The organism is Amycolatopsis sp. NPDC004079, assembly GCF_040610415.1.
In the GTDB taxonomy this organism is placed as follows: domain Bacteria; phylum Actinomycetota; class Actinomycetes; order Mycobacteriales; family Pseudonocardiaceae; genus Amycolatopsis; species Amycolatopsis halotolerans.
On record NZ_JBEXMH010000037.1, the window covers coordinates 1 to 57,038 of the forward strand.

General features: G+C 69.6%; 53 protein-coding genes (1 of these 53 running past the window's edge). 17 read left to right on the forward strand and 36 right to left on the reverse strand.

What is annotated here, in order from left to right; genetic code table 11:
- Window positions 1-313: 313 nt before the first annotated feature.
- Together ABZX37_RS30800 and ABZX37_RS30805 are read right to left on the reverse strand one after the other, a co-directional pair.
- Window positions 314-802 carry a polyadenylate-specific 3'-exoribonuclease AS gene (locus ABZX37_RS30800; protein WP_067595152.1) on the reverse strand — a complete coding sequence of 163 codons (489 nt, stop codon included), beginning with the start codon at window positions 800-802 and terminating at the stop codon, window positions 314-316.
- Window positions 803-822: 20 nt separating this feature from the next.
- On the reverse strand, window positions 823-1,584 hold the full coding sequence (locus ABZX37_RS30805) for a lysophospholipid acyltransferase family protein (protein ID WP_354745442.1): 762 nt from the start codon (window positions 1,582-1,584) through the stop codon (window positions 823-825).
- A gap of 217 nt (window positions 1,585-1,801) precedes the next feature.
- Here ABZX37_RS30805 and ABZX37_RS30810 point away from each other — a divergent pair, with 217 nt between their 5' ends.
- From ABZX37_RS30810 to ABZX37_RS30825, 4 genes are read left to right on the forward strand one after another with little or no spacing between them, the layout of a single operon-like run.
- Window positions 1,802-2,569, forward strand: a complete 768-nt coding sequence (locus ABZX37_RS30810) for an alpha/beta fold hydrolase (RefSeq protein WP_354745444.1) — start codon at window positions 1,802-1,804, stop codon at window positions 2,567-2,569.
- Complete coding sequence (locus ABZX37_RS30815) at window positions 2,566-3,114, forward strand: hypothetical protein (protein ID WP_354745446.1); 549 nt, start codon at window positions 2,566-2,568, stop codon at window positions 3,112-3,114. Before ABZX37_RS30810 ends, ABZX37_RS30815 begins: the two co-directional genes overlap by 4 nt.
- A 10-nt stretch (window positions 3,115-3,124) precedes the next feature.
- Entirely contained in the window at window positions 3,125-4,264 is a 1,140-nt protein-coding gene (locus ABZX37_RS30820) for a glutamate--cysteine ligase (protein WP_354745448.1), read from the forward strand.
- 24 nt (window positions 4,265-4,288) lie between these two features.
- Window positions 4,289-4,744 (forward strand): YdeI/OmpD-associated family protein, encoded by a 456-nt coding sequence (locus tag ABZX37_RS30825; RefSeq protein ID WP_354745450.1) that lies wholly within the window; start codon window positions 4,289-4,291, stop codon window positions 4,742-4,744.
- 6 nt (window positions 4,745-4,750) lie between these two features.
- On the opposite strand, the gene ABZX37_RS30830 is transcribed toward ABZX37_RS30825, so the two are convergent.
- Entirely contained in the window at window positions 4,751-5,317 is a 567-nt protein-coding gene (locus ABZX37_RS30830; RefSeq protein WP_354745452.1) for a helix-turn-helix domain-containing protein, read from the reverse strand.
- 107 nt (window positions 5,318-5,424) lie between these two features.
- On the opposite strand from ABZX37_RS30830, the gene ABZX37_RS30835 reads away from it, so the two are divergent.
- On the forward strand, window positions 5,425-6,213 hold the full coding sequence (locus ABZX37_RS30835) for an SDR family NAD(P)-dependent oxidoreductase (RefSeq protein ID WP_354745454.1): 789 nt from the start codon (window positions 5,425-5,427) through the stop codon (window positions 6,211-6,213).
- 552 nt (window positions 6,214-6,765) lie between these two features.
- Here ABZX37_RS30835 and ABZX37_RS30840 read toward each other — a convergent pair.
- The 7 genes from ABZX37_RS30840 to ABZX37_RS30870 form a co-directional block, all read right to left on the reverse strand.
- Window positions 6,766-7,635 carry an NUDIX domain-containing protein gene (locus tag ABZX37_RS30840; RefSeq protein ID WP_354745456.1) on the reverse strand — a complete coding sequence of 290 codons (870 nt, stop codon included), beginning with the start codon at window positions 7,633-7,635 and terminating at the stop codon, window positions 6,766-6,768.
- Window positions 7,636-7,963: 328 nt separating this feature from the next.
- Entirely contained in the window at window positions 7,964-8,890 is a 927-nt protein-coding gene (locus ABZX37_RS30845; protein WP_354745587.1) for an ROK family protein, read from the reverse strand.
- 15 nt (window positions 8,891-8,905) lie between these two features.
- Window positions 8,906-9,370, reverse strand: a complete 465-nt coding sequence (locus tag ABZX37_RS30850) for a hypothetical protein (RefSeq protein ID WP_354745458.1) — start codon at window positions 9,368-9,370, stop codon at window positions 8,906-8,908.
- A complete protein-coding gene (locus tag ABZX37_RS30855) occupies window positions 9,367-10,524 on the reverse strand; it encodes an ArsA family ATPase (protein ID WP_354745460.1) in 1,158 nt (385 codons plus the stop codon). The genes ABZX37_RS30850 and ABZX37_RS30855 overlap by 4 nt, the downstream gene beginning before the upstream one ends.
- Entirely contained in the window at window positions 10,525-10,962 is a 438-nt protein-coding gene (locus tag ABZX37_RS30860; protein WP_037809841.1) for an SRPBCC family protein, read from the reverse strand.
- 27 nt (window positions 10,963-10,989) lie between these two features.
- Complete coding sequence (locus tag ABZX37_RS30865; RefSeq protein ID WP_354745462.1) at window positions 10,990-11,784, reverse strand: metallophosphoesterase; 795 nt, start codon at window positions 11,782-11,784, stop codon at window positions 10,990-10,992.
- Between the two features lie 9 nt (window positions 11,785-11,793).
- Window positions 11,794-12,204, reverse strand: coding sequence for a polyketide cyclase / dehydrase and lipid transport (locus ABZX37_RS30870; RefSeq protein WP_354745464.1), 411 nt, complete (start codon window positions 12,202-12,204; stop codon window positions 11,794-11,796).
- 112 nt (window positions 12,205-12,316) lie between these two features.
- Here ABZX37_RS30870 and ABZX37_RS30875 point away from each other — a divergent pair, with 112 nt between their 5' ends.
- The gene (locus ABZX37_RS30875) at window positions 12,317-14,113 is read left to right on the forward strand and encodes a long-chain fatty acid--CoA ligase (protein ID WP_354745466.1); all 1,797 of its coding nucleotides are present in this window, start codon (window positions 12,317-12,319) and stop codon (window positions 14,111-14,113) included.
- A gap of 58 nt (window positions 14,114-14,171) precedes the next feature.
- Here the strand turns inward: ABZX37_RS30875 and ABZX37_RS30880 are convergent, their stop codons facing one another.
- The 4 genes from ABZX37_RS30880 to ABZX37_RS30895 form a co-directional block, all read right to left on the reverse strand.
- Window positions 14,172-19,484, reverse strand: coding sequence for an RHS repeat-associated core domain-containing protein (locus ABZX37_RS30880; RefSeq protein WP_354745467.1), 5,313 nt, complete (start codon window positions 19,482-19,484; stop codon window positions 14,172-14,174).
- Window positions 19,485-19,588: 104 nt separating this feature from the next.
- The gene (locus ABZX37_RS30885; protein WP_354745469.1) at window positions 19,589-20,053 is read right to left on the reverse strand and encodes a YbjQ family protein; all 465 of its coding nucleotides are present in this window, start codon (window positions 20,051-20,053) and stop codon (window positions 19,589-19,591) included.
- Window positions 20,054-20,080: 27 nt separating this feature from the next.
- Entirely contained in the window at window positions 20,081-21,175 is a 1,095-nt protein-coding gene (locus ABZX37_RS30890) for an FAD-dependent monooxygenase (RefSeq protein ID WP_354745471.1), read from the reverse strand.
- A gap of 66 nt (window positions 21,176-21,241) precedes the next feature.
- Window positions 21,242-22,480 carry an aminotransferase class I/II-fold pyridoxal phosphate-dependent enzyme gene (locus ABZX37_RS30895; protein ID WP_354745473.1) on the reverse strand — a complete coding sequence of 413 codons (1,239 nt, stop codon included), beginning with the start codon at window positions 22,478-22,480 and terminating at the stop codon, window positions 21,242-21,244.
- 71 nt (window positions 22,481-22,551) lie between these two features.
- On the opposite strand from ABZX37_RS30895, the gene ABZX37_RS30900 reads away from it, so the two are divergent.
- Together ABZX37_RS30900 and ABZX37_RS30905 are read left to right on the forward strand one after the other, a co-directional pair.
- A complete protein-coding gene (locus ABZX37_RS30900) occupies window positions 22,552-23,034 on the forward strand; it encodes a hypothetical protein (RefSeq protein WP_354745474.1) in 483 nt (160 codons plus the stop codon).
- 44 nt (window positions 23,035-23,078) lie between these two features.
- Entirely contained in the window at window positions 23,079-24,224 is a 1,146-nt protein-coding gene (locus ABZX37_RS30905; RefSeq protein ID WP_354745476.1) for a GDSL-type esterase/lipase family protein, read from the forward strand.
- 208 nt (window positions 24,225-24,432) lie between these two features.
- Here ABZX37_RS30905 and ABZX37_RS30910 read toward each other — a convergent pair whose 3' ends face one another.
- Both ABZX37_RS30910 and ABZX37_RS30915 read right to left on the reverse strand, forming a co-directional pair.
- Window positions 24,433-24,849, reverse strand: a complete 417-nt coding sequence (locus ABZX37_RS30910; RefSeq protein ID WP_354745478.1) for a hypothetical protein — start codon at window positions 24,847-24,849, stop codon at window positions 24,433-24,435.
- Entirely contained in the window at window positions 24,846-25,154 is a 309-nt protein-coding gene (locus ABZX37_RS30915) for a hypothetical protein (protein ID WP_354745480.1), read from the reverse strand. Before ABZX37_RS30915 ends, ABZX37_RS30910 begins: the two co-directional genes overlap by 4 nt.
- Window positions 25,155-25,269: 115 nt before the next feature.
- Here ABZX37_RS30915 and ABZX37_RS30920 point away from each other — a divergent pair, with 115 nt between their 5' ends.
- On the forward strand, window positions 25,270-26,211 hold the full coding sequence (locus ABZX37_RS30920; protein ID WP_354745482.1) for a 5,10-methylenetetrahydrofolate reductase: 942 nt from the start codon (window positions 25,270-25,272) through the stop codon (window positions 26,209-26,211).
- Here ABZX37_RS30920 and ABZX37_RS30925 read toward each other — a convergent pair.
- The 13 genes from ABZX37_RS30925 to ABZX37_RS30985 form a co-directional block, all read right to left on the reverse strand.
- Window positions 26,189-26,677 (reverse strand): hypothetical protein, encoded by a 489-nt coding sequence (locus ABZX37_RS30925; RefSeq protein WP_354745483.1) that lies wholly within the window; start codon window positions 26,675-26,677, stop codon window positions 26,189-26,191. The two genes, ABZX37_RS30920 and ABZX37_RS30925, sit on opposite strands and share 23 nt — an antisense overlap.
- Window positions 26,674-27,162, reverse strand: a complete 489-nt coding sequence (locus ABZX37_RS30930) for a hypothetical protein (RefSeq protein WP_354745589.1) — start codon at window positions 27,160-27,162, stop codon at window positions 26,674-26,676. The genes ABZX37_RS30925 and ABZX37_RS30930 overlap by 4 nt, the downstream gene beginning before the upstream one ends.
- Window positions 27,163-27,224: 62 nt before the next feature.
- Window positions 27,225-28,466: an MlaD family protein gene (locus tag ABZX37_RS30935; RefSeq protein ID WP_354745485.1), complete on the reverse strand. Its 1,242-nt coding sequence runs from the start codon at window positions 28,464-28,466 to the stop codon at window positions 27,225-27,227.
- Entirely contained in the window at window positions 28,466-29,656 is a 1,191-nt protein-coding gene (locus tag ABZX37_RS30940; RefSeq protein WP_354745486.1) for an MCE family protein, read from the reverse strand. The genes ABZX37_RS30935 and ABZX37_RS30940 overlap by 1 nt, the downstream gene beginning before the upstream one ends.
- Window positions 29,653-30,849 carry an MCE family protein gene (locus ABZX37_RS30945; RefSeq protein ID WP_354745488.1) on the reverse strand — a complete coding sequence of 399 codons (1,197 nt, stop codon included), beginning with the start codon at window positions 30,847-30,849 and terminating at the stop codon, window positions 29,653-29,655. The genes ABZX37_RS30940 and ABZX37_RS30945 overlap by 4 nt, the downstream gene beginning before the upstream one ends.
- The gene (locus ABZX37_RS30950; RefSeq protein ID WP_354745490.1) at window positions 30,846-31,877 is read right to left on the reverse strand and encodes an MCE family protein; all 1,032 of its coding nucleotides are present in this window, start codon (window positions 31,875-31,877) and stop codon (window positions 30,846-30,848) included. Before ABZX37_RS30950 ends, ABZX37_RS30945 begins: the two co-directional genes overlap by 4 nt.
- On the reverse strand, window positions 31,874-32,911 hold the full coding sequence (locus ABZX37_RS30955; RefSeq protein WP_354745492.1) for an MCE family protein: 1,038 nt from the start codon (window positions 32,909-32,911) through the stop codon (window positions 31,874-31,876). The genes ABZX37_RS30950 and ABZX37_RS30955 overlap by 4 nt, the downstream gene beginning before the upstream one ends.
- Entirely contained in the window at window positions 32,908-34,263 is a 1,356-nt protein-coding gene (locus ABZX37_RS30960) for an MCE family protein (RefSeq protein ID WP_354745494.1), read from the reverse strand. Before ABZX37_RS30960 ends, ABZX37_RS30955 begins: the two co-directional genes overlap by 4 nt.
- On the reverse strand, window positions 34,260-35,120 hold the full coding sequence (locus tag ABZX37_RS30965; RefSeq protein WP_354745496.1) for an ABC transporter permease: 861 nt from the start codon (window positions 35,118-35,120) through the stop codon (window positions 34,260-34,262). The genes ABZX37_RS30960 and ABZX37_RS30965 overlap by 4 nt, the downstream gene beginning before the upstream one ends.
- A gap of 1 nt (window position 35,121) precedes the next feature.
- Window positions 35,122-35,913, reverse strand: coding sequence for an ABC transporter permease (locus tag ABZX37_RS30970; RefSeq protein ID WP_344267887.1), 792 nt, complete (start codon window positions 35,911-35,913; stop codon window positions 35,122-35,124).
- Between the two features lie 117 nt (window positions 35,914-36,030).
- Window positions 36,031-36,795, reverse strand: coding sequence for a glucose 1-dehydrogenase (locus ABZX37_RS30975; protein ID WP_354745498.1), 765 nt, complete (start codon window positions 36,793-36,795; stop codon window positions 36,031-36,033).
- A 13-nt stretch (window positions 36,796-36,808) separates the two neighbouring features.
- Window positions 36,809-37,690 carry a 3-oxoacyl-ACP reductase gene (locus tag ABZX37_RS30980; protein ID WP_354745500.1) on the reverse strand — a complete coding sequence of 294 codons (882 nt, stop codon included), beginning with the start codon at window positions 37,688-37,690 and terminating at the stop codon, window positions 36,809-36,811.
- 124 nt (window positions 37,691-37,814) lie between these two features.
- Window positions 37,815-38,000: a ferredoxin gene (locus ABZX37_RS30985; protein WP_116202111.1), complete on the reverse strand. Its 186-nt coding sequence runs from the start codon at window positions 37,998-38,000 to the stop codon at window positions 37,815-37,817.
- A 103-nt stretch (window positions 38,001-38,103) separates the two neighbouring features.
- Between ABZX37_RS30985 and ABZX37_RS30990 the strand changes: the two genes are divergently transcribed.
- Complete coding sequence (locus ABZX37_RS30990) at window positions 38,104-39,267, forward strand: acyl-CoA dehydrogenase family protein (protein WP_354745502.1); 1,164 nt, start codon at window positions 38,104-38,106, stop codon at window positions 39,265-39,267.
- Window positions 39,268-39,278: 11 nt separating this feature from the next.
- Entirely contained in the window at window positions 39,279-40,307 is a 1,029-nt protein-coding gene (locus ABZX37_RS30995; RefSeq protein ID WP_354745504.1) for an acyl-CoA dehydrogenase family protein, read from the forward strand.
- Here ABZX37_RS30995 and ABZX37_RS31000 read toward each other — a convergent pair.
- The 4 genes from ABZX37_RS31000 to ABZX37_RS31015 all read right to left on the reverse strand — a co-directional run bounded on the left by ABZX37_RS31000 (window position 40,291) and on the right by ABZX37_RS31015 (window position 46,210).
- Complete coding sequence (locus ABZX37_RS31000; RefSeq protein ID WP_354745505.1) at window positions 40,291-43,200, reverse strand: GNAT family N-acetyltransferase; 2,910 nt, start codon at window positions 43,198-43,200, stop codon at window positions 40,291-40,293. The two genes, ABZX37_RS30995 and ABZX37_RS31000, sit on opposite strands and share 17 nt — an antisense overlap.
- Before the next feature lie 2 nt (window positions 43,201-43,202).
- Window positions 43,203-44,375, reverse strand: coding sequence for an acetoin utilization protein AcuC (locus tag ABZX37_RS31005; RefSeq protein ID WP_354745506.1), 1,173 nt, complete (start codon window positions 44,373-44,375; stop codon window positions 43,203-43,205).
- Between the two features lie 116 nt (window positions 44,376-44,491).
- A complete protein-coding gene (locus ABZX37_RS31010) occupies window positions 44,492-45,298 on the reverse strand; it encodes a DJ-1/PfpI family protein (RefSeq protein ID WP_354745507.1) in 807 nt (268 codons plus the stop codon).
- Between the two features lie 72 nt (window positions 45,299-45,370).
- Window positions 45,371-46,210 carry a sulfurtransferase gene (locus tag ABZX37_RS31015; protein WP_354745509.1) on the reverse strand — a complete coding sequence of 280 codons (840 nt, stop codon included), beginning with the start codon at window positions 46,208-46,210 and terminating at the stop codon, window positions 45,371-45,373.
- A 109-nt stretch (window positions 46,211-46,319) separates the two neighbouring features.
- Here ABZX37_RS31015 and ABZX37_RS31020 point away from each other — a divergent pair, with 109 nt between their 5' ends.
- From ABZX37_RS31020 to galE, 3 genes are all read left to right on the forward strand, one after another.
- Window positions 46,320-47,042, forward strand: coding sequence for a metal-dependent transcriptional regulator (locus tag ABZX37_RS31020; protein WP_354745511.1), 723 nt, complete (start codon window positions 46,320-46,322; stop codon window positions 47,040-47,042).
- Window positions 47,039-48,223: a galactokinase gene (galK, locus tag ABZX37_RS31025; RefSeq protein WP_354745513.1), complete on the forward strand. Its 1,185-nt coding sequence runs from the start codon at window positions 47,039-47,041 to the stop codon at window positions 48,221-48,223. Before ABZX37_RS31020 ends, galK begins: the two co-directional genes overlap by 4 nt.
- A 90-nt stretch (window positions 48,224-48,313) precedes the next feature.
- A complete protein-coding gene (gene galE, locus ABZX37_RS31030; RefSeq protein ID WP_354745515.1) occupies window positions 48,314-49,294 on the forward strand; it encodes a UDP-glucose 4-epimerase GalE in 981 nt (326 codons plus the stop codon).
- Window positions 49,295-49,802: 508 nt separating this feature from the next.
- On the opposite strand, the gene ABZX37_RS31035 is transcribed toward galE, so the two are convergent.
- Both ABZX37_RS31035 and ABZX37_RS31040 read right to left on the reverse strand, forming a co-directional pair.
- The gene (locus tag ABZX37_RS31035) at window positions 49,803-50,897 is read right to left on the reverse strand and encodes a DUF4192 domain-containing protein (RefSeq protein ID WP_354745517.1); all 1,095 of its coding nucleotides are present in this window, start codon (window positions 50,895-50,897) and stop codon (window positions 49,803-49,805) included.
- A 203-nt stretch (window positions 50,898-51,100) separates the two neighbouring features.
- On the reverse strand, window positions 51,101-51,952 hold the full coding sequence (locus tag ABZX37_RS31040; RefSeq protein WP_354745519.1) for a M23 family metallopeptidase: 852 nt from the start codon (window positions 51,950-51,952) through the stop codon (window positions 51,101-51,103).
- Between the two features lie 90 nt (window positions 51,953-52,042).
- Here ABZX37_RS31040 and ABZX37_RS31045 point away from each other — a divergent pair, with 90 nt between their 5' ends.
- A complete protein-coding gene (locus ABZX37_RS31045; protein WP_354745521.1) occupies window positions 52,043-53,179 on the forward strand; it encodes a histidine kinase in 1,137 nt (378 codons plus the stop codon).
- Window positions 53,176-53,817: a response regulator transcription factor gene (locus ABZX37_RS31050; RefSeq protein ID WP_354745523.1), complete on the forward strand. Its 642-nt coding sequence runs from the start codon at window positions 53,176-53,178 to the stop codon at window positions 53,815-53,817. Before ABZX37_RS31045 ends, ABZX37_RS31050 begins: the two co-directional genes overlap by 4 nt.
- Here the strand turns inward: ABZX37_RS31050 and ABZX37_RS31055 are convergent.
- Window positions 53,793-55,523, reverse strand: coding sequence for a Xaa-Pro dipeptidyl-peptidase (locus tag ABZX37_RS31055; protein WP_354745525.1), 1,731 nt, complete (start codon window positions 55,521-55,523; stop codon window positions 53,793-53,795). The genes ABZX37_RS31050 and ABZX37_RS31055 overlap by 25 nt on opposite strands.
- A 124-nt stretch (window positions 55,524-55,647) precedes the next feature.
- On the opposite strand from ABZX37_RS31055, the gene ABZX37_RS31060 reads away from it, so the two are divergent.
- Window positions 55,648-57,038 carry the 5' portion of a DUF4139 domain-containing protein gene (locus ABZX37_RS31060; protein WP_354745527.1) on the forward strand. Its footprint extends 133 nt past the window's final position, so the window shows 1,391 of its 1,524 coding nt (coding positions 1-1,391); it begins with the start codon at window positions 55,648-55,650; the stop codon falls past the right edge of the window.

Genomic DNA, 57,038 nt, shown 5'->3' on the forward strand with positions numbered 1-57,038 from the left:
GCCCGTCCGCAGCGCCCCAATGTGGCATTGGGTGCATCTGACGCACCGAACGCCACATTGGGTGCATCCCACGCACCCAATGCCACATTGGGGCGCTAGCCCCAACCCGAAACCGCAGCCGCTGCACCCAACGATCGAGGCACCCAGCCCCTCCCCCGCACCCCGATACGAAGCCTTCCCTGCGGTCTGGGGGTGCTTGTCAAGGCATCTTTCCCGCCTTGACAAGCAACCCCAGACCGTCAGCACAATCAACCTTCGGGGTGCCCCACGCAACCAACGCAGCAATGTCGCCGCCAGGCGACGAGCCGAAGACTCACCGCCGACGAAACGCCTCCTCGATAACCCCCCACCGCTGCAAGTTATGCCGAGCGTCAGCCAACGCGTCATGCTGATCCCCAGGCGCAGCAGGCAACTTAGGCTTCCCCGCGTCCTCCCACCGCTGCCGCAGATCCCGGGTGAACCGAGGCAACTGCCGGGGCAACGCGGGCATCGGCCCCCACAACTGCGCCAACGCCACATGGTCGTACGCGGCGAACCAGGCCCAGAGCTCGATCCCCCCAGGCGGCTTCCCGAAGAACTCCAGCAGATCCGCCCGAATCCGCTCCCGGCTCCGCCAGGCCGGGTCCGCGGGCGAAGGCAGCTTGGGCAGCACGTTCTCCCGCACCCAAGCCCCGGCCCGCCCGGGGTCGAAATCAGTGGACACGGCATAGAACTCGCGTCCGCGCTCGTCAACGACACCGATCGACACCAGGTCAATCGTCACGCCGTCCTCAATAAATTCGGTGTCGTAGAAAAAACGCACCGGGGAACTCTAGTGGGGCCCTACCCGGCCTTCGTCTCCGGCACCCGATCGGCGTCAAGACCACTCGGCTGGGGCGGCACCGCGGGCTTGACACCAGCGGCCTCGGCCGCCAGCAGCTCCTTGGCCTTCGCCGCGTAAATGTCCACGTACTCCTGGCCGGACAGCTCCATCAGCGCGTACATGATCTCGTCGGTGATCGACCGTTCGATGAACCGGTCGCCGGAGAGGCCCTCGTAGCGGGAGAAGTCGAGCGGCTTGCCGAAGCGGATCTCGAGCCGCCGCGGCCACCACATCTTGGAGCCGATCGGGTTGACCTTGTCCGTGCCGACCATCGCGACCGGGACCACCACGCCGCGCGATTCGAGCGCGATCCGGGCGACGCCGGTCTTGCCCTTGTACAGCCGGCCGTCCGGGGAGCGGGTGCCCTCGGGGTAGATGCCGAGCAGGTGCCCGTCCTTGACCAGCCGGATCGCGGTGTCGAGCGCGGCCTGCGCGGCGTTGCCGCCGGAGCGGTCGATGGGGAACTGGCCGACGCCGGTGAAGAACCACTTCTTGAGCAGGCCCTTGAACCCGGGCTCGGTGAAGTACTCCGACTTCGCCGGGAAGGTGACCTTGCGCTTGACCCGCAGCGGCATGAAGAACGAATCCGCGACCGCGAGGTGGTTCCCGGCGAGGATGGCGCCACCCGTCTCGGGGATGTTTTCGGCGCCGACGACCTTGGTGGGCCACAGCGTCTTCAGCAGCGGCCCGATGAAAACCCACTTCATCAGCAAGTACAGCACCGGGTTCCAGTCCTTTCCTGCCCGCGCGGGCCCCGGCAGGCCAGGGTACGGAACAAGCACCGGCCCGCACAACGCGACAGCGGGCGGTCACCCGGGGGCAGCGACCGATCTCACAGCGGGACCGGAAGGATCCCCGCTTGCGGAGTGGGGCCCACAACCCGGCTTCGGCGTGAGAGCATGGGAGGACTCACCGCTTCGATTCGGAAGGGCGTTCGTGATGGGCGTGCTCGCCGGCGCGGAACCGTTCTCCCACCCGGGTTCCTCCGGGGCCGGCTTCCTGCTCTGCCACGGATTCACCGCGACGCCCGACGGCATGCGCGCCTGGGGCGAGCACCTGGCCGGAGAGGGCTTCGCGGTGCGCTGCCCGCTGCTGCCCGGCCACGGCACGCACTGGCGCGACCTCAATCGGACGACCTGGCAGGACTGGTACGCCGCGGTCCGCGAGGCGCTGCTGGCGCTGCGCGCGGAGTGCGACCAGGTGTTCGTCGGCGGGATGTCGATGGGCGGGACGCTCACCCTTCGCCTCGCCGAGGAATTCGGCCCGGACATCTCCGGCATCGTGCTGGTCAACCCGTCGGTCACGCGGCTGAGCCTGGACGCCAAGGTGCTGCCGCTGCTGTCGCGGGTGGTCCCGTCGATCCGCGCGATCGGCAACGACATCGCGAAACCCGGCGAGGTCGAGCTGGCCTACCCGCGCACGCCGGTGCGGGCCGCGGCGAGCCTCTCCCGGCTGTGGAAGATCGTGCGCGCCGACCTGGCGAAGGTGACGCAGCCGGTGCTGCTGCTGCACTCGCGGGTCGACCACGTCGTGGAGCCCGAGAACTCGCAGATCGTTCTGGACGGCATCTCGAGCACGGACGTGACCGAGGTGGTGCTGGAGAACAGCTTCCACGTCGCGACGCAGGACCACGACGCGGAACTGATCTTCAGCCGCAGTGTCGACTTCGCCCGGCAGCCGCGGGCGGGACAGGTGGGTGCCGGATGAACCGGGGGAAAGGCGCGGACGGACCCGAGGACGTCGACGCCACGTTCGCCGAGATCGTGGCCGACCTGCGGGCCGAGGGCGTGGGCGTGTTCCTGGACGAGGACCCGTTCTCCAGCGCCGGCCCCGCGTCCGCCGAGCCCGAGGCGTCCGCCGGAGCCGAACCCGAAGCGGGCAAGGCCAAGCCGAAGCCTACTGCGGACCCGCCCGCACCGCCCGCGCCTCCGTCGTCGTCGGACGGCTGGCGCACCGGCGGCAGCGACTGGGACACCACCATGTTCTCCGGCGACCCGGCCGAGGACGACGAGCACTACGTGCCGCCGGAGCCGCCGCCGCTGCCGCGCTGGCGCAAGGGTGCCTTCATCGTGCTGCTGTTCTTCGTCGTCGGGCTCCTGCTGCTGATCGTGCCGAACCTGATCGGGGTCGGGCCCGCGCTCGCCACGCCGCTCGGCATCCTTTCGCTCGCCACCGGCATCGCGCTGCTCCTGCTGCGCGTGCGCCAGGGCCCGCCGCCCGGCGCGGACCCCAGCAACGGCGCCCAGGTCTGACCGGGCGGGCATGCGGATCGACTTCCAGGCGTCCCGGCGTTCCACGGTCGGCGCGGAATGGGAACTCGCGCTGGTGGACCGGCGCAGCGGCGAATTGCGGTCGGTCGCGGAGGAGTTGCTCGCCGCGGTCTGCCCGGAGGGGAAGGCCGAGCACCCCCGGATCAAACAGGAGCTGCTGCTCAACACGATCGAGGTGGTCAGCGGCGTCTGCCGCACGGTCGGCGAGGTGAAACACGACCTCGACGAGGCCTTGGATGAGGTGCACCGGGTCGCCGACCCGCTGGGCGTCGAGCTGTTCTCCGCCGGATCGCACCCGTTTTCCTCGTGGTACCGGCAGAAGGTGACCGACAAGGAGCGCTACGCCAAGCTCATCGACCGCACCCAGTGGTGGGGCAGGCAGATGCTGATCTACGGCGTGCACGTCCACGTCGGGCTCGACCACCGGGACAAGGTGCTGCCGGTCCTCGACGGGCTGCTGCGCTACGCGCCGCACCTGCAGGCGCTGTCCGCGTCGTCGCCGTACTGGTCCGGCGAGGACACCGGGTACGCCTCGAACCGGGCGCTGATGTTCCAGCAGCTGCCGACCGCCGGGCTGCCGTTCCAGTTCCGCGAATGGGCGGAGCTGGAGGGCTACGTCGAGGACATGTTCACCACCGGCGTGATCGACCACTTTTCCGAGATCCGCTGGGACATCCGCCCGGCCCCGCATTTCGGCACCGTCGAAATGCGCGTGTGCGACGGGCTGCCGACGCTGCAGGAGGTCGGCGCGATTTCGGCGCTCACGCAGTGTCTGGTGGACGATTTCAGCGCTCGCCTCGACAAGGGCGAAACGCTGCCGGTGCTGCCGCCGTGGCACGTGCAGGAGAACAAGTGGCGCGCCGCGCGCTACGGCCTCGACGCGATCGTCATCCTCGACGCCGCCGGTCGCGAACGCCTCGTCACCGAAGATCTCGCCGAGTTGCTGGACCGGCTGGAACCGGTCGCGCGACGGCTGGACTGCGTCCGCGAGCTGCGCGACGTCGAGAACATTCTCCGGGTCGGCGCGAGCTATCAGCGGCAGCGGGCGGTGGCGAAGCAGTACAACGGATCTTTGAAGGCCGTGGTCGCCGCGCTGGTCACCGAGATGCGCGACGGCGTCCCGCACGCTTAGCTGCGGTTGGTTTAGGAGGCAACGATGTCGCATACGTTCAGCACGACCGTCGAGCTCAACGGCAAGACCGCCACCGGCTTCCGGGTCCCGGCCGAGGTCGTCGAGGCGCTCGGCCAGGGACGGCGGCCGAAGGTCCGGGTGACCGTCGGCCCGCACACCTACCGCAGCACGGTCGCGGTCTACTCCGGCGAGTTCATGCTGCCGCTCAGCGCGGCGAACCGGGAGGCGGCGGGGGTCGCGGCCGGGGAGACGGTCGAGGTCACGATCGAAGCCGACCTCGCCGAGCGGACGGTCGAGATGCCGGACGATCTGGCTGCCGCACTGGCTGACCGGAAGGGCGCGCGGGCCGCGTTCGACAAGCTTTCCTTTACCGCACAACGGGAACGCACCGAAGCCGTTACCTCCGCCAAGCGCGCGGAGACCCGGGAGCGGCGGATCGCGAAGATCGTCGCGGAGCTCGCCGGGGACGGGCTCGCCTAACCGCCCCTAGCCGACTGCCAGACCGGGTTTGCCGAAGCCGCCGAGCACGGTGTCGACGACGCGGGTCGCCAGCGTGTCCGGGTCGGCGGATTCCTGGTCCTGCGCTGCTTCGTGGATGAGCGCGCAGTACACGCGGCGCGCCCAGACCAGGTCGACGCCGGGCCGCAGCGTGCCGGTTTCCTCCAGGCGCTGGAAGAAGACGTCGCATTGGGCCACGACGTCCGGGGTCAGGACGCCTTCTTCCTGCGGGTGCGCGTTCATCGCGAACCCCCACCGGAGCTTGACGCTCAGCACCTTCGCGGTCACCTGGTAAAGCGCGACCAGCGGCGGCGTGACGTCAGGGCGGACGCTGGCGAGCGCGTCGTGGAACTGCTGCGTTGCCCAGAGGGTCATCGCGTCCACCAGCGCGTCGCGGCTGGCGAACCGGCGGTGCACGGTCGTCCGCGAGACGCCCGCGGCCTCCGCGATCTGCTCCATCGTCGCCGCCGGGTTGTCGCTGAGCACCCGTTCGGCGGCCTCGAGGATCGCCTGAGCCGTCCGTTCCGAGTCCGCGCGCAGGGCCCGTTTCTCCATGCTGCCCAGTTTACGCCATGGTTGCCACTCTAATCATAGTTGCGACACTGGTGTTGCAACTTCTAGCTTAGATGCATCGGACCTGACACGCCTTTGGGGGCTTTCGCATGGACATGCAGTTGACCGGCAAGACCGCGGTGGTCACCGGAGCGAGCCGGGGAATCGGCCTGGCCACGGTTTCCGCGCTGATCGGCGAAGGGATGCGAGTGGTGGCCGCGGCCCGGACGATCACGCCGGAACTGACGGAAACCGGCGCGGTGCCGATGTCGGTGGACCTGTCCACTCCAGACGGCCCTGGACGGTTGATCGAACAGGCCGTCGCCGAACTGGGCGGCTTGGACGTCCTGGTGAACAACGTCGGCGGCGGCGACAGCAGCGAGGGTCAGGCCGGCGGATTCTTGGCGATCACTGATCAACAGTGGACGGACATGGTGGAGCTGAATTTCCTTGCCGCGGTACGGGCTTCTCGCGCCGCCCTGCCGCACCTGATCGAACGGCGGGGTGCGATCGTCACGGTCTCCTCGAACGGCGCGCGGATCCCGCACTCGGGCCCGATCGCTTACACCGCCGCGAAAGCCGCGCTGACCGCGTTCGGGAAGGCACTGTCGGAGGAGTTCGGGCCACAGGGCGTGCGAGTCAACACGGTCTCGCCCGGGCCGGTTCGTACCGCGCTGTGGGAAGGCCCGGACAGCTACGGGGCCGAACTGGCTTCGTCGATGGGGATGTCGCATAGGGATTTGCTGGCCGCGGTTCCAGCGGGTGCCGGGATGCTGACGGGCCGATTTGTCGAACCGGCGGAGGTGGCCACGTTGATCACGTATCTCGCGTCGCCGCTGGCCGCGAGCATCGCTGGGACGGACCATCTTGTCGATGCGGGGGCGGTGAAGACCGTGTGACGGCTGGTCTTCGGCCGCGACCCGTTGGCGCTCGGGAGACGGCGGAACGGCAAGACTGCGGGCCTGCGTGGTTGCTCGGTTCCCGCCGATCTTCTCGGAGGGAGATTTCCGCCGCCTGTACAGCAGCGGAGCCGCAAGATCGCGGGTCTGCAGGGTTGCTCAGTTCCCGCCGAGGTTCTCGGGAGGAGATTGCCGCTCCGCCTGCGCAACGGCGGAGCGGCAAGACCGCGGAAGTCCGCTTGGTTGGCCGGGCCCGCAGCAAGGTTTTCGGACTGAACTCCTGGGCTGAGGTCGCGATCCGACCGCGCAGCTCGCAGTCAGCCGCGCCACGCGGCGACGGAGCGCCGAGGCGATGAGGGCTTTCTAGCCACCCGGCTCCCGTTGCAAGGCCCCGGCCTGAGCATCCGTGAGCTGAGGGCTGCCGGGCCGACCGCGCGACTCACCCACGATCGCAAAACACTCGCCAGCAGCAAAACTCCGACTGCCCAACCCCAGCAAGGAGATTCCCAGCCACCTACAGCAGCAGCGGAGTGCGAAGACGCTGACGAGCGCCTAGCCGCCCAGTTCCCGCAACAGGGTTCCCGGCCCGAGCACCCGTGCGCCGAGATCGCCGACCCGGCCGCGCAGTTCGCGGTCGGCCGTCACGACCACGACGTGATCGTCCAGGCGTTGCCGGGCGGCGGCGGTCACCTCGACGATTTTCGAATCGCCGTCGGTGTCCGCCGAGATGACCTCGACGCCCGGGATCGGTTCCACTCCCCTGGCCTTGCCCTCGACCACCAGCACCACCCGAGGCCACCAGGACCACGTCGGGCCCGCGCCGATGCCGACCACGTCGTCGCGCAGGCCGCGTTCGGCCGGGCCGGTCAACTGGTCGCGGAGCCGTTCCGCGGCGCCGCGGCGGTCACGCCACCAGCCGTCCGGACGGGAGCCCATCACGTTCGCCGCGTCGACCACCAGGACCAGTTCCCGGCCCAGTTGCTCGCGCAGCACCGGCCAGGCGGCGGCGAAATCGCGGTGAAGGTCGAGCGCGGCCACCTCGTCCGGCGGGACCCAGCGCATCTCGGCGCTTTCCTCGTTCGCGACCTGGGCTTGCAACGCACTGTCGGCCAGCCCGAGCACGGTCGTGTACTGCCATTCTCCGTGGTCCAGCACCGACGCCGACATGGCGCGAAACCCCGATGCCGGGATGGCGGCTTCTTCCCAAGCCTCCCTGGCAGCGGCCTCGTGCACGGTCTCGCCGACTTCGAGCGCGCCACCGGGCAAAGCCCACGTTCCGCCGTTGTGCACCCACCACGCACGGCGCTGCAACAGCACGCCCCGGCGGGGATCGCACAACAACAACCCGGCCGCACCGAACGCGCCCCAGTGCTGCCTGCCGCAAGAACACCGCACAAAGCGGTTGGCGGTCATCGGCGTCACCCGGCCCAGCCTTCCACAGAACCGCGCGAGTGCCTATGCCGGTCAAAACCCGAAGATCGCTCCGGCGACAGCGGCGGGCTACGAACATCGGACGTGGCGAATCCGGGGAGGACCGGAATCAACAGCCACCCCCGCGGCCACCGCTAACCCGGCCCACAACCGCCCGACGGGATCACGCACCTCATGCGCAACGCTCCCAGGCGACGGGAACCAGCACCAGCAAGCCCGGCAGCGCAGCAATCACCGCCGCCCAACCTGCCACTGCCCCGGCGAGAAACACCAAGCCGCCAACCGGCCTCGCCAGAACCGGAATCAGGCCCCGCAAGCTCTACAACGTGTCCATCGCCAACGCAGCCGCGCCGACGATCGCCGTGTCGTCGCCTAGGTGCGCAGTCCGGATCCGCGCCAGCGGACGGTGCCGCGCACCAGTGATCGCCCCGGAGTAATGCTCGCGGGCCTCGTCCAGGAACAACGGCGCCGACTCCGAAACTCCCCCGCCGATCACGATGATCTCCGGGTCGAAGACGTCCGCCACCAAAGCGAGTCCCTCGCCCAGCCACTTAGCCAGCTCCGCCATGGCGCGCAAGGCGATCGGGTCGCCGTCGCGGGCCGCGCGGGCTACTCGGCGGCCGGTGACCGACCCGGGGTCGCCGGCGATTTCCCGGGACAGCACGGTGGAACGGCCGGGGTACCGGGCGAGCAGCTCGACGGCGGTCGCGGCGAGCGCGGTGCCGCTGCAGTAGCGCTCCCAGCAGCCGTACTTTCCGCACGGGCAAGCGCGGCCGTCGCGCACGACCGTCAGGTGGCCGAGTTCCGGGGCCACTCCGTGTGCGCCGCGGTAGATCTCGCCGTCCAGCAGCAAACCCGCGCCGATTCCGGTGCCCAATGCGACCAAGGCCGCTACCCCGGCCCCGCGTGCGGCGCCGAAGCGGTGTTCGGCGACTACCGCGGAGTTGACGTCGTGCTCCAGGGTCACCGACAGGCCGACGCGCTTCGCGATCCGGTCCGCCACCGGGGCGTTGCGCCAGGCCAGGTGCGGCGCGAACATCACCGAACGGCGGTCGCGGGTCACGAAACCGGCCACCGCAAGGCCGACCGCGGCGACGTCGTGGCGGTTGCGCAGGCTTTCGACGACCCCGGCGATGGCGTCTTCGAGCGCGTTCTCCTCGCTCGGCGTCCCGACGCGCGCCGTGTCGAGAAGCGAGCCGCGCTCGTCCACGACGCCGGCCCGCACGCTGGTGCCGCCGACGTCCACCCCTACGGTCAGCAATCAGTTCTCCCGCTCCGGCTGCCAGTCCGCGCGCTTGCGGACGACGATGTGCTGGACCCGCGACGACGACTCCGAAGACGACGCCGCCGCGGTCGCGGGCGGACGCGCGGCGGGCCGGAACCCGGGCATGTGCACGCCCTCGTCCGGCTCCCAGCGGTCCGCGAGCACCGCCCGCAGCAGCGCGACGAGCTGAGCAGCCTGTTCGAGGACCCTGGCCACGAACTCCGGCCGCTCGCCGCGCACGACGGCGACGATCGCACACAGCGGGCACCATCCGCATCCCGAAGTGCTGTCCTCCACACCGGACGCACCTTCGGCGCCGGGTTCTTCCGGGGCGCCGTGCCCGGCGGCCATCACGCCTTCCAGCCACGGCGCGGCGCGTTCGATCACCATCTCGACCAGCAGCCGGATCTCCTCGGCCAGCTTCAGGCCGTCCGCGTAAGACCCCTCGTTTTCTTCGCTCACCCGGATCCCCGGTTCCCGGCCAGGCTGACCACCAGGCCGTCGGCGTCGGATTCCGCGCCGGTGATCCGGCACGGGCGCAGCGTTTCGGGCAGTGCGACCAGCCGGCGGAACCCGTCCACGGTGATCGCCAGGTCGTCGTCCACGCGGGCGAGGTCGACCGCCGAATCCTGGTCCAGCGGGAGCGCGACCCGCAGCCGGAAGCCCTCTCCGTCGGCCGCGACCGACAACAGCGGCGTGACCGGTTTTCCGTTGCCGGACAAGGGATCCCGGCTGCCGTACAGCTCGCGAGCGAGCTCGGCGAGCGCCTCCGCGCCCACCGGTTCGCTCGCCCGGTGTTCGACGCGGGCCAGTTCGTCGGGGCCGAAACCGGCCTCCGCCAATTCCGCCAAAACCGCGTCCTGCTGATCCCGCCGGGTGCGCAGCCACTTCGCCGCCGACCCGCGCCAGAAACCGGGCGCGGGCATCAGCCGGTTGGCGATCAGGCCGTCGACCGCGATGCCGCGCAACGCCAGCGACGTGAGCGTGCGCCGCGCCTCGGCGACCACCACTCGCTCCGGCGTGAGCACCAGCCGCACGGTCGTCACGCGCGGGTCAGTGAGCAGTTCGCGGAGCGCGTCGAGGTGTGCGCCGAGCTGCCGGACCGACGCCGCGACGCGCCGGTTGCCGAACACCCGGCCCAGGTAGCCGGACACGGCCTCCGGAAGCGAAAGCAAGCGCAGCGTTTCAGCGGTCGGACCGCAGTCGACCACGACGGTGTCCCACGGACCGTGCGAAGCCAGCCGCCGCACCTCGCTCAGCGCGAGCAACTCGTCGACGCCGGGCAGCACGGTCAGCTCTTCCGCGTCCAGGACGTCCAGACCGGCTCCGGCCAGCACCTTCCGCAGCTCTCCGCGCAGCTCGTGCCAGGTCCGGTCGGCCAACGCCCGCGAGTCCACCTGCGCCGCCCACAGACCGGCCGGCGTGCCGTCGCGGCGGAGGTCCACTTCGGAGGGTTCGGCGGCCAGCGGCGTGCCGAACGCGTCGCCGAGCGAATGCGCCGGGTCGGTGGACACGACGAGCGTCTTCCTGCCGCGGCCGGCGAGCGCGGCAGCGGTAGCCGCGGCGAGCGTCGTTTTCCCGACACCCCCCTTGCCGGTGAACAGCAGGATGCGCATCTAGCCCTCGGCCCTGCGCTTGAGCTCCTTGAGCGCGGTGTCCATGACCATCTTCTCCGCCTTGCGCCGCAGCAGCCCGATCATCGGCAGCGCCAGCTCGACCGACAGCGTGTAGGTGACGCGGGTGCGCCCGCCGCCGAGCGGTTCGAGCGCGTACCGGCCGTTCTGCGCCTTCTGCATCTGGCCCTTGACCAGATGCCAGCTGACGCCGAGACCGGAATCGTCCCAGTCGTACTCGAGCGTGTACACGTCCTTGATCGGCCCGGCGTCGAGGGTGAGCTTCACCTGCTTCGCCCGGCCCGCGTCGTCGGTCGCGAGCACCTCGGTCTCGCGGACCGCCTTGGCCCACTCCGGGTACGCGGGGAAATCGGAGATCACCGACATCACCCGCGCGGGCTCGGCGTCGACCTCGATGGACTGCGTGGACTGCTCGGCCATGGGACGAAGCGTAGCCGGACAGCACAGTCACCAGCGCAGCACGTACGGCTGCCCGGTCTCCTTGAAGTGACCTACGTTACGGCATTCGGTGTGCCCGACCCGGCGCCGCACGGCCAGCGGCTGGTGCACGTGCCCGAATACCGACCAGCGCGGACGCTGCCGCCGGATCAGGTCCAGCAGCGCCTTCGAACCGAGTTCGGCGCGTCGCGCGACCACGTCGTAGGTCAATTCGGGCACCGCGGGCGGGATGTGCGTGCACAGGACGTCGACCTGGTCCAGCAGCGAGACCGCCGCGTCGAACTCCTCGCGCGCCCGCAGGTACGGCCGCCACGCCGCGCCCTTGCGCGGACGCGGGAGCACGCCGTCCGGCAGCACCGCGCCGCCCGCGAAGCCGAACCGCAGGCCGCCGATGGTGACGACCTCGCCGTCGACCAGGTGCACGCCCTCGCCGGCGAACTCCGGCCATGCCGACGGCGCGTCGACGTTGCCGGGGATCGCGTACGTCGGCGCGGTCATCGAGGCGAACATCGTGGAGTACTGCTCCCGGACCGCTTCGTCGACCGCGGCGGCCGGGTCGTCCAGGGTGGCCCACAGCGTGCGCGAGTAGGCGACCGTCTCGTCCCTGGTGCCTTCGCGGCGCAGGCGGGCGAACTCGCCGACTTTCTCCGCGCCGAACAGCACGCCCATGATGCCTTTGTCGTGGTCGTGGTAGTCGACGAAGTCGAGCAGGTCGCCGAGCACGACCAGCGCGTCCGCCCCGTCCCCCGCCCGCTTCAGCGCGTCGGCGTTGCCGTGCACGTCCGAAACGACGTGAACCCGCACAAGAGCCTCCTACTCGACGGTCCGGGGCGGAACCCCCGGCTCGCGCCCGTCCTCGAGGATCTCCTTCAGCTCCAGCGCCACTTCCTTCGCCGCGCGCGCCCGCCGGTCGAACTCGCGGCGCAGTTCGCGCGGGCTCAGCTCGCGCGGGACGCCGCCGGGACCGGCCGGCGTGGCCCGGAGGAAGTAGTGCAGCACGGTGCCGTCGAGAACAGGTTCCAGCCAGACCTCCATGGTACCGATCAAGGCGCCCGTGACGGTCCAGCGCAGGCCCTTGTCCCCCCGGTCGGTGTAGACCCGCAACTCCAGGTCGGGCCAGTACCGCCGCCACGAACCCGGGTCGGCGAAGGCCGCCGCGACCGTCGATGGGGGCACCACGAGGAAGGTCTCGTCGACAAGATCGAGAGCTGGCGGTTCGTGCACCCGGACACGATGTCACGACCTCGCCGCGCGCCCCGTGCCAGCATGGTCTTAAGGTCTACGGCACGCTAAGTTGACTGGCGGGTAACCGCACGCGTCGAACACGGAGGTCCGAGTGCGCGAATACAGCGCCCCCGCCGGGAAGCCGGTGACCGACGACGAGAATCTGGCCGATGTCGTCTGGGCGAACGCGGAGCGGTTCTCCGACGTGGTCAGCTTCCGGCGGCAGGTCGAAGGCACCTGGCTGGACGTCACCGCGAAGGACTTCGCGGACCAGGTCGCGGCCGTGGCCAAGGGCCTGATCGCGGCGGGAGTCGGGCACGGCGACCGCGTCGCGCTGATGTCGAAGACCCGCTACGAGTGGACGCTGGTCGACTTCGCGATCTGGGCCGCGGGCGCGGTCACGGTCCCGATCTACGAGACCTCGTCGCCCGAACAGGTGTACTGGATCCTGTCCGACTCGGCCGCCAAGGCCGTCGTCGTGGAGACCGGCGCGCACCGCGAGGCGATCGACGAGATCAGCGGGCGGCTCAGCACGCTCGAGCACACCTGGCAGATCGAGGGCGATTCCCCCGCGGTCGACGAGCTGACCGCGCTGGGCGCCGAGGTCTCCGACGAGGACCTGCACACCCGCCGCCGCGGCGTCACCGCGAACGAGACGGCCACGATCGTCTACACCTCGGGCACCACCGGGCGGCCCAAGGGCGTCGAGCTGACCCACCGGAACCTGCTGGCCGAGATCCGCGCGGACATCGAGGCGTTCCCGGAGCTGATGGAGCAGGGCAACTCGCTGCTGTGCTTCCTGCCGCTCGCGCACATCCTCGCCCGCGCGATCGCCATCACCGCGCTCACCGCCCGGGTCACGCTCGGCCACACGCCGGACGTCAAGAACCTGGTCCCGGACCTCGGCACCTTCCGGCCGACGTTCGTGGTCGCCGTGCCGCGCGTGTTCGAGAAGGTCTACAACACCGCCAAGCAGAAGGCGCACGCCGACGGCAAGGGCAAGATCTTCGACGCCGCCGAGGCCACCGCGGTCGCGTACAGCGAGGCGCAGGAAAAGGGCGGCGCCGGGCTCGGCCTGCGCGCGAAGCACCTGGTGTTCGACAAGCTGGTGTACGGCAAGCTCCGCGCCGCGCTGGGCGGCCGCTGCATCGCCGCGGTGTCCGGCGGGGCCCCGCTGGGCGCGCGGCTGGCGCACTTCTTCCGCGGCATCGGCGTGCCGGTGTTCGAGGGCTACGGCCTCACCGAGACGTCCGCGGCGGCGAACGTGAACACCAGCGCGGCGTTCCGCGTCGGCACCGTCGGGCGTCCGGTCGCGGGCACCTCGGTGCGCATCGCGGAGGACGGCGAAGTCCTGCTGAAGGGCGACGTCGTGTTCGGCCGGTACTACAACAACCCGGAGGCGAGCGCGGAAGCCCTCACCGACGGCTGGTTCCACACCGGCGACCTCGGCGAACTGGACGCGGAAGGCTTCCTCAAGATCACCGGCCGCAAGAAGGAGATCATCGTGACGGCGGGCGGCAAGAACGTCGCCCCGTCCGGTCTCGAGGACACCATCAAGGCCGCGCCGCTGGTGAGCCAGGTGATGGTGGTCGGCGATCAGCGGCCGTTCATCGCCGCGCTGGTGACCGTCGACGAGGAGTACTTCCCGGCGTGGAAGTCCCAGCACGGCAAGCCCGCCGAGGCGACGGTGTCCGAACTGGCCGAGGACGCGGACCTGCGCGCGGAGATCCAGGCGGCGGTCGACGAGGCGAACAAGCAGGTCTCGCACGCGGAGTCGATCAAGAAGTTCACCGTGCTGGCCAACGACTTCACCGAGGCGGGCGGCGAGATCACGCCCAGCTTGAAGCTGAAGCGCAACGTGGTGAACAAGAACTACGCGTCCGACATCGAGGCGCTGTACCGGAAGTAGCCCTAGTCCCGCGGAAACGGGCCCGCACCGATTTCCGGTGCGGGCCCGTTTCCGTTCGTCACTCCGCTTCTTGCTTCGCCTCGAGTTCTGCTCGCTCGGCATCCTTGCGCCGCGAGGAGAAGTACTCGTCGGCGAAGTTCTTCTTGATCTGGTCGGCTTTGTCCGCGTACCGCGGGTCTTCCAGCGTTTCTTTCAGCTCGTTGAACACCTTCTTGGAATTCGCCTGCTGCTCCGGGGGCAGGTGGTCCAGGTCTTTTTCGACGTCGTTCCAGGTGCGATTGTTTTCGCGCAGGTGGTCGCCCGGCACGCGGTTGTGCGTGTAGTCGTACCGGGGATCCTTGTTCAGCAGGTTCTCGTTCTTCAGCACGTTGTCGTATTCGAGAATCGTGTTCTGGGTGTTGCCGCCGTGATTGCCGTGGAGCTTGTCCTGCTTCAGGTGGCCCATCTCGTGCCCGAGCACCTCGGCCGGGTTCCTGGCGTCGGGCCCGTGGTGGATCTTGGGGTCGAGGAAGAGGATCTCGCTCTGGTGGTTGTAGGACCCGCTGCCCTGCAGGTCGATCATGTCTCCGACCCGGCCGTCGGCGAGGCCCTTCTTCTCCAGATCCTCCCGGGAAATGCCCATCAGGTCGTGGAAGGGCTTCTCCCGGTCCCCTGGCGACAGGTTCAGCTGCTGGTCCTCGCGCAGCGCGCTCGCCTTGTCGGTCAGTTTGAGATCGCTGTTCTTGTCCACCGAGACGATCTTGGGCTTGTCCAGCCGTTCCAGGTTTTCCAGGTACTTCGGGTTGTCGATGCCGTGGTCCTTCTTCAGCCTGTCCTTCAGCGCGTCGACCTCTTTCAGGTGCGCCGGGTCCTTCACGTCCTTGAGATCGTCGACGCCCAGCTTCTGCTTCAGGTCCTTCAGGTCCTTCATCCCGGGCGCGTCGTCGAAGCCCATCTTCTCCTTGACCTGGTCGACCTTTCCGCCCAGTTTTTCCTTGGCGGACAGGTCTTCCCAGTTCTTGGTGTCGGGCAGTTCCTTCCGCTTCGGCGGACCGCCGCCGGGCGGACGGCTGCCGGCCGGCGGACGGCTGCCGCCCGGAGGCCGCACCGGGGGCGGACCGGGAGGAGGAGGCGGGCCGGGAGGCGGAGGAGCTGCCGGAGGTCCGCCGGGAGCTTTGCCCGGCGGCGGCGGAGGCGGTGGCGGTGGCGGAGGTGCCGACGAAGCCGTGGTCGTCTCCGGAGTCGGTTCCCTCGGCGGCGGAGTCGGCTCGCGCGGCGGCGGGGTGGGTTCGCGTGGCGGCGCCGACGACGGGTTGGTTTCCTGCACGTGCCCGGCGTTGTTCCCGCCGCCCGGGGTTTCGCTCGGGCGCGCGTCGTCGTTCGGGCCGGATTTCTGCCTGCCCAGGCAGTTGCCCAGGCCCAGCGGGTCGGCGTCGGCGAGCGGGTTGGGCACGTACGAGGCCGGGTTCGGGGCCGGGGCGAGGCCGAGCGGGTCCTGGCTCAGGTAGCGCCCGGTGCCGGGGTCGTAGTAGCGGAAAACGTTGTAGTGCAAGCCGGTCTCGTCGTCCGCGTACTGGCCGGGGAACCGCAGCGGCGTGGCGCCCGGGCGGGTGCGGCCCCACAGCGAACCGGACGCGCGCCAGGCGACAGTGCCGTAGGCGTCCACCAGACCCACCGGAGTGCCGACCGGGTCGGTGACGAACGAGAAGAACCGGGCGCTCTTACCGAGCAGTTCGGTCTGCGTCACCGGGCGCACGGTGCCGGGCAGGTGGTCCCACGTCAGTGTGAGCGGCGCGGACCCGGCCAGCCGGTGTTCCTGTTCGACCAGGAGCTGGCCGCTCCACGAGAAGAGGGTCTCCTCGGCGGGGGTTTCGGAACCGGGCAGCCAGCGTTGTTTGGCGATGCGGCGGCCCAGCGGGTCGTAGCGGTAGCGCCATTCCACGCCGTCCGGGGTTTCCACCGCCAGCAACCGATCCTGCGCGTCCCAGCGGTAGGTCCAGGTGCGCGAGTTCTCGTGGCGGGCGGTGAGCCGCCCCTGTCCATCGTGGACATACCGCACCGAACCGGCCGCGGTGAGCCGGTTTCCGGTGTAGCCGCGCGAGCCGGAATCCGCTTCGGCGAATGGGAGTTGCGCGTGCCGGATGTTTCCGGACGGGTCGTAGTGGTAGCTCTCCTGGCCGTCTCGCCGGGCCACCGACGTGACGCGGCCGACGGCGTCGAGCTGGTATCGCGTGGAGCCGGACAGCGTGTCGTCCACGCCGACCAGGTGGCCGTCCGGGCGGTAGTGGTACTCGCGCCGCTGCCGGATCTGGCTGCCCGCGGCCAAAGTCTGCGCGACCAACTGGTGTTCGGCGTCGAAAGCCTGTGCCAGCACGGTGTTTCCGCCCAGGACGCGTTCGACCTCGTGGCCCGCTTCGTCGTGGCGGAAAAGCACTTCGTGCCCGGCGGTCGACAGCGCGACCGCCTTCCCGGCGTCGTCGAAGCTCCACTCGCTGACGGAGCCGGACGGAGTGGTGCGGCGCATTCCAGAGGGCTCGTGGACGTACGCGACCGAGCGGCCGTCGACCGATTCCCGGACCACGCGGCCGTCCTCGTCGCGCTCAATCTCCAGCACGCACGAACCCTCGGTGGCGCGTGCGAGGAAGCCGACGGGGTCGTACTCGTAGCGGATGGCGCCGCTGTCCGTGCGACGCTCGATCACGTTGCCGAGCGCGTCATAGCGGTACTCGGTGCCCGCGCCCAGCCCGTCGACCGACCGCACGAGCTGACCCGCCGCGTCGTAGGCGAACTGCCGTTCGCGGCCGTCGAAGTCGCTTTCCGCGATGAGCCTGCCGTCGGCGTCGTAGGTGTAGTTCCAGGTCAGGCCCGCCGGATCGGTGATCCGGACGAGCCGCAGTTCGGTGTCGTACTCGTACGAGGTGCGGGCTCCGGTGGCGTCGGTCTTCGCGACCGGCAGGTCGAAGGGGCCGTATTCGAAACGGGCGTCCGTGCGTTCCACGAGGTTCCCCTCGGCGTCGTAACGCCATTCCTCGTGCCGCCCGGACGGGCCGGTCCGGCTGGCCTGGCTCCCGTCGACCGTCCAGCCGAACCGGGTGCCGTCGGCCACCACGCGCGGGCGGCCGAACTGGTCGCGCTCCACCGGGTCGGGCTCGGCGCGCGGCGGCTCTCCCCCGGTCAGCTGGCGGTCCTGGGCGAACTCGGTCGCGGCGATCCCGGCCTGCGCGGTGAACAGGTCCGGCGCGGTGCCCGGCGGGTAGACGCGCCGCCAGGTGCGTTCGGCGGTCTCGACGGCAACGGTCAGCGTCCCGTCCGGCGCGGAGCTGACCTGAGCGCGGCTGCCGTCCGGGCGGACGACCGCGGTGAGCAGGCCCTCGGCGGTGTACTCGAACCCGGTCGTGCGGCCGAGCGGGTCGGTGCGCGACAGCAGCCGGTCGTAACGGTCCCATGTGGACACTGTGGCCGCGCCGAGCGGGCTGACGTCCTTGGTCGGCTGCGAGGCCTCGTTGAAGTGGAATTCCGTGACGTGGCCCAAAGCGTTGGTGTAGCGGGTGATCCGCTGCTCGCGGTCGTAGGCGAACTCGCCGTCGTACACGCCCCGGTCGCCGACCGTGCGGACGCAGCGGCCGTCGGCGTCGTAGATGTAGCGGTACCAGATGCCGTTGCGGTCCTGCCAGCCGGTGATCCGGCCGTCGGCGTCGTAGTCGTAGTGCGTTGCCAGGCCGGAGGAATTGAAAACCCGGACCAGCCGGCCGAGGTCGTCGTAGCCGAAAGTGCGGACCAGCACCGGTTCCTGGCCCTCGCTGAGCACCCGGATCGCGGTGACGCGGCCTGCCTCGGCGTCGAGTGCCACGCGGTAGCCCGCCGAGTGGCGGATCAGCCGGGGAGCGCCGCTTTCGTCGTACTCGACGTCCATCCGGTCGCCCGCGGCGTCGGTCGCGCTCAGCAGCGGGAAGACGCCGCCTCGGCCGGGGCCGAAGCGCGATTCCGTGCCGTTGACCGGATCGACGAGCAGATACCCGCCGTCGTCGGTCGCGGTCAGCGGGCGGCGCGGGCCTTCCAGCGGCAGCACCGGCTCCCCGGTGCGCGGGTACACCAGGATCCGGCCGTCCGCCGCGTAGAACCGGACGGCTTCGGAGTCGGCTTCGAGCCGCTGGTCCACCGTCGACGTCCAGCTCGGGCCGAACCAGCGGCCGGACCGGTAGGACGAGACGTGCAGCCGTTCGAGCACGAGCGGGCTCGGCAGTTCGAGGTCGACGTCCTCGATCAGGACGGAGCCCCGCACGACGTCGACCGGGTCTCCCGCGGTCTTGCACTCGTCCGCGCCGCCCCGGGTGTCGGCGGCTTTCGGGTCGTCCTTCGGCGGTGTCTTGCCGGACTCGCCCTGGTTGCCGCTCCGGTCCGGCGGCGGCTCCTCGCTCCTCGGCTGCTCGGAGTGGTTGCCCTGCGGTTTCGTTTCGTCCCTCGGCGGCGGGGAATGGTCGCCTTGCGGTTTGACCTCGTCCTTGGGCGGCCCGGAGTGATCGCCCGAGGCGGTCGTCGAGTCCCCGCCCTTTCCGTTCTCCGGCTTGGGCTCGGGTTTGGGCTCCGACTTCGGCTTGGTCTCGATGTTCTTCGGCGCGCCCGACGGCTTGGGCTTGCCGCCCTTGATGCCCTTCAACGCCTTCGCGGCGTCCTCGAACAGGACGCCCGCCTTCTTCAGCAGCGGCATCAGCGCCTTGAGCGCGGAGACCAGCTGCTTGGTGATCTTGGCGAGCTGCGCGGCGGTCTTGGCGACGGCGCCGACCACCTGCGGCAGCACCCACGCCATCCCGATCCCGGCGGTGAACAGCACCTGCAGCGCCCAGCTGATCAGGTGCCCGACGAGCTGCGCGATGATGTCGCGCACCAGCATCCGCACGGCCGCGACGACCTCGCCCGCGGTCTTCACCCCGGACGCCGCGCCCTCGGTGCCCTTCTGCGCCGCGCCGAGCAGGTTCGCGACGTCCTTGGTCCGCTCGCGATAAGAGTCGGCCGCCTCGCCGGTCCAGCTCTGCAGGTCCTTCTCGACGCAGGCGGTCAGGTCCTTGCCGATGCTTTCGAGCTCTTTCGCGACGTTCTGCCACGTCTCGGCCTGCGCCTTGATCTCGTCAGCCTTGCCGGTCAGCGCCTCCAGCGCCTGCTTCAGCGGCCCGACGTGCTCGATCAGCCAGCCGACGCCCGCCGCCAGGATCGACCCGAACGGGTCCATCGCGGTCGACAGCACGTCCAGCGCGACCCCGACCGCCCCCATCGCGATCGACGCCCAGTCGCCGGATTCGATGCCGGACTTCACCATCTCGCCCGATTCGAGCAGGGTGATGCCCGAATACGCCTTGGTCGAGTCCTTCGTCTCCGCGATCAACGGGTTGCTCACACGAAGAACGCTATCCGGGACGGCGGGGGCGTTTTCCGGCCGCGCACGCTAGTTGCCCGTGCATCCACGCAGAGCTGGACGCACGGGCAAGCCTGTCGTGGGGCTCAGGCCTGCGGCGGCTGAGCCTGGTACTGCTGCTGCGGCGCCTGCGCGTACTGCTGCTGCGGGGCGGCCTGCTGCTGTTGCGGAGCCTGCTGCTGGGCGCCGTCCGGGACCACGTACACCGCGGTGCCGTAGGCGGCGATCTCACTGGCGGTGCCCGCGATCTCGTTGCAGTCGAAGCGCAGCGCGAGCACGGCGTTGGCCCCGTGCTGCATCGCTTCCTGGCACAGCCGGAAGAGGGCTTCGTGGCGCGAGTCGGAGAGCAGCTTCGTGAGGCCCTTGAGCTCGCCGCCTCCCATCGCCTTGAACCCGGACCCGATGTTGGAGAACATGTTGCGGCTGCGGACGGTGAGCCCGAAGACCTCGCCGAACACTCGGACCACGCGGTACCCGGGCAGATCGTTCATCGTGGACAGCAGGATCGGGAACTGCGGCTGCTGCTGTTGCGGTGGCGCGGCTTGAGTCATGCGCGGATCGTATCGTCGGCGACGCGCTCACGCTGTGATTCGCGCAGTCCAGTCCAGATGATGCCGGTATGCCCATCCTCGCTCGCCGCCGACGTCGTTGCCCGCGCTGGCCGCCACGAGCTTCTCGACCCGGGCGCGGCGCAGCCGTTCGTAGGCCGCGAACGCCGCGGGCGCGTCCGGCAGATCGCGCAGGCACTGGCCGAGCACCACCGCGTCTTCCAGCGCCATCGACGCTCCCTGCCCCGCAGCGGGCGACGCCGCGTGGGCAGCGTCCCCGGCCAGCACCATCGACGACGTGGACCAGACGCGGGTGGTCGGCAGGTCGTAGGAATGGCCGCCGCGGACGTCGTCGCCGGTCGCGGCCACGATCGCGGCGCACGGCAGCGGGTCGTCGGCGAACGCGGCGTGGGTGAACTCACGCCAGCCTTCCGGGGTGACGGCGGCGATCTCGGCGCGCGAGCGCTCGGAGTCGGGGACGCGGGCGAACCAGAACGTCGCGCCGTCCGGTGCGGTGGTGTAACCGAACGCGGCGCGACTGCCGCGCACCATCCGGTAGATGCCGGGCGCGGCGGGAAATCCTTCGGCGCGGGTGTAGCCGTAGACCACGGTCAAGCCGGTGAAGCGCGGCGGCTCGGCGCTCAGGTCGATGAGGGTGCGGACCACGGAATGGAGTCCGTCCGCTCCGACGAGCACATCGCCAGACTCGGTGGTGCCGTCCTGGAAGGTCGCGGTGACGCCGTCAGTGGCGGAGACGAGACGTTTGCCGTGCACGATCCGGATTCCGCGCCGTTCCGCTTCCTGTTGCAGCGCACGGTAAAGCGCGGCACGAGTGAGGGTGCGCGGGCCGTCGAGTTCGCGGTCGAATTCGTGCGCGCCGAGCGTGGTCCCGTCCGGGCCGACGAGTTCCATGCCGGTCGAGGCGAAGGACGCTTCGATCACCGGAGAATCGGCGTCGATCGCGCGCAACGCGTTCATGCCGTTGTGCATCACGACGAGGAACGCGCCCGCGTCCGCTCCCCCGCTGGGATGCGCCTCGAACACCACCGGCTCGTGTCCGGCCAGCTGCAGCGCCATCGCCGTGACCGTGCCCGCGACTCCGCCACCTGCGATCAAAACGCGCATCGCGCCCCCCTGGATACGACCGTGCCGCCGCCACCGTAGCGGGTGGCGGCGGCACGGAACCAGTGCTCAGGCGCGCTGCGCGACCGCGAGCCGCACGCAGACGGCGAGGGCGCGGACGGCCTCCTCCACCTCGGGCAGCTCGGGGAAGGTCGGCGCGATGCGGATGACCGCGTCGGCCGGGTCGTCGCCGTGCGGGTGGGTGGCCCCGGCCGGGGTCAGCGCGACGCCCGCCTCCTTGGCCAGCCGCACGACCTCCTTCGCGGTGCCCTCGGGCACGGTCAGCGAGATGAAGTAGCCGCCGGTCGGCTTGGTCCAGGTCGCCAGGTCGCCCAGTTCCTCGGAGAGGATGCGCTCGACGGCGGCGAACTTGGGCGCGATCAGCTCCGCGTGCTTGCGCATGAGCGCGCGGACGCCGTCGGCGTCCTTGAGGAACAGCGCGTGGCGCAGCTGGTTGACCTTGTCCGGCCCGATGGTGCGCTTGCTGAGCACGCTCTGCCACCAGGCGAGGTTGGCCTCGGACGCGCCGAAGAACCCGACGCCGGCCCCGGCGAAGGTGATCTTCGAGGTGGAGCCGAACACGAACGCGCGGTCCGGGTTCCCGGCCTCGGCGCAGAGCGCGAGGATGTCGGCCAGCTCCGGCTCGTCGTCGGTGAGGTGGTGCACCGCGTAGGCGTTGTCCCAGATGATCCGGAAGTCCGGCGCGGCGGTCGGCATCGCGGCGAGCCGTCCGGCGGTCTCGGCGCTGAAGGTGACGCCGGTCGGGTTGGAGTACTTCGGCACGCACCAGATGCCCTTGACCGCGGCGTCGTCGGCGACGAGGCGCTCGACGACGTCCATGTCCGGACCGGTTTCGGTCATCGGCACCGGGATCAGCTCGATGCCGAACCGCTCGGCGAGCGCGAAGTGCCGGTCGTAGCCGGGCACCGGGCACAGCATCGCGATGCGGGGCTCGTCGGCCCAGCGGCGGGTGGCACCCGGCAGCGTGCTGAGCATCGCCTGGGCGATGGTGTCGTGCATCAGCTCCAGGCTGGAGTTGCCCGCCGCGAACAGCTGCTCGACCGGCACCTGCAGGGCGTCGGCGAAGATGCGGCGCAGCTCCGGCAGCCCCTTGAGCCCGCCGTAGTTGCGGGTGTCGGTGTCGTCCTCGGCCTTGTACTGGCCGTTCGGCAGCGTCAGGAGATCTGCGGAGAGGTCGAGCTGCCGGGGCGACGGCTTGCCGCGGGTGATGTCCAGGGACAGGCCGCGCTCGACCAGCGCAGCGTAGTCGCGACGGGCGGTGTCGACGTCGACAGGAGCTGTGGTCATACCACCACGCTAAACCGCTCGCGCAAGCCAGTTCGGGTGACCCCCGGCTCTCGTGGGCTAGCGTGGAGCCCGTGCGGTACCTGGTGCATGCCGAGCAACGGCAGTTCTCCTTGCGGGACAAGGACGCCTGGCGTCCCGGCGACGGCGGGTGGACCGACGAGGCGGTGTCCGTGCACCGCGTCGCGGTAGAGCCGTCGTCGCTCTCCGTGGCGACCGCGCGCTCCGATTGGGTCGAGGTCGACGTGTCGGTCGGCGCCGCGGCACCGCCGGTGCTGCCGGACGCGTCCCACGTCGTGGAAGCCGATCTCGACGTCCCCGGCGGCGAGGCGACGCTGGCCGGTCCCGCCGACTACGCGCACCAGGTTCACCGGATCGCGGTCCCGCCCGGCCGGTACCGAGTCCGAGTGTCCTATGTGGAAAGCGGCCCGCCGGACGCCGAATGGCACGACCACGAATTCGGCGAGCATTTCCGGTACGTGCTGGACCTGTGGCCGTCCGCCGAGGCCGCCCCGGTCGCGGTGCTGCGCCAGGGCGCCGGGGTCTGGGACGGCTGATATCCCGTTGGCGGCGCGCGGACGGGGACGGCAGACTCGGCGGCATGCAGTGGATCACCACCGAGATCGGCGAAGAGTTCATGCGCGGTGCACTTGAGCTGGAACGCACGCCGCAGGGCTTGCTGCCGCACCGGCTGACCGCACGGGCGCGGGCGCAGAACACCGACAGCAGGCTCGCGCTGGCCGAGACCCAGCCGTCCGGCGTGCGCTTGGTGTTCCGCACCGAGTCGACCGCCATCGAACTGGACACCCACCGCACGAAGGTCGGCTACGCGGGCGTGCCGCCGCTGCCGGACGGCAACTACGACCTCGTCCTGAACGGCCGCCCGGCCGGCTCCGCGACGGTCTCCGGCGGCGACGAACTGATCCTCGACATGATGACCGGCTCCGGCGAAACCCGCCCCGGCCCGCCCGGCACAGTCCGGTTCTCCGATCTGCCCTCGGGCGTCAAGGACGTCGAGATCTGGTTGCCGCACAACGAAACCACTCGATTGGTCGCGTTGCGCACGACGGCCCCGATCACGCCGCTGCCACCCGCTGGACGGGTCTGGCTGCACCACGGCAGCTCGATCAGCCACGGCACCGGTGCGGCCGGGCCGTCCCAGACGTGGGCCGCGCTCGCCGCCGCGGCGGCCGGGGTGGACCTGATCAACCTGGGCTTCAGCGGGAGCGCACTACTGGACCCGTTCACCGCGCGGGCGATGCGGGACACGCCCGCCGATCTGATCAGCGTGAAGCTGGGGATCAACGTGGTGAACGCGGACCTGATGCGATTGCGCGCTTTCGGCCCGGCGGTGCATGGGTTTTTGGACACGATCCGGGAGGGGCATCCGGACGTTCCGCTGGTGGTGATCTCGCCTTGGCTGTGCCCGATCCACGAGGACACGCCCGGGCCGGGTGCGCCGGACTTCAGCACCGGAACGCTGCGGTTCAAGGCGACTGGCGATCCTTCTGCGGTGGCGGAGGGGAAGCTGACGTTGAAGGTGATCCGGGAGGAACTGGCACAGATCGTGACAGCTCGGGCGGATCCGGGGTTGTATTACATGGACGGGCTTTCGCTGTACGGGGAAGGGGATTTTGCCGCCCATCCCCTGCCGGACGCGCTGCATCCGGACGCGGCTACGCATCGGCTTGTCGGGGAGCGATTTGTTAAGCAGGTCTTCGGGGAGGGTGGCCCGTTCGCGGCCTGAGCCCGTGCCGGGAGCGTCAAGAGCCCAGCCCTGTCGCGTCGGCCAGATCGTCGAGCACCAGCTGCATCCAGTCTCGCCCGGAGGCTTGACCCGGCGGAGACCAGGTCTCCTACGGCACAACGGCAAACCTGGGCACTCGCAGACCGGACACGAGGCCATGCTCGCTGTGCGCTTGCCGCCGGCGAACAGACAATTTTCACATTCCCGGCTAGGAGAACCTCGGGTCAGCGAGGCTGACCGACAAGGAATTCCCCAGGTTGTTCACCACGGTGAACTTTTCCGCGGAAACGGTGATCCGCTCGAATGGATTCGAGTGCTGCAATGCCACCAGCCAGCGCAGGCCGCCCGCCCGGTCGAGCCGGGCGAAGAATCCGTCCGCGCCGAGCTCGCCTTCGCCGCACACAAGAAATCCGTCCTCGATTTCGGCCCTCGCGATGATCTCGATGCTCATCACGTATTCGGGATCCGCCAAAACCTCGTCCAGGTCGAGCAGCGCGCCGAGCCGGAACCACGAAAGCTCCGCACCATTCGTCGTTGCCGCGAAAGCGGTGTCATCCGCCCGGTAGAGGCCGGAGACCGCAGGCGCGCTGCCGGAGCGCCACAGGGAAACAACCCGCTCCGTCATTCCCCCTCCACCCGAGGCCTCTCGTTCAATCCCTGCCAAGGCACGCGACACCCGTTTTCGTCCCGGTTGCGCTTGCTGGTCATCCGCTTTTCGAAACTCCTGTCCCAGTTCATGCCCGATGTCTTCGCTGGGTTGGGGGACTGCGGATCGACTCGTTCCACTTTGACCTTGTAGTCGGGCACCTGCTGACGAACTTCGCGTGCCGCGTCCAGCCGCCGGTTATCGTAGCTGACCAACTGCCCGCCCCGGTCGATCACCCGCAGCGCCGTGCCCGGCCGATTCCAGTCCCAGGTGCCGTTCAGCATCGATTCCACGACAAAGCCGAACCGGCGCTGCGCCGACCGGACGCAGGCCGACCCGGCGACCCCGACGGCCAGCCGGTCCGTTCGCCGGCTGGCCTCGGCTGCTAACTTCCGCCTCATGGCGGACCACACTCTCCGGGCCAAGCTGACCGACTCCGGCAGCGGCGTGCTGCTCTTCGGCATCACCCCGCCGCGCCTCAGCACCTCGCCCGAGCGGATCCGGGAGATCACCGCCGCCACCCTCGCGCGGCTCGGCGACCTCGACGTCGACGGCCTCGCCCTCTACGACATCGACGACGAGAGCGACCGCAACCCCGAGGAGCGGCCGTTCCCCTACCTGCCGACCCTCGACCCGGCCGGCTACCACGCGGGCTATCTCAGCGAGTGGGACCGTCCGGCGGTGATCTACCGGTGCGTCGGCAAGTACCCCGGCGACGAGCTGCGCGATTGGTTGCGGACCGCCGACACCGAGCGGGTGCTGTCCGTCTTCGTCGGGGCTTCCTCGAAGGGCAAAGAGGTGCGCACCCGGCTGTCCGAGGCGCAGGCATTGCGCCGCGAAGTCCGGCCGGACCTGCTGCTCGGCGGCGTCGCCATCACCGAGCGGCCCGACGAGCACCTCCGGCTGATCGCCAAACAGCAAGCCGGCTGCGCGTACTTCATCTCGCAGGTGATCTACAGCGCAGACGCGGCCAAGAGCATGGTCTCCGACTACTTCTACGCCTGCCGTGAGCAGCAGCTCGAACCCAAGCCGGTCCTGTTCACCCTCTCGGTCTGCGGTTCGGAGAAAACGCTGGCGTTCCTCAAGTGGCTCGGCGTCCACGTCCCGCGCTGGCTGGAGAATTCCCTGCGCCACGCGGACGACACGCTGGCCGAGTCCTACGAGCAATGCCTGGCGAACGCCCGCGAACTGGCCGCTTTCTGCCGCAAGCTCGGGATGCCGTTCGGGTTCCTCGTGGAGAGCGTGTCGATCCGCAAGGTCGAGATCGAGGCGTCGGTGTCCCTCGCGAAAGAGGTGAGCGGGCTGCTCGGCCGGGCGGCTACAGCGGATCCAGCGCGGTGATCTTCCACTGTCCGTCGGTGCGATGCGCGGTCACGGAAAGCTGGCCGACCGACGATTGAGGCGCACCGCCGCCGGGCAGGATCGTTTGCTGGTCAAGGAAAAGCAGCAGGCTCGCGTCGTCGCCGTGCAGGGACCGGACGCCGATCGCGCGGACGGTCGTGGTGCGGACGAGTTTTTCGTTCGTCGCGCGTTGGCGGGCCGCGGCGAATTGGGCTTGGTACTGACCCACTGCTGAGCCCGTGAGGACGTCGCCCGCGGCGCGAGCGGTGCGGTCCAGGTTCGCGTAGTCGTAAGAAAAGACAGCCTTGACGGCGGCGCTGACCTGGTCGGTGACTTGAGATGTCGCGACGGGGTCGACCATCGCTTCGTCGTCTTCGGGTTGCAGCAGCAACGCTTGCACTCCGAACCACACCGCGCACGCCAGCGCGACCGCGGCCACGCCAGCGGCGATCGTCCGCCGGTTCACGAGCCCACCGCCTGGACAGCGCCGATCTTCCACGCATCGCCGTCGCGCGCGAAGTCCACGGCCAGGCGGGCCTGTTTCGCCGAGGGCGCGCCGTCGCCGGTGCTCACGCGGACGTTCAGGACTGCGATCAGCCTTGCTGTACCTGCCGACGGGTCCAGATCGGTGACAGCGGCTTGCACCAGCGAAGCTGTCGACACGATCTTGGCGCGCTTGGCCCGGTCGATCTGCATCTGCCGGTCGCCGGAAAGGTCTTTGCCGTACTGCCCGGTCGTCGCGGCGATCCAGCGGTCCACGTCGACCGCGCTCGTGCGGTAGTCGATCGTGTTGAGCGTGACCAGGCTCGTGCTCGCGGCGGCCAGCACGGCGTCCCGGGCCCGGCCGCGGGCGAGGCCGTCGTCCTGCGCCGCGCTCCACCACGACCAGCCGAACCACGCCGCGGCCAGCACCGCGACCACGGCCAGCGCGGTTAGCACTCGTGCAGTCAGGAAGGGCCGTCCCGCAACAACCTCGTCGGCAGCGTCGTCGGTTTCCGCGGTATCAACAGCCATCACGAACCGCCCAGCAACGCCCCGAGCCCGCCCTTCAGCGGCGCGGTCAGCTGTCCCAACAGGCCCGGCAACTGCTGCTGCGAGCCCTGGTCCGAAGGCGCGGAAGCCTTGGGCGCGGCCGGAATCGCGGGCGGCTTCCCCGCGTACGGCGCGTTCTGCGCCCCACGCACCTCAGTCGGGCTGCCTGGAGGCTCCGCGCAGTAAGCGTTCATGTTGACCGGCGCTTCGCTCGTGTCGTTGGCCGGACGCTGTTTCGTGCCCTCGTACCCCTTCGTGCACGAATGCGGGTCGAAGAAGTTGAACACCACGCCCAGATGCCCGGTGCCGTCCGGCGAGGTCGTCGGCGAGAACGCCGAGATCACCGGGTACGCCACCAAAAGCTCCTCGATCGCGTCCTTCCGCATCGAGGTGACCTGCGCGGTGGTGAGCGAGTTCGCGAACAACACGCCGAGGTCGGTCCCGGACGTCGCGAGCACATCGCTGATCTGTCGGCTCAACTGCGGAGCCTCGTCGATCACCTTGCGGATAGCCGGATCCGACGATTTCAACTGCCCGGTGATCGTCCTCAGCCCGGACGCGAACGCCGTGATGTTCTGCGCCTGCCGTTCCTGCGTGGCGAAGACCGTGCGCGAATTCGCCAGCAACCCCTGCGTGTCCGGCACGTACTGCGCGGCCGTCGCGGTGAGCGAACTGGTGCTGTCCAACAGCTTCTGCAACTCCGGCCCGGAACCGGCGAACGCGTCGTACGTCTCGTCCACCACGGTCTTCAACGACTCCGGATGGACGCTCGCGACCAGGCCGTCGAGATGCGTCAGCACGGAATCCGGCGTCGCGGGCAGCGACGTGCGGTCCTGCGTGATCACCGCGCCGTCCTCCAGGTACGGGCCGGATTCGCGGTCCGGCAGCAGGTCCACGAACTGCTCCCCCACCGCCGACCGGTTCGCGACCTGCGCGTGCAGCGCGGACGGGATGTCCGGGCCGCCGGAGTCGATGTCGAGGCGGACGTCGATGCCCTGCGGGGTGAGCGTCATGGCCCCGACGCGGCCGACCGTCACGCCGCGGTAGGCGACCTCGGAGTTGACGAAAACCCCGCCGGAGTCGGCGAGTTTGAGCGTCACGTGGTAGCCCCGGTTGCCGAAAATCCGGTCGAGACCGGCGTAATGCCCGCCCGCGTAGGCCACCGAGACGATGGCGATCGCGAAGAACACCAGCAGCTGGATCCGGACTTTGCGCGTGTTCATCAGCCACCTCCCAGCAGGCCGCCGAGCAACCCGCCCAAGCCCGGTTTCGCTCCGCCCGTGGCCGGTGTGTTGGGCAGCGGCAACGGCAACTGCGGCAGCTGCGGCGTCCCTTGCCCGGCAGCGGGCGGCGTGCCCCCGGTCGAGGGGGGCGTCGGCAGCTGGAACGGCGGCTGCGACGAGTTCGTGAAGTTCTGCACCAGCTTGTCGAGGTCGAGGTTGATCCGCGCGTCGACGTTCGCGTAGTCGCCCTTGATCACGTTGCCCGCGTAGTCCGGGAACGGATAGGTGAGCAGGATCCGCAACGCGTTCGGCAGGTCCTTGCCCGCCGCGCTGAGCTGGCGCAGCGTCGGCTCCAGGGCCTTGAGGTTCGCGACGAGCTGGTCCCGGCTGCGGTTCACCGTGTCGACCGCGACGCCGGAGAGCTTGTTCAGCGAGTTCAGCATCGCCACCAGCTGGTCGCGCTGGTCGGCGACGATCTTCAGCCCCGGCGCGAGTTTGTCCAGCGCGGTGGCGAGGTTCTGCTTCTGCCCGACGAGCGTGGTCGACAGTTTGTCCAGCCCGTCGATCGCGCGCAGGATCTCGCCCTTGTGCCCGTCCAGCTGGGTGGCCAGTTCGTCCACCCGGGACAGCAGCGCGCGCATCTGCGGTTCGTTGCCCGACAGCGCGTCGTTGAGTTCGTGGCTGATGTTCTGCAGCTGGTCGACGCCGCCGCCGTTGAGCAACAACGACAACGCGCCCAGCACCTCCTCGATCTCCGGGTTGCGGTTCGTGCGCCCGAGCGGGATCTGCGCCCCGTCGGCGAGCTTGCCGGCCGGTTTCTCCGCGGTCGGCGCGCTCAGCTGCACGAACTTCTCTCCGAGCAGACTGGACTGGCGCAGTTCGGCGAGCGCGTTGGCGGGCAGCTGGACGTCGCCGTTCACCGTCATCGACACGAGCGCGGACCGGGTGTCCGGGGTGAGCGCGATCCGGTCGATCCGGCCGACCGCGACGTCGTTCACCTTCACGTTCGCCTGCGGCACCAGGTCCAGCACGTCGGTGAACAACGCGGTGACGTGGTACGGGTGGTCGCCGACGTCCGGGCCGCCGGGCAACGGCGTCGAGTACAGCCCGTTGAACCCGCCGTCGCTGCACCCGGCGAGCACCAGCACCCCGGCGAGCACGCCCGCCAGCCGTTTGCGGAGGCGGTTCACTTGCCACCTCCGGGTTTCTGCGTCAGCACGTCCGACAGCGGCAGCGGCAACGGCGGAAGCTGGCCGTTTTGCAGGGAGTTCAGCGCCTGCGGGATGGACGGCAGCTTCAGCGTGCCGTCGAGCACCGGCGCGAGCTTCTTGCAGATAGTGCCGAGTGTGTCCGGCAGCGGCTTCGGCGTGCCGGCGCTGATCAACCGGCAGATGGTGAGGATCGGCGGGTTGGTGATCTCGTTCAGGTTGTCGCGCACCGCGATCGTGCCGGACGCCGCGTCGTAGGTGTTGATGAAGTTCGTCGCGCCGGTCGGCGCGATGTCGAGGACCTCGGCGAGCGAGGCCCGCTGGTCCACCAGCACCTTGGTGAGCGACGCCAGTTTGGCCACATTGGACGAGAGCCCGTTTTTGTTGTCCGCCACGAACTGTTTGACGTCCCCGAGCGACGTGGACAGCGAATCGAGCGCGGCCCCGACGTCGTGCGAATCGTCGGCGAGGAACCCGCTGACGTCCGCGAGCCGCTGGTAGAACTCGTTCAGCTGGCTGTCGCTTTGAGACAGCGCGGAGGTGAAGGAGTTCAGGTTCTTCACCGTGGAGAACAGGTCGTCCTTCGAATCGTCGAGCGTGCCGGCCAGATCGGCCAGCCTGGTGACGGTCGAGTTCAGGTCCTTGCCGTTGCCCTTGAGGTTGGCGGCGGCGGTGTCCAGCAGGTCGGAGAACGCGCCGTTTTTGTTGGCCCCGTTGGGTCCGAGCGCGGTGGACAGCTTGTCGAGGCTCGCGTAGAGGTCGTCCAGTTCCACCGGCGTCGCGGTTTTGTCGCGCGCCAGCACGGTTCCGCTCGCGAGCGTCGGACCGCTGTCGTACGACGGGGTCAGCTGCACGTACCGGTCGCTCACCAGGCTCGGCGAAACGACCACCGCGCCCACGTCTTTCGGGATCGGGACGTCGTCGTTGACCTTCATGTCCACGCGCACCGCTTGGCCCTCCGGCGTCACCGCGGTGACCTCGCCGACCGCCACGCCCAGCACGCGCACGGACGAACCGGCGTAGAGGCCGACGGTTTTGCCGAAGTAGGCCGAGATCTTCGTCCCGCCGGTGTCGCGCAGAACGAGGTAGACGCCCGCAGTCAGCAAAAGCGCTGCCACACAAGCGAATCCGAGCCAGGTAACCAAACTGCGCCCAGCGCGCGTTTCGACAGTCATCGTCCACCCACCCCCTGATCAGGTGCGGAGATCGGCGGCGTGCAGCCCTCCGGGTTGATCGAGATTCCGCCCGCGGTGATCGTCGGCGGCAGCAGGCCGCACAGATACCCCTCGAACCAGCGCCCGTTGCCGGTCGCGTTCGCGCCGACCCGGGCGAACGGGGCCATCAGCTGCAGGCTCCGGTCGAGGTTGCCCTGGTTGCGCTGCAAAACGTCGGTGACCTTCCCGAGCGCGGCGAGCGTCGGCCCGATCTGCGTGCGGTTGTCCGCGACCAGCCCGGACAGCTGCGCCGAGATCGCCTGCGTGCCCTTGAGCAGCGTGCTGATCTGCTCGCGGCGCTGCTGCAGTTCGGTCAGCAGCAGATTGCCGTCGCTGATCACCTGCTGCAGCTGGGCGTTCCGGTCGGACAGCGTCTTCGAAATCTTGCTCGTGTTGGACAGCAGCGCGTGCAGATCGGCGTCGCGCGAGGACACCGTCTTCGACAACGCCGACAGCCCGGACAGCGTGTCCTTCAAGTACTGCGGACTGTCTTTAAGGGAATCCGACAGCGCGGTGAAGCTCTGCGCCAGCTGCTTGGTGTCGATGTCGCCGACCGTCGTGGACAGCTGGTTGAACGCGTCCTGCAGCTGGAACGGCGTCCGCGTGCGCTGCACCGGGATCGTGTCGCCGGGCGTCTGCGTGCCGCCGCCCTTCGTGTCCAGCGCGAGGTACTTCTCCCCCAGCAGCGTCTTGATCTCGATCGACGCCGTGGACGCGTCGCCGACCCGCACGCCCTTCACGCGGAACTTCACGAGCACCTGCTTGTGCCCCAGCTCCACCGAAGTCACCTGCCCCACCTTGACGCCGGCCACCTGCACCTCGTTGTCCGGCGCGAGCCCGGCGGACTCGGCGAACGCCGCGGTGTAGGTGGTGCCGTTGCCGAACATCGGGATGCTGTCGGAAAAGTACGTCACGGCGGTGATCAGCACGATGAGCACGAGCGTCACCGCGCCGACGCCGGCCTGGTTCCGGTCTTTGAGTCGTTTCACGGGCCACACCTCGGCGCGCGTTCGGTACCGGGAACGGGCACGATCGGCAAGGTTACGTCCAGCGAGGAAATGCCGATGGTGCCTTCGATCCCGCACAGGTAGTAGTTGAACCAGCTGCCGTAGCTCAGGGTCCGGGTGAACTTCTCCAGGTTCCCCGGCAGCACCTGCAGCAGGTGCTCGATGAGCGGCTGCGAATCGTTGAGGTTGTTCGACAGCTTCCCGAGCTGGGCCACGTCCTGCTGCACCGCGGGCCGCGCGTCGGCGAGCAGACCGGCGGTCGCGTTGGTCAGGTCGCCGAGCGCGCCCACCGCGTCGCCGATCGGCTTGCGCTGCTCGGCCAGCCCGCTCACCAGCCGCTGCGTCTGGTCGACGAGGTCGCCGAGCTGCGGGCCGCGCGCGTTGACCGTGCTGAGCACCTGGTTGAGGTTGTCGATGACCTGCCCGATCACCTTGTCCTTGCCCGCGATCGCCGACGTGATCGACGCGGTGTGCGACAGCAGGCTGGTGATCGTGCCGCCCTCGCCCTGGAACACCTGCACGATCTCGGCGGAAAGCTGGTTGACCTCCTTCGGGTCCAGCGCCTTGAACAGCGGCTTGAACCCGTTGAACAGCACGGTCAGGTTGAGCGCCGGTTTGGTCCGCTCCGGCGGGATCGTGTCGCCAGGGGACAGCATGTCGCCGCCGCTGACGTCGGTGCCGAGCGAGAGGTAGCGCTGGCCGACGAGGTTGCGGTACTTGATGGTCGCGGTGGCGAGCGAGGGCAGCTTGTACGCCGATTCGACGAGGAACCGCACCTCGGCGTAGTTCCGCTCGCCCTGGTCGACCCCGATCGTCTCGACCTGGCCGACCTTCACGCCGGAGATCCGCACGTCGTCGCCGGCCTGCAGCCCTGAGGCATCGGTGAACTTCGCGACGTAGGAGGCGGTGTTGCCGAAGTTCGTGTTCGCGATCGTGGTGGCGAGGACCCCGGTGAGCAGCACGGTGACCACGGCGAAGATGCCGATCTTGATCAGCGCGGGGACGAACGACCTCATTTCAGCTCCACCTCCGCGCCGCGGTACAGCGGCCCGACCAGCAGCCCGGACCAGCCCGGCACGTTGTCCGGCGTGGTGTTCAGCGTCGGCGAGACCAGCAGGTCGAGCAGCTTCTGCTCGTCGGCCGACCCGACGATGCTCGGCGCGCCGCCGGTCGATCCGGACCCGCCGGGCAGCGGGCCGTTGGTGATGTCGCCGGGCAGCGTGCCGTCCGGGTTGTGCGGCGGGGCGGGCTTGGTCGTCCCGTCCTTCACCGCGCCGTCCGGCGGGTACTGCGGCCAGTGCCCGGGTTTCGGCACCTGCGGATAGCAGCGCGGGCCGCGTTTGTCGTCGTACTTCGGCTCGTCGACGCCGGGCAGGTACTTGCCGCGGCTCGCCGAGAACTCGATCGTCACGCGGCTGACCTCCGGATGCGCGGTGCCCTTGCCGAACGCCAGCTCCGCGTTCGGCACCGTCCCGGCCAGCTGCTTGAACAGGCACGGGTATTCCGGCGCGTACTTCGCGAGCACGTCGAGCGTGGGCTGCACGGCGGTGGTGAGGCGGATGATGTTGTCCTTGTTGACTTCCAGGAAGCGCGTCAGGTCGGTGGCGGTGCCGGTGACCGAGGAGTAAAGGTCGGTCAGGCCGCGCTGTTTCTCCACGATGGTCTGCGTCGTCGTGGTGAGGTCCGACAACGCCTGCAGCGCGTCCGGCGCGGCCTTGTCGTAGATGCCGGAAACGTTGGCCAGCCCGGTGATGTCGGCCTTGAGATCGGGCAGCGACGGGTTGAGCTTGCCGAGGTAGTCCGACAGCTGGGTCAGCGTCTCGCCGAGCTTCTTGCCGCGTCCGTCGAGCGCGGTGGACACCGCGTTGAGCGTGCTGGAGAGCTTTTCCGGCTGCACCGCCTGCAGCAGCGGCATGACGTGGTTGAGGACCTGCTCCAGTTCGATCGCGGTGCTGCTGCGGTCCTGCGGGATGACGTCGCCCGCCTTGATCGGCCGCTGCGCCTGCTCGGGCAGCTGGAGCGCGACGTACCGTTCGCCGAACAGGGTTTTCGGCAGCAGCCGCGCCGAAACGTTCGACGGGATCACGTCGGTCTTGTCCGGCTGCAGCGCCAGTTCCAGCTCCGCGTGGTCGCCGACCGGCCGCACGTCGCGGATCTCGCCGACGAGCATGCCGCGCACCTTCACGTCGCCGCCGACGCGCAGCTGGCTGCCGACGTGGTCGGTCTCCAGCTTCACGAGCGTGACCGGCGTGAAGACCTTGCGGTACGCGGCGATCGTGGTGGTGAAGAACAACGCCGCCACGACCAGGAAGACCAGCCCCAGCAGCTGGTACTGGAGCCGTTTGCGCAACTCTCGACGGGTACTCATCCGGATATCCGCACTGTCGTGTTCGCGCCCCAGATCGCGAGGCTCAGGAAGAAGTCCAGCACCGAGATCAGCACGATCGACGTCCGCACGGCGCGGCCCACCGCGATGCCCACCCCGGCCGGCCCGCCGGACGCGGTATAGCCGTAATAGCAATGGGAAAGGATCACCAGCACGCTGAACACGATCACCTTGGCGAACGACCACAGCACGTCCTCCGGCGGGAGGAACAGCGTGAAGTAATGGTCGTACGTGCCCGCGGACTGGCCGTAGAGCCAGATGGTGATCTGCCGCGACGCGAGGTACGAGGACAGCAGGCCGACCGCGTACAGCGGGATCACCGCGGTGACGCCGGCGAGCACGCGCGTGGTGACGAGGTAGGGCATGCTCGGCACGGCCATCACTTCGAGCGCGTCGATCTCTTCGGAGATCCGCATCGCGCCGAGCTGTGCGGTGAAACCGCAGCCGACGGTGGCCGACAACGCGAGCCCGGCCGACAGCGGCGCGACCTCGCGGGTGTTGAAGTAGGCCGAAATGAACCCGGTGAGCGCGGCGGTGCCGAGCTGGTTCAGCGCCGAATAGCCTTGCAGGCCCACGATGAGACCGGTGAACAGCGTCATCCCGATCATCACGCCGAGCGTCCCGCCGATCACCGCGAGACCGCCGGTGCCGAAGCAGACCTCGGTCAGCAGCCGCGTGGTTTCCCGGCCGTAGCGGCGGATCGTGCGCGGCGACCAGGCGAGCGCCCGGCCGTAGAACGAAAGCTGCTTCCCGAGTCCTTCGAGACTCGCGCCGGGGCGCGCGATGATCTCCAGCGTCCGGTCGGACGCGCGCGGCTGCTCGATCGGTTCGGCCGTCATGTCACAACGCCTTCGGGGGCACGACTTTGAGGTACACGGCGGTCAGCACGACGTTGATCAGGAACAGCAGCAGGAAGGTGATCACCACCGCCTGGTTCACCGCGTCGCCGACGCCCTTCGGCCCGCCCGCCGGGTTCAGCCCGCGGAACGCGGCGACCACGCCCGCGACGAAGCCGTACAGGAACGCCTTGATCTCGCTGATCCAGAGGTCCGGCACCTGCGCGAGCGCGTTGAAGCTGGCCAGGTACGCGCCGGGCGTGCCGCCTTGCAGGACCACGTTGAAGAAGTAGCCGCCGAGCACGCCGACCACGCTGACCAGGCCGTTGAGCAGCACCGACACCACGATCGCGGCGAGCACGCGGGGCACCACGATGCGCTGGATCGGGTTGACGCCGAGCACTTCCATCGCGTCGATTTCTTCGCGGATCTTGCGCGCGCCAATATCAGCACAGACGGCGCTTCCTCCTGCACCGGCCACCAGCAGCGCGGTGATCAACGGGCTCGCCTGCTGCACGATGGCGAGCGCGCTGGCCGCGCCGGTGAAGGACTGCGCGCCGATCTGCGTGGTCAGCGATCCCAGCTGCAGCGCGATGACCGCGCCGAACGGGATCGCGACCAAGGCCGTCGGAAGAATGGTCACGCTCGCGAAGAACCAGCACTGCTGGATCCATTCGCGGAACTGGAACGGACGCTTGAAAATCGCCCGCAGGACCTCCCAGGACAGCGTGGCGAGCCTGCCGACCTGAGTCAGCGCCGCGGTGCCCGGGAGAGTGACCGAGCCGCTTCCGCCCACCGCACCTCCCAGTAGTCACCCCCGAGTCTTGCCCATCCCCGCCCGCCGATTTCGGTTAGCGGTGTTCACTCCCGTCCCTTCAGCCCCCAGCCGTCACCCTGGGCTCACCAGCACCGTTCACAGTTTCAACGCATGGGTGGCGGTCGCTCCGCCATCGGCGACGAACTCGCTGCCGGTGCAATACGAACTCTCGTCGCTGCCGAGGAACACCAGCAGCGGCGCGATCTCGTCCGCCCGGCCCACCCGGCCGAGCGCGACCTTCTTGCCCACCCAGGACACGTCCACGTCCGCGCCCGCGGCGTCGGACACCATTTTCGTGTCGATCATCCCCGGATGCACCGAGTTGACCCGGATCCCGCGCGCGCCCAGCTCCAGCGCGGCGACCTTGGTCATCCCGCGGATCGCGAACTTGGTCGCGGTGTAAGCGACGAGGAACGGCATCCCGGCCAGACCCTCCACAGAGGACACGTTGACGATGGAGCCGCCGCCGGCCCCCGCCATCGGTTCAACGACCGAGCGCATGCCGAGAAACGCCCCGATCTGGTTGATCCGCACGACGCGTTCGTATTCGGCCAGCGGCGTCTTCGCGAGTTCCGAAAAGTACAGCACCCCGGCGTTGTTGACCAGCACCGTCGGCGCGCCGAACTCCGTCACCGTGGTCTCGACCGCGGCCGTCCAGCCGTCCTCGTCGCTCACGTCGAGGTGGCAGAACACGGCCGATTCGCCGAGTTCGGCGGCGAGCTGCTTGCCTTCGTCGTCGAGGACGTCGGCGATCACCACCTTCGCGCCTTGCGCGACGAACGCGCGCGCGGCCGCCGCGCCCTGCCCGCGTGCCGCTCCGGTGATCAGGGCGACTTTGCCGGCCAACCGGTCCTCGGTCATGCGTCCTCCGGGTTCAGGGCAGCGAAAGCAGATCGGTCGCGGCGAACATCCGCTCCGGGTCGCGATCGGCGAAGTGCGCGCCGACGGTCGCGGCGAGTTCGCCGGTGGTCCAGGCGCCGTTGGCGGTGTCGAACCGCTCCTCCACCGACGGCGGCTTCAGCAACGCGACCATGCCGCCGTGGACGACGAAAACCTGGCCGTTGACGGCGTCCGCGTCCGGCGAGGCAAGGAATGCGACAAACGGAGCAACGTGCTCTACCGACAACGGATCGAGCCCGTCGGCCGGCGCTTCGCCGAAGACATCCGCGGTCATCGCGGTGCGGGCGCGCGGGCAGATCGTGTTGGCGCGCACGCCGTATTTCGCCAGCCCGCGCGCCGCGGACATGGTGAGCGCCGCGATGCCCGCCTTGGCCGCCGAGTAGTTGGGCTGGCCCGGCGAACCGACCAGGAAAGCCTCGGACGCGGTGTTGATCAGCCTGCCGTACACCGGCTGACCCTCCATTTTGGAGCGATCGCGCCAGTACGCGGCAGCGTTACGGGACAGCAGGAAATGCCCGCGCAGATGCACCGCGATGACCTTGTCCCAGTCCTCATCGGACATCGAGAACAGCATCCGGTCGCGGAGCACGCCCGCGTTGTTCACGACGATGTCGAGGCTGCCGAAGTGGTCCACCGCGGCCGACAGCAGTTCCTTCGCGGTCTCGGCCGAGGAGACGTCCCCGGCCACCGCGAGCGCCTTGCCGCCGTGCTTCTCGATCTCGGCCACGACGTCCGTCGCCTCGCCGATGTCGTTGACCACGACGGACGCGCCTTCGCGGGCCAGCGCGAGCGCTTCGGCCCGGCCGAGCCCCGCTCCGGCTCCGGTGACGACAGCGACCTTGCCCTCGAGCGTCATCGAATCGCCCCAGCCCGGTCGTCGTACGTGTTCCCTGCGGCCGATTTCACCCGCGAGCCTCCTCGTCGAAGCCTGCCTGACGAAGCACAGACTAGAATCTGTTCTCGTATTGAGCAAGCCCCGATCAACCGGTCGTGAACAGGGCGTTCTTCGGGCAGTTCGTCACCGCTTGCGAAACACGTTCTACTTCATCCTCCGGAACCGGCCCGATCACCAGGTTCTCGTCGTCGTCGAGATCGAAGACCTCCGGCGCGAACCCCACGCACACCGCGTTGGCCTCGCACAGCGTCCGGTCGACACTGACCTCCATGCTTCCTCCCGCTCGCCGATCCTGGTACAACTAGAACAGGTTCTAGCTTACCGCCGGGGCCCGGTACGACACCACAACGAGACCGGCGGGGTGGAGGTGACGGGTGCGGATCGACTATACGAGCGAGCAGCAGGCACTGGCCGCTGAGCTGCGGGAATACTTCGCTGAGCTGATGACGCCCGCGCGGCGGGAAAGTCTCGCGGCGCCGGGCGGCGAGTACGGCGACGGGTTGGCGTACAAGGAAATCGTCCGGCAGCTCGGCAAGGACGGCTGGCTCGCGCTGGGCTGGCCGCGCGAGTACGGCGGCCAGGACCGGAGCATGCTCGACCAGCTGGTCTTCACCGACGAGGCGGCGATCGCCGGGGTGCCGGTGCCGTTCCTGACGGTGAACACGGTCGGCCCGACGATCATGCGGTTCGGCACGCCGGACCAGAAGGCGTTCTACCTGCCGAAGATCGCTGCGGGCGAGCTGCATTTCGCGATCGGCTACTCCGAACCGGGCGCGGGCACAGACCTCGCCTCGCTGCGCACGCGGGCTACCCGCGACGGCGACGAGTACGTGGTCAACGGGCAGAAAATGTGGACCAGCCTGATCGAGTACGCCGACTACGTGTGGCTCGCCGCGCGCACCGATCCGGAGGCGCGCAAGCACAAGGGCCTGTCGATCCTGATCGTGCCGACCTCCGCGCCGGGCTTTTCCTGGACGAAGGTGCACACCGTCGCCGGGCCCGGCACCAGCGCGACCTACTACGACGACATCCGCGTGCCGGTCACGTCGCGGGTCGCCGAGGAGAACGCGGGCTGGCCGCTGATCACCAACCAGCTCAACCACGAACGCGTCGCGCTGACCTCCGCCGCGCCGGTGCGGAAAGCGCTGGCCGACGTCGTCGAATGGGCCCGCGCGGAGTCGCTGACCGACCGCGAATGGGTCCGGACGCACCTCGCGCGCGTGCACGCCTGTGCCGAGTACCTGAAGCTTCGGAACTGGAAGATCGCCTGGGCCGCCGCGGCCAGCGAACTCGGCCCGGCCGAGGCGTCGGCGACCAAGGTGTACGGCACCGAGATGGCGATCGAGGCGTACCGGCTGCTGATGGAGGTGGTCGGCGCGGCCGCCGTGGTGCGCGACGGCTCCCCCGGCGCGGTGCTCGCGGGACGGCTGGAACGGCTGCACCGTTCGGCGTTGATCCTCACTTTCGGCGGCGGCACCAACGAGGTGCAGCGCGACATCGTCGCCGCCACCGCCCTCGGCCAGCCCGTGACGCGTTAGGAGTTCTCCCGGTGGACTTCTCCCTCACCGAAGCACAAACCGACCTTTCCGCTTTGACCAGGCGCATTCTCGCCGATCAGGTCACCGCGGAATCGCTGGGCCCGCACGGCTCCGGCGGTTTCGACGCTCCACTGTGGACGGTCCTGGCCCGTTCCGGCGTCCTCGACGCGGCCCTGCCCTCGACGGTCGGCGGCGGCGGTTTCGGCTTGCTGGAACAGTGCTCTGTCCTGATCGAGATCGGCCGCGCGGTCGCTCCGGTCCCCTATCTGTCGTCGGTCGTCCAGGCTGGCTCGGTGCTCACCGATCCGTTGCTGGCCGAGCGATGGCTGCTGCCGGTTTCGCGCGGTAAAGCCGTACTCGCGGTCGCGCTGGGCGGTTCGTTCGTCGCTTCAGACGGACGCCTCACCGGTACGCAGACCGCCGTCCCCTTCGCAGCCTTCGCGGATGCCTTACTCGTCGAAGCCAACGACGGCGTGTACATCGTCGAGAAGGACGCTGCTGGTGTCTCTATCGAAGCGCAGTCCACCACGGACCATGCCGACGCTGCTTTGGTGACGCTGTCCGACACCCCTGGCGTCGCTCTCGGCGACGTCGGCGAACAGTTGCGTCTTCGCGGCGCTCTCGGCGCTTGCGCGCAACAGTTGGGCGTCTTGGAACGCGCGCTGGAACTGACCGCCGAGTACACACGCGAGCGCAAACAGTTCGACAAGGTGCTGGGCAGCTTCCAAGCCGTCCGGCACCGTCTCGCCGACGCGTACATCGACGTCGAAGCCGTACGGCTGACGCTGTGGCAGGCGGCTTGGAAACTTTCCGAAGGCCTGCCCGCTGCCGCTGACGTGGCCACTGCGAAGTTCTGGGCCGCAGAGGCCGGACACCGCGTCGCGCACACCGCTGTGCATTTGCACGGCGGCGTCGGCATCGATGTCGAGCACCCCATCCACCGTTACTTCGCCGCCGCGAAGCGCCTGGAGTTCACCAGCGGTGGCGCGACCGAACAGCTGTTGGGCCTCGGCGAGCTGGTGGTCAGTCCAACGGCGTGATGTGCCGCAGCCGACGCGGTCCGGTATCCGGCCGCGTCGGCGGTGCGCCCACCACCAGCCGCGCGTTGGCGACGAACGCCCCGTCCGGCGACGCGAGGATCGGATCCAACGCCAACGACCGCACCTCGGGGTTGTCCTCCGCGAGCGCCGCGACGCGCAACACCATGTCCTGCAACGCCGCGAGGTCCGCAGGCTCGTCACCGCGATACCCCGTCAGCAACGGCGACGTACGCGGCTCACGAATGAGCGTCGCCGCGTCGACGTCCGTCAACGGCACCGCTCGGTACGCGCGGTCGCCGAGCAGCGTGCTGACCAACCCGGACAGCCCGAACGACACGAGCGTGCCGAACGACGGGTCGTCCTGCAGCCCGATCGCACACGACAGCCCCTTCGGCGCCATCTGTTGCACGTACACGTCTTCGTCGCCCGACACAGCGCACAGATCCCGGTACGCACCGCGTACGGAGTCTTCGGACATCAGGTCAAGCCGTACGCCAGCGAAGTCCGGTCGCCCCCGCAACCGCTCGTCGACGGCCTTCAACGTGACGGGGTACCCAAGCTCAGCCGCCGCGGCCACTGCGTTGCTTTCGCTGGACGCCACTCGGAACGGCACCACATCCACGCCGTAACAGCTGAGCAACCGCACCACGTCGTCGTCGGACAACAGCGTCGAACTGCCGTCCTCCGGCAACAGCTCGCGCACGATCTCCTGCGCCTGCTCGACATGCAGGCCGCCAGGCCGCACCAACGTCCCCTGCGGCCGCTGCCGCCACGCCGCGTACCGCACCACGCGCGCCAACGCGTTCACCGCGCGCTCCGGACTCGAATACGACGGAATCGACCCACGCGTCGGCACTCTGTCGTCGGAAAGCACCGCCAACTCGTCCGGTACGCCTTCCGCGGCAAGGAACGTCGAGACGATCGGCTTCGACTGCTTCATCTCCGACACCGCTTCGCGCAACGCCCGCGCGTACGCAGCCCCAGGAATCGCCACCGGCGGCGCGAAAACCGCTATCAACGCGTCCGTCTCCGGCGAATCCAACGCCTCGCGCACCGCCGTAGCGAACTCGTCCGGCCCCGCTTGCGGCCCGATGTCGACCGGATCGAACGCTAGCCGCAGCCCTTCCGCACGAGCGGTATCGGCCGCCAGCAACCCGATCGCACTGGAGTTCCCGACAATCCCGATCCGCGGCCCCGCCGGCAACGGCTGATGCGCGAACACGAGCGCCGTGTCGAACAACTGCGCCAGCGACTCGACCCGCACAACTCCGGCCTGCTCGAACAACGCCTGCACACTGGCCTCGTCGACCTCCGCCGACGTCGCCGCGAGCTGCGGCCGCACCGCATGCCGCCCGGATTTCACCGCCACGATCGGCTTCGACCGCGCCAACCTGCGCGCGAGCCGCGCGAACTTGCGCGGGTTGCCGAACGACTCCAGATACAGCAACACCAGGTCGGTGTCGGGATCGGTTTCCCAATACTGCAGCAAATCATTGCCGGACACATCCGCCCGGTTGCCCGCCGACACGAACGTCGACAACCCGAGCCCGCGCGACCCCGCGTCGGCAAGAATCGCCGTCCCGAGCGCCCCCGACTGGCAGAAGAACCCCGTCCGCCCACGCTTCGGCAACCGCGGCGCGAGCGTGGCATTGAGCCGAACGTCCTTCGCGGTATTCAGCACGCCCAGCGCGTTCGGCCCGACCACGCGCATCCCGTGCGCCCGCGCCTCGCCGACCAGCCGCAACTCCGCGTGCAACCCGAGCGGCCCGGACTCGGCGAACCCGCCGGAGACGATCACCAGCGTCTTGACGCCCTTGGCCAAACAAGCGTCCAGCACCGATTCGACGGCCTCCGCGGGCACCGCCACCAACGCGAGATCCACGGGATCCGGAATGTCCAGCACCGACGGATACGCCCGCACCCCGCGAACCGACCGATGCTCCGGATTGACCGGATAAACGGCCCCCGCGAAATCGGCCGCGAGCATGTTGGCGAACGCGACATGCCCGACCTTGGTGGGATCCGCCGACGCCCCGATCACCGCCACCGTGTCGGGATGGAGCAGATTGTGCACACTCCGCGCCTCCGCGGCTTGCTCCCGCGACCGCGCGACCGCGAGCGATTCCTCCGTGGGGTCGATGTCGAACTCGAGATGCAGCACGCCTTCCTCGATCGCGCGGCTGACCTGGTAGCCCGCGTCGCGGAACACGCGCACCATCGCCGCGTTCTCGCTCAGCACCTCGGCGACGAACCGCCGCAGCCCGCTCTCCGACGCCGCCGCCGCGAGGTGCTCCAGCAGAATCGACCCGAGCCCGCGCCCCTGATGCTTGTCGTCGACGACGAACGCGACCTCCGCCGAAGGCCCCTGATCGAGCCGCTCGTAGCGCCCCACCGCGACCACGTCGTCGCCGAGCAAAGCGACGAACGCGACCCGGTCGTGGTGGTCCACCGTGGAGAACCGCTCAAGATCCCGCGGCGGGATGCGGGGGTAGGCGCCGAAGTACCGGAAGTACCGGGTGCGCTCGGAAAGCCTGCCGTGCAACGCGACGAGCCCGTCGGCGTCACTGGGCACGACGGGTCGCAAGTGGACAGTGCCGCCGTCGGAGAGGACGACGTCGGCTTCCCAATCGCGGGGGTAGTCGTAGGGATCGCGCTTCCCGCTGGGGGCGGGGTGTTCTGCCGCAGGATTCGCGGTGGCGGCTTCGCCAGCTGTTGGGCCATGCGCAGCGGAATTCCCCGCGGAATCCGGCTGTTCCGACGCCGCGCGCCCATCCGCGGCCGGGTGCGGAGCGGAAAACCCGCCGGACTCGCCCGTCGCGCGGGCACCGGGAGCAGGGCCGCCGGGGTCGGGAGTGCCGGAGTTTTCGCCAGGATGGCGAGGCTGGTCGGGCATGGTCAGTCCCTCGGATCGTCCGGGTCGAGGCCGTGCAGCGGGAAGATCGCGCGGCGGGTGTCGCGGATCGCGATGTCCACCGGGTCGTCCGCGTCGTCGCCCCACGGTGTGAAGGCGGTGTCCTTGCCGTCGGTCATCGCGGCGGGGAGATCGGCCGCCGGGGCGGCGCGCTGGACCGTCGAGACCCAGCCGGGCGGCAGCGGCGTTTCCGGCGGGACGTCGCGGTCCAGCACGGTCGCCATCAGGTGCGTCCACGAGCGCGGCACCACGCGGATCAGCTGGTATCCCCCGCCGCCGACAGCCAGCCAGCGGCCGTTCGCGTAGCGTTCGGCCAGGTCGCGCAAGGTGGAGTAGATGGTGCGGTGGCCGTCGACCGACAGGGACATGTCCGCCATCGGGTCCTCCTCGTGCGAGTCGACCCCGCACTGCGTGACGAGCAGCTGCGGCTGGAACTCTTGCAGCACAGCGGGAACCACCGCGTCGAACGCCCGCAGCCATCCCGGGTCCCGGGTGTGCGGCGGCAGCGGGATGTTCACCGCCGTGCCGGATGCCTTGCCCCTGCCGACCTCGGCGGAGTAGCCGGTGCCGGGCCAGAGCGTGAACGGGTGCTGGTGCATCGAGACGGTGAGGACGCGCGGATCGTCGTAAAACGCGGTCTGGACGCCGTCGCCGTGGTGCACGTCGGTGTCCACGTACGCGATGCGGTCGAAGCCGTGGTCGAGCAGCCACGAGATGGCGATCGCGCAGTCGTTGTAGACGCAGAAACCGGACGCGTGATCGCGCATCGCGTGGTGCAGCCCGCCCGCGATGTTGACCGCCCGACGCACCTCGCCGTCGGCGATCTTGCGGGCGGCGAGCAGCGTCGAGCCCACGACCAGCGCGGTCGCGTCGTGCATTCCGGGGAACACGGGGTTGTCGTCGGTCCCGAGCCCGTGCCCGACGTCCCAGCTGACGTCCGGAGCTTCCCGCACGGCGGCCAAGTACTCGGGCGCGTGCACGCGCAGCAGTTCCTCGTCGCCGGCCGCGGTGGGCACGAGCAGTTCGACCCCGTCGAGCACGCCCAGCTCAGTGGCGAGCCGCACGGTGAGGTCGAGCCGGACGGGGTTGAACGGATGCTGCCCGCCCAGGTCGTACTTCAGCAGCGACGGATCCCAGACGACTGCAGGCGACGACATGCCCCGCACTGTACTTCCCCGCCGCGTCCCGAGCCGGGTTCCGCGGCGGGACGAAACTCAGCCACGTGCCGCTCCAGCCGCCACTCCCCCAGCCGGGTTCCGCGGCGAGGCGAAACTCATCCGCGCGTCCAGACGACGCCGCGCGCTTCGTACTCCAGCATCTCCTCCAGCCCGGCCGCCGCGTCGGCGCCGAGTTCCCTTTTGACCAGCCACAGCGCCAGGTCCAGCCCGCTCGTGATGCCGCCCGAGGTGACCACGTCGCCGTCGTCGACCACGCGGGCTTTCTTGACCACGCCACCCTGCTGGACAAGCGTCTCGACCGCGCCGTGGTGCGTCGTGCACGGACGTCCGCGCACCAGTCCGGCCGCGCCGAGCAGAAGCGTGCCCGTGCAGAGCGACGCCAGAGTCAGCCCCTTGCGCGGCGCGGCGGCGAGCGCGTCCGGCAGCACCCGGCGGTCGATCTCCGCCCAGATGCCCGGCCCTTCCCGCTTCCCGTAACCGCCGCCCGGCACGACGATGAGGTCAGCGTCCTGCGGGGACCAGCCGCGCTCGACCTCCACCTTCGTCCCGTACGACGCGCGCACGACGCCCGGCCCGTCCACGCGCACGTACGAAACGTCCGTGCCGCGCTTCGCTTGCATGCCCGCTGCGGAGAACACCTCGTACGGACCGGCGAAGTCCTGCTCCTCGACACCGTCGAACAACACGACCTGCACCCGCAACGGCCGCCGCCCGGCCGCGGCCTCGGTCGCCGCCGACCCGGCCGCTACAGCTCCGACCGCTACAGCTCCGGTCGATGCCGCCCCGGTCCCTGCCGCAGCCCCGGACGTCGCCGCAGCTGCAGCCGGCACCGCCGCCGCGGACGTCGCCGCCATCGCCGCCCCGGCCGCCGCCGACCCGCGCAGGAATGTCCTTCGCTCCATGAACGCCGCCTCTCGCCTGGAAAAGCCTTCCGGACGAGAAGTCGGCCCGCGGCACCGAAAGTTCCGGCGAATTCAGCCGCGTTCGGGACCGGTGGCCGCTGGGCGTTCCGGATCGCGCGACCAGTGCGACCACGACCCCGCATACAGCGCCGCGGGCTCAGTCCGTCCCGCCACCTCCAGCGCGAGCACCACCGACGACGCAGTCACACCCGAACCGCAGTAAGCGCCGACCGGAACCCCGTCGGCCAAACCCAGCGCCGCGAACCGCTCGGCAAGCTCGGACGGCGACTTCCAGCGCCCGTCCGCGCCCGCGTGCTCAGACGACGGCGCGCTGACCGCGCCCGGGATGTGCCCGGCTCGCGGGTCGACCGGCTCGGTCTCGCCGGTGTAGCGGACGTGCGCCCGTGCGTCGAACAGCACGCCCTCGCGCGCGAGGGCCGCCGCGTCGTCCGCCGACAGCACCGGCATGCCGCCCGGCCGGACCTCGATGTCGCCCGGCTCCGGCGACGGCGCCTCGGCCGTCACTTCCCGCCCCTCGGCCAGCCACGCTGTGTAACCGCCGTCGAGCACCGCGACCTCCGGATGGCCGGCCCAGCGCAGCAGCCACCAGGCCCGCGCGGCGACCGAACCGTCGGCGTCGTCGTACACGACCACCGGACGCCCGTCCCGAACGCCCGCTTCGCGCAGCTCACACTGCAGCACGGCCGGGTCGGGCAGCGGGTGGCGGCCGCCGTCTCCGGGCGGCGAGGCCAGCGCCGTGTCGAGGTCGGCGAACACCGCCCCGGGCACGTGTCCCTCCTGGTAGGACTCCGCGCCGGGCGGTCCGCCGAGCCGCCAGCGGACGTCCAGCACGACGGGACGCTCGCGATCGGGGAACGCGGCGAGCTCAGCGGGCGAGATCAACGGTCGCATGGCCCCATCCTGCAGGTCCGGACGCGGTTCGCGCATCAGGGCAGGACTTTTCGGCGGGGCCGCGCCGTTACGCCGAGGCGGGCCGTCGCTGTCGGGGCCAACGACTACGATGAGCTACGCGGACGAAGGGGACAGCGTGAACGATCTCATCGACACCACCGAGATGTACCTGCGTACCATCTACGAGCTCGAAGAGGAAGGGGTCGTCCCGCTGCGGGCCCGGATCGCGGAGCGGCTGCAGCAGAGCGGGCCCACCGTGAGCCAGACCGTGGCCAGGATGGAGCGCGACGGGCTGGTCGTCGTCGCCGACGACCGGCATCTGCAGCTCACCGACCACGGCCACGACCTCGCCGTCGCGGTCATGCGCAAGCACCGGCTCGCCGAACGCCTCCTCGTCGACGTGATCGGCCTCGAGTGGGAGCACGTGCACAACGAGGCGTGCCGCTGGGAGCACGTGATGAGCGAGGCCGTCGAGCGCAAGCTGGTGAAGCTGCTCGACCACCCGACCACGTCGCCCTACGGCAACCCGATCCCCGGGCTCGACAAGCTCGGCGACGGCGATCCCGCGCCGCGCGCCGAGGACGGCCTGGTGCGTCTCGACGAGTTCGCCCGCACCGGCGGCGGCGAGGTGGAGATCCGCCGCATCGCCGAGCACGTGCAGCTCGACGAGTCGCTGCTCACCGAGCTGCGCACGGTCGGGATCGTGCCCGGCGGGTTCGTCACGGTCGGCAAGGCCTCCGGCGGCAGTGCGACCGTCGAGGTCAAGGGCACCGAAACCACGGCGCAGGTGTCCACCGCGGCGCTGCACGCCGTGCTGGCGCTCGCCAAGTGACCCCGGCGACCGACGCGGCACGCGCGTTCCGGGAGGTCCACGGGCGGGCCCCGGCAGGCGTGTGGTCCGCGCCGGGCCGGGTGAACCTGATCGGCGAGCACACCGACTACAACGACGGTTTCGTGCTGCCCTTCGCGCTCCCGCACCGGCTCGCCGCGGCCGCGTCCCCGCGCCGGGACGGCAAGCTCCAGGTCGCCACCCTCGGCGACGACGGGCAGCTGCAGCACTCCGGGCCGCACGACATCGCCGCGCTCGAACCGGGTTCGGTCCCGGGCTGGGCCGCGTATCCCGCCGGGGTGGCGTGGGTGCTGCGCGACCAGGGTTTCGCGGGCGGAGCCGACCTGGTCATCGCCGGCGACGTCCCGTCCGGGGCCGGGCTTTCCTCCTCTCACGCGCTGGAATGCGCGGTGTCGCTGGCTTTGCTGGGCGTGGCCGGGGTGGAACTCGAAGACGGCGGAGCGAGCACTCCCGCGCGCCCGGAGATCGCGCGCTGGGTGCAGCGGTCGGAAAACGACTTCGTCGGCGCGCCCACCGGGCTGCTCGACCAGACGGCGTCGCTGTGCTGCGAAGACTCGCGGGTGCTGTTCCTCGACGTCCGCTCGGGCGAGATGGAGCAGGTGCCGTTCCCGCTCGGCGAGGCCGGGCTCCGGGTGCTGATCATGGACACCCGCACCAAGCATTCCCACACCGACGGCGGCTACGGCGCGCGGCGGCGCGGCACCGAGCGCGCGGCGGAACTGCTCGGCGTGAAGGCGCTGCGCGACGTCACGCCCGACGGCCTCGACGAAGCTCTCGCGCACCTGCCCGCGGATCTGGTTCCGCTGGTGCGCCACGTGGTCACCGAGAACCAGCGGGTGCTCGACGTGGTCGCGTTGCTGCGCGAGAAGAAGCTCGCCGAGATCGGGCCGTACCTCGACGCTTCGCACGTGAGCATGCGCGACGACTACCGCATCTCGACGCCCGAACTCGACCTCGCGGTCGACTCGGCCCGGTCGGCCGGCGCACTGGGCGCGCGGATGACCGGCGGCGGGTTCGGCGGCTCGGCGATCGCGCTGGTCCGCGACGAGGATCTGGACGGAGTGCGCACCGCGGTCGAAACCGCCTGCGAGCAGGCCGGGTTCCGCCGCCCGCGGATGTTCACGGCGGTGCCGTCGCGCGGCGCGGGCCGCGACGAGGCCTGATTTCCGGAGCAACCCCCGGAGGGTCCGGCACGTCGCTCTGAGGGGAGACTGTGCCGCAGAGTCGCCACCCCTCAGCAGAAAGGCCTTGACGTGACGGACCAGCAAAGCCCCCTGAAGCTCATCGTGACGGGCGGCGCGGGGTACGTGGGCAGCGTGTGCGCCGCCCGCCTCATCGAAGCGGGTCACCAGGTCACCGTGGTGGACGACCTGTCGACCGGGCACGCGGACGCGGTGCACCCGCAGGCGCGCTTCGTCGAGGGCGACGCCGCCGAGGTCGCCGCGGACATTCTCGGCGAAGGTTTCGACGGCGTGCTGCACTTCGCCGCGAAGTCGCTGGTGGGCGAGTCGATGGCCGACCCGGCGAAGTACTGGGAAGGCAACGTGGTGACCTCGCTGCGGCTGCTGGAGGCGATGAAGAAGCACGGCACGCCGCGCCTCGTGTTCTCCTCCACCGCGGCGACCTACGGCGAGCCCGACGTGTCGCCGATCCCGGAAACGGCCCCGACCCAGCCGACCAATACGTATGGCGCGTCGAAGCTCGCCATCGACCACGCGATCACCAGCTTCGCCCGCGCCCACGGCCTGGCCGCGGTCAGCCTGCGGTACTTCAATGTGGCCGGCGCGTACGGCGCGTTCGGCGAACGGCACACCACCGAAACCCATCTCATCCCTCTCGTTCTCCAGGTCGCGACCGGCGACCGCGAACACATCTCCATCTACGGCGACGACTACCCGACGCCCGACAAAACGGCCGTCCGCGACTACATCCACGTGGTCGACCTCGCCGACGCCCACTTCCTCGCCCTGCGCCACGCCGCCGCCGGCGAGCACCGCATCTACAACCTCGGCAGCGGCACCGGCTTCTCGGTGCTGGAGGTCGTGGAAGCCTGCCGCCGGGTCACCGGGCACGCGATCCCCGCCGTCGTGGCCCCGCGCCGCGCGGGCGACCCGTCGGTGCTGGTGGCGTCGAGCGACAAGGCCAACGGCGAACTCGGCTGGACGCCCAAGCTGACCGACCTCGACGGGATCGTGTCGGACGCTTGGCAGTTCACCCAGTCGCGTCTTTCCTGACGGCGATTCCGGACCGCGGCGCCGGACTGCGGGCGGCGCCTGGTCCGGGTGTGGTGTTTCGGGGCGGGGATTCTGGCGAATCCTCGCCCCGCAATCGTTTCTGCGCACACCTCCCAGACGCACTGGGCGAGGAGTCGACAGTCCACTTAGGACTCACGGGTGCGACGCGGGCTCGGGACCACGGAAGGAATCAGCTCAAGCACGTCCGCGCCGGGATGGCGAGGTGCCGACCCCCGCCTCACACCGTGCACGACGGCGTGTTGGCGCAACAGGCCGATGCGATCGAACGCCACGGCGAGGAACCAAGGCAAATCCGGCTCGGGCAAAGCCTTTCCGGCGCTGTGCGAGGCTTCGCCAGGGAGCCCCTCCCACCACCGAGGCAGCGAACCGGTTCGACAGGGGCCCGTCTCCGCCCTCCGCCCTCCGACGTGCAGTCAGGGTCACGGTCATCTCGTCCTCCTCGGCGGCTCGGACTCGGCGGCACTCCCGACGTGCGATCAGGCCACGGTCATCTCATCCCCCTCGGCGGCCCCGGCTCGGCAGCGCTCTCCGGCTCCGACGGCGGCGGCAACCCGAGATCCGCCGCCGTGCTGAAGTCCGCGAGGCCGGTCAGCTTCGCCGGGTCCATGCCGATGTTCCAGGCGGTCTGCAGCAACTGCGCCACCATGTGGTCAGGATCGGCCTCGACCGCGTTCGCCAAAGCCATCCCGGCCAACGCGCCTTCCCCGCGCATCAAAGCGGTGTAGCCGAGATAGAGCGCAGCCTCGGCACGATGCGGCGGCGGCAATTCCCGGACGAGCGTCAGCCACACCTCCTCAGCCTCCCGAGTAAGCGCAGTATGCGGCGGGACCGCAAGGGCCATGCACGCGTCGCGGATCGGGGTGAACATCAGTGCATGAGCCAGCCGGACGGCCTGGTCGTCATCAGGTGGACCCGCGCCTCGTCGCTGCCGAAGGAACGCGTCGCGGAGTTCGGTTACCGCAGCGTCCAAGACATCGCCCTGCGACATTCCGGGGCTGTACAACGGTTCCGGGCAGGACACGAGCAAGTCGGCGCGACGAGTGATCGCCTCCGGGGAACGCGGTTCCAGCACCGCGGCCAGCTCTTCACGGCTGCGGAAGACGACGAAACCCGCCTCCGTGGTCGCGGCGGCGATGACGGTTTCCTGCGGATCGGGCACAACGCCGCTGCAGTCCGGATCCAGATAGCACGACCATGGCGCACCGGGTTCGATCTCGGCGGCCCACAGTGCGTGGAACAGGCGGAGCTTATGCCGGGCCAAGACCCGCCGCAGCTCGGCTAAGAATTCCCTGTGCGGTGGACCGTTTTCGTCAGGCGAGCCGCCGACAAGAACGACGGTGACACCGTTGTGCTCGCGATCGGCGAAGCGCGGGATCAGCGCATCCGCTTGCTCTGCCTGGAGTTCTCGCGGCGGAAGGTCGGCGCGCAGCATCAGGCCGATCGTGGTGCCGGGGACGCGATGGCCCAGCAGCACAAGGGAATCAGCGGGACGGAAGCCCAGCAGGTACGGGAGGGAAGCGATGAGGTCGGCCGGATTGCGGAGGGTGGCCCGGGAGATGCCGGGCGGCGTCGAGGTGGTCACGCCTCCACTGTGCGCCGGGAATGCGCGAATCGGGACGAACACGGCAAATCTGTGGAGTCGGCGGGCAGTTGTGGACAACCGGGTCACCGGTGGGGACAACCGGCGGAAATTGTCGGTGGCCTGTGCATCGACCACCACTGTCCACAATAGACAAATGCTGCCGGAGCCAGCGAACGGCTCCGGCAGCATCGGTCAAGACAAACTCAGCCGCAGTGTTCGAACGGGCTTTCGTACGACGAAGAGCCGACCGAACCGCCCCACTTGACGCACGTCGAACCGGCGTTCTTCTTCACCGGGCCGGCGTAGTAGGTGAAGTTCCCCGAATCCGTCGCCCTGGTCGAGCCCTGCACTTCCAGGAACGCCGAAGCCGCGCTGGCGGTCCCCAGCGAAACCGCCTTCAGGGTCGTCACGCAGTTCTCTTTGGAGGACGAGTTGTACAGCAGGTACGCGGTGCCCGCCGTCCCCAGCGCCTGCTGGTCGATCACCGAGAAGCCCGACCCGCACACCTGCGTCGCCGAGTACGGGTTGCCGCCGCAGCCGTTCTTGCTCGTGAAGTCCTTCTTGCCGTAGTACGGCACCGCGACGCCGTTCAGCACAGCCTTCTGCGTCACGCCGTTCAAGTTCTCTTCGAAGTGCAGGTGCGGCCCGGTCACTCCGCCGGTCGCGCCCGCCTTGCCGATCTCCTTGCCCTGCCCGACGCTCTGGCCCACCGAGACTTCCTGCTCGGACAGGTGCGCGTAGCGGGTCCGCCAGCCGCCGCCGTGGTCCAGTTCGATCCAGCGGCCGTAGCTGGTGCTGCCCTCGTTCGCGACGCGCGTGACCGTCCCGGGCGCGGCCGCGAGCACCGGCATGCCGGTGATGCCGGACTTCTGGAAGTCGACCGAGTTGGCCGGGTTGTGGCCGCTGAAGGTCGCCGCGGTGACCGTGACGCCGCACTTGAACGGCACCTGGAAGTTGGGGGCCGCGGACGCCGTCGACTGGGCGGCGAGCGTCAGGCCGCACGCGGGCAAGGCCACCGCGGCCGCGACCGCCGCGAACCGTCTCAATCTGGACATGGGGCGTACCTCCTGGTGGGGGAAATGTCCGAGCACCTCCAGCCAAGCCCGAGCCAGTACATTTTCCGTACAAGACGACGGGGAGGACCCATGGGCACACCGGCGGCCTCGCTCGCCAACGCCCGGCGGCGGTTCGAGGGCGCCGACTGGGTGCGCTGGGGCGTGCTCGCGGTGCCGACCCTGTTCGCGATCCCGAACGCGCGGCCGTGGACGTGGCCGCTGATCGGGCTGATCCTCGTACTGTCCGTCCCGGCCCTGTGGCTCACCCGCGAGTCGAAACCGCGCTGGCTGATGCCCGCGACCATGATCGCCGTGGTCGCGGCGGCGGGAGCGCTCTGGATCCTTCAGCCGAGCAGCTGGACCTCGACGACGATGTTCGGCGCGGCCTTCTACACCCTGCGCGTGAGCAGCCGGATCGCGGCGGCTGTCGCGCTCGCCGTGGCTTCGGCGGCGATCCTCATCTGGTCGATCGCCCACGACCTCGACTGGCTGAACGCGGTCGCCCTCTTCGCAGTCCTCGTCGTGATGGTGCTGCTCGCGGCCAACCGCCGAGGCCGCGCGGAACGGCTGGAACAGACCGAACTCGCACTTGCCCGCGCCCAGACAGCCAGCGAGGAGCACGCCCGCGCAGCCGCGCTGGCCGAACGCGCGCGCATCGCCCGCGAGCTGCACGACGTCCTCGCGCATTCCCTCGCCGGGCTCGCGCTCAACCTTCAGGGCGCGCGTCTGATGCTGGTCCGCGACGGTGCGAGCGAAGAGTCTCTCGCGCAGATAGAACGCGCGCAGAAGCTGGCGACAGACGGTCTCGCCGAAGCGCGCAAGGCCGTCGCCGCACTGCGCGAAGACGCCGTACCCGTCGAGCGCTCGGTCTCAGACCTTCTAGCCGCGTACAGGCTCGACACCGGCTCTCGCGCCGACCTCGTGATCGAAGGCGAACCACGCGAGCTAGACGCAGCTGTCGGCACAACGCTCGTACGCGCCATACAGGAAGCCCTCGCCAACTCGCGCAAACACGCAGGCGGTCCCGCCGTAGACGTCATGGTGGCCTTTAACAAAGACGAAGTCGACTTAACGATCATCGACCACCAAGGCCGCCGCCCGCCGGAGTCGCCGTCGCCGGGATACGGTTTGCGTGGCATGGGCGAGCGGGTCGCGCTGTTGAACGGGAAGCTCGAATGCGGCCCTGGGGAGGACGGATGGCGGATTCAGCTGACAGTGCCGGCGTGACGCCTCGCGTGGTGCTGGCCGACGACCAGGCAGTAGTGCGCGAAGGGCTCGTAACGCTGCTCGGCCTGCTGCCGGGCGTCGAGGTCGTAGGTGCGGCAGCAGACGGCGTACAGGCTCTCGAACTTGTCGCGGAACACCAGCCCGACGTACTTCTCGTTGACCTGCGCATGCCGAACCGCGACGGCGTCGAGACGACCGAAATGGTCCGCGCGCAGCATCCGAAGACCGAGGTAGTCGTCCTCACCACGTACGCCGACGACGATTCCCTGCTCGCCGCGCTCAAAGCAGGTGCACGCGGGTTCCTTACCAAGGACGCCGATGCCGACGCGATCGTCCGCGCACTCCGCTCAGCGGCCGCTGGCCAGTCCACTGTGGACGGAGCGCTCCAGCAACGGCTGGTAGCGGCCGCGACAAGCCGCTCCCCCGTGCGCACGAAGGAGCTGGAAGGCCTTACCGCGCGCGAAGTCGAGGTGCTGCGGCTGATCGCGGCCGGCCTGTCGAACACGGAGATCGCGCGCACCCTCGTGGTCAGCGAGGCGACGGTGAAGACGCACGTCAATCACCTGTTCTCCAAGGCAGGCCTGCGCGATCGCGCGCAGGCCGTCGCCTTCGCTTACCGCGCCGGAATCGCCGAGTAGAACGCCTGCTTCCCGCCGACGATCGGCAGCGTCACCGTCGTCCCGGTCAGGTCCAGCGACAGCCCGGTGCCCGGCTCCGGCCGCAGCGTGAAGTCGTGGTCGCTGGACGCCAGCACGAACTCCAGCCGATGCCCGGCGGGCACGATGTAGTCCTTCGGCATCAGCGAAACCTCGATGCGGTACCGCTGTCCGGGCGTGATCGGCGACGTGATCGACGGGCTGACGCGGTTCTGCGGATCCGTCCAGCCCCGGCTGATCACGTGGGAAGTGCCGTCCGGCGCACGGTCGAGCAGCGCCGCGGTGACGTTCGCGGCGGGGCGGTCGAACGACAGCCGCAGCTCCGCCTTCGCGGTTCCGGACAGCCGCACCGGTTCCGCGGTCGCGGAAGTGCGGTAGCGCAAGCGGTTCCCGGACGACGCCGCGTCGGCGAGCTGCTCGATCTTCTTGCTCGCGTCGTCGGCCAGCGTTTCGACGGTCGGACGGCCGGGCACCGGCTGCCGGTCGAGTGCCCCGGTCGAACGTCCGCCCGGCCACGGGTGCAACTCAACGTCCGAAGTGCCTGGCGCGGGCCACTCGGCCTCGTCGACCCACGACTTGTCCTCGCGCTGGATCGTCGCCTTCGGCTCGCGCTCGATGCCGTTGTCGACGCCGTACAGGTAATGCGACATCCACTTGTTCAGCGTCGTGAGCCAGACGTCGCGGCGCAGCGAAATCGGGTCCGCGTGGCCGGACTGGTGCAGCCAGATCTTGTGCTCGACGCCGTGCTTCTTCAGCGCTTCGTACCAGGTCGCGACCTGCTCGGTCTTCACGTTCCAGTCGTTCAGCCCGTGCACCGCCAGCACCGACGCGTGCACCTTGCCGACGTCGTCGCGGTAGTTCCGCACGTCCCAGAACTGGCTGTAGTCCCCGGTCAGCCGGTCCTGGTCGGCGGTGAGGCCGTCGAGCACCGGACGGCAGACCTGCTGGTCAGCGCGCGAGTAGACGTAGCCGGCGAGCACGTCCGTGTCCTCGCCCTGATAACCGCCGGGAGCGACGACCGCGCCGGCGTTGCGGTAGTAGCCGTACCAGCTCGAAATGGCGGCGATCGGCACGATCGTCTCGAGCCCTTCGACACCGGTACTGGCCACGGCGTTGGGCAGCGTGCCGTTGTACGACACGCCCATCATTCCGGTCTTCCCCGTGCTCCAGGTCGCCGCGACGGGCGCGCCAGCCTTGTCGTGCGCCTCAGCGCGGCCGTTCAGCCAGTCGACCACCGAGCGCGCGCCGATCGTCTCGTTCACGTCGCCGGTCGTCGGACAGCCGGTGGACAGCCCGGTGCCGAGGGATTCGCCGTACACGACCGCGAATCCGCGCGCGGTGAAGTAGTTCTGGTAGCTCCAGCCGATCGGTGCCGCGACGTGCGGACCCGGCACGTACAGCTCGGTGTCGACGTCGTGGTTCGGCACGTCGTTGCCGCCTGCGAAGTACGGGCTCGCTTCGTACACGACAGGCACCTTCATGCCCTGCTCCGTGGCGCGCGGACGCACTACTTGCGCGTGTACGAGGTCAGGCTTGCCGTCGTGGTCGCTGTCGACGGGCGCGGTGACCCAGACGTCTTCGCGGATGACGTCAGCCGGATCGAAGACCGCCTGCGCTTGACCGTCGGTGAAAACCGGCGCTGGCGGCGAAGCGGCTTCAGCGACCGCGGGTACGGATAACGTGGCCACTGCGACGAAGACAACAGCGACTCGAGCGGCAACTCCCACCAGGACCCCCAAGCTGGACGAAGCAGACGAGTAAGTTGAGAGTTCCGTCAACCGCAAGTCGCGTCAACCGACTAACGTCGGAGCCATGGACGCACCGATCGCCACGGTCACGGTCTATCCGCAGAACGCGCGCGTCACCCGTCGTTGTCAAGTCACTCCGGCCGACGGGTCCCGCGTAGAGATCACGGGTCTACCCCTGTCGCTCGACGCTGCTTCGGTGCGAGTGAGCGGCGCGGGCGACGCGTTGGTCACCGGCGTCGACGTCGCGTACGCGCAGCACGCCGCTCCCGCAGACCCGACGCTGCGCGCGCTCGTGGAGCAGCGACGCGCGGACCAAGCGACTGTCGACGAGGTCGCAGACGACGAGAGCGCTGCTGCGGCGCGCGTCGACCTGTTGACCGGAGTCTCGCGACGCAGCGGAGCAAGCTTCGCGAAGGCGTTGGCTGGCGGTGACGCCGAACCGGGACGCGTGCAGGAAGTGAGCGAAGCGCTTAGTACGCAGTTAGCGGTGGCGCTCAAGGAACGTCGCGCGCTCGGCACGAGGCTGGAACGGCTGCGCGAAGACCTCGCCGCGCTCGACCGGCAGATCGAAACTCGCAGCGCACAGTCCGAACAGGACAGTTCGACGATCACCGTGGAGCTGGAATCCCCGGCCACCGCCGAAATCGAACTGTCCTATGTGGTCCCCGGCGCGCGCTGGGAACCCGGATACGACGTCCGCGTACGCGGCACCGACGTCACGGTCACCTCGTACGGGCTCGTAAGCCAGCACACCGGCGAGGACTGGCCGGAGTGCGAGCTGACGCTGTCGACCGCCCGCCCGGCGAACACCGTCGTGATCCCGGAACTCCAGCCCTGGTATCTGGATCGGCAGCAGCCTCCGCCACCCCAGCCGCGAGCTGCGATGGCGGCCCCTGCGATGGCGTACGGCGGCGCAGCAGGAGCCGGTCGAGACGGCTTCGCCGCACACCTCTCCGCAGTGGAGCAAGGCACCACCGCGGTCACCTACCGCCCGGCACGCCCGGTCGCGATCCCGTCCGGCGCGCAGGGCCACCGGACGACGCTCGCGCAGCTGGACCTCACGGCCGAACTCGACTACGTGACCGCGCCGACGCAGGCCGCGGAGGCCTACCTGCGCGCGAAGGTGGTCAACACCGCCGAGCACACGCTTCGCGCCGGTCGCGCCGCAGTGTTCCACGAGGCCGAATTCGTCGGCAGCACGCAGCTGGAGCTGTGGGCTCCCGGCGAGGAACTCGAACTCGCGCTGGGCGTCGACGACCGGATCCGCGTCGAACGCGAACTGGTCAAGCGCAGTGCCAGCAAGGCGACGTTCTCCACGCAACGCCGCCGCGAAGCCGACTACCTGACGACGGTGACCAACCACAGCCCGCGCGAAGCCGTGGTGGCCGTGCTCGACCAGGCCCCGGTCTCCCGGGACGACTCGATCACCGTGCGGGACCTTCGGCTCAGCCCGGA

Bases quoted from the DNA above. Each gene is read 5' to 3' on its own strand.
- ABZX37_RS30920 (WP_354745482.1), top strand. From the start codon at position 25,270: ATGGCGGACCACACTCTCCGGGCCAAGCTGACCGACTCCGGCAGCGGC.
- ABZX37_RS30985 (WP_116202111.1), bottom strand. From the start codon at position 38,000: ATGGAGGTCAGTGTCGACCGGACGCTGTGCGAGGCCAACGCGGTGTGC.
- ABZX37_RS30890 (WP_354745471.1), bottom strand. From the start codon at position 21,175: ATGCGCGTTTTGATCGCAGGTGGCGGAGTCGCGGGCACGGTCACGGCG.
- ABZX37_RS30980 (WP_354745500.1), bottom strand. From the start codon at position 37,690: ATGACGCTCGAGGGCAAGGTCGCTGTCGTCACCGGAGCCGGAGCGGGG.
- ABZX37_RS31000 (WP_354745505.1), bottom strand. From the start codon at position 43,200: ATGCCCGACCAGCCTCGCCATCCTGGCGAAAACTCCGGCACTCCCGAC.
- ABZX37_RS30855 (WP_354745460.1), bottom strand. From the start codon at position 10,524: ATGCGCATCCTGCTGTTCACCGGCAAGGGGGGTGTCGGGAAAACGACG.
- ABZX37_RS30860 (WP_037809841.1), bottom strand. From the start codon at position 10,962: ATGGCCGAGCAGTCCACGCAGTCCATCGAGGTCGACGCCGAGCCCGCG.
- ABZX37_RS30935 (WP_354745485.1), bottom strand. From the start codon at position 28,466: ATGAACACGCGCAAAGTCCGGATCCAGCTGCTGGTGTTCTTCGCGATC.
- ABZX37_RS30815 (WP_354745446.1), top strand. From the start codon at position 2,566: ATGAACCGGGGGAAAGGCGCGGACGGACCCGAGGACGTCGACGCCACG.
- ABZX37_RS30965 (WP_354745496.1), bottom strand. From the start codon at position 35,120: ATGACGGCCGAACCGATCGAGCAGCCGCGCGCGTCCGACCGGACGCTG.
- ABZX37_RS30915 (WP_354745480.1), bottom strand. From the start codon at position 25,154: ATGCTGAACGGCACCTGGGACTGGAATCGGCCGGGCACGGCGCTGCGG.
- ABZX37_RS30975 (WP_354745498.1), bottom strand. From the start codon at position 36,795: ATGACCGAGGACCGGTTGGCCGGCAAAGTCGCCCTGATCACCGGAGCG.
- ABZX37_RS30835 (WP_354745454.1), top strand. From the start codon at position 5,425: ATGGACATGCAGTTGACCGGCAAGACCGCGGTGGTCACCGGAGCGAGC.
- ABZX37_RS30810 (WP_354745444.1), top strand. From the start codon at position 1,802: ATGGGCGTGCTCGCCGGCGCGGAACCGTTCTCCCACCCGGGTTCCTCC.
- ABZX37_RS30885 (WP_354745469.1), bottom strand. From the start codon at position 20,053: ATGACTCAAGCCGCGCCACCGCAACAGCAGCAGCCGCAGTTCCCGATC.
- ABZX37_RS31040 (WP_354745519.1), bottom strand. From the start codon at position 51,952: ATGTCCAGATTGAGACGGTTCGCGGCGGTCGCGGCCGCGGTGGCCTTG.
- ABZX37_RS30895 (WP_354745473.1), bottom strand. From the start codon at position 22,480: ATGACCACAGCTCCTGTCGACGTCGACACCGCCCGTCGCGACTACGCT.
- ABZX37_RS30825 (WP_354745450.1), top strand. From the start codon at position 4,289: ATGTCGCATACGTTCAGCACGACCGTCGAGCTCAACGGCAAGACCGCC.
- ABZX37_RS30960 (WP_354745494.1), bottom strand. From the start codon at position 34,263: ATGAGTACCCGTCGAGAGTTGCGCAAACGGCTCCAGTACCAGCTGCTG.
- ABZX37_RS31015 (WP_354745509.1), bottom strand. From the start codon at position 46,210: ATGCGACCGTTGATCTCGCCCGCTGAGCTCGCCGCGTTCCCCGATCGC.
- ABZX37_RS30910 (WP_354745478.1), bottom strand. From the start codon at position 24,849: ATGACGGAGCGGGTTGTTTCCCTGTGGCGCTCCGGCAGCGCGCCTGCG.
- ABZX37_RS30830 (WP_354745452.1), bottom strand. From the start codon at position 5,317: ATGGAGAAACGGGCCCTGCGCGCGGACTCGGAACGGACGGCTCAGGCG.
- ABZX37_RS30945 (WP_354745488.1), bottom strand. From the start codon at position 30,849: ATGACTGTCGAAACGCGCGCTGGGCGCAGTTTGGTTACCTGGCTCGGA.
- ABZX37_RS30955 (WP_354745492.1), bottom strand. From the start codon at position 32,911: ATGAGGTCGTTCGTCCCCGCGCTGATCAAGATCGGCATCTTCGCCGTG.
- ABZX37_RS31020 (WP_354745511.1), top strand. From the start codon at position 46,320: ATGAGCTACGCGGACGAAGGGGACAGCGTGAACGATCTCATCGACACC.
- ABZX37_RS30905 (WP_354745476.1), top strand. From the start codon at position 23,079: ATGCAGTGGATCACCACCGAGATCGGCGAAGAGTTCATGCGCGGTGCA.
- ABZX37_RS31010 (WP_354745507.1), bottom strand. From the start codon at position 45,298: ATGGAGCGAAGGACATTCCTGCGCGGGTCGGCGGCGGCCGGGGCGGCG.
- ABZX37_RS31045 (WP_354745521.1), top strand. From the start codon at position 52,043: ATGGGCACACCGGCGGCCTCGCTCGCCAACGCCCGGCGGCGGTTCGAG.
- ABZX37_RS31005 (WP_354745506.1), bottom strand. From the start codon at position 44,375: ATGTCGTCGCCTGCAGTCGTCTGGGATCCGTCGCTGCTGAAGTACGAC.
- ABZX37_RS30820 (WP_354745448.1), top strand. From the start codon at position 3,125: ATGCGGATCGACTTCCAGGCGTCCCGGCGTTCCACGGTCGGCGCGGAA.